This window comes from Marinimicrobium alkaliphilum (assembly GCF_003259155.1).
Classification (GTDB): Bacteria; Pseudomonadota; Gammaproteobacteria; order Pseudomonadales; family Cellvibrionaceae; genus Marinimicrobium_A; species Marinimicrobium_A alkaliphilum.
Window position 1 is genome coordinate 1 of the sequence record NZ_QGMQ01000011.1, and the last position, 57,671, is coordinate 57,671.

Genomic DNA, 57,671 nt, shown 5'->3' on the forward strand with positions numbered 1-57,671 from the left:
GAAAACCCTCGGGCGCAAGCCCGGGGGTTTTTTGTTTGTGGGGGAATAGTTTTGGCACTTTCGTGTCGAGATTGGTGCCTCAGGTGTCGGATTACGGCTTCGCCTAATCCGACCTACGCATACAGCGTACCGTCGTTCGAGTAGGTCGGATTAGCCCGCAGGGCGTAATCCGACAATGTGGCACCCATCCCGGACCAACGCACCAGCGCCCGAGTAGGTCGGATTAGCCCACAGAGCGTAATCCGACAATGTGGCACCCACCCCGGACCAACGCACCGGCGTTCGAGTAGGTCGGATTAGCCCGCAGGGCGTAATCCGACACCTGAGGCACCGCATAGGATTTAAAGCGCCTCGTACGCCTTCTCGAGCTTTTTAAGCTGCTTCTTGCCTGCACCCCCCAAGACCTCAATCGCCAAGCGCAGGCGCGCACGGCTGACATCCGGCCCCAGGATCATCATGGAGTCCATCACTGAAAAGGACGAAGTGGTCCCCGCAATCGCCACAAAAATCGGCGCCAGGAAATCCTTGAGCTTGAGCTCCATCTGACCCGCCAGGGTTTTCAATTCATCAAAGATGGTATCCCGCTCCCAGTGCCGCAGCGCCTCCAGGCGCCACAACGCGAACTGCAACAGCTTCTTCTGCTCGTCCACCGGCAGGCTATTGGCCTCAAAATGCGCTTCCGTCAGCTTGAGATCACCGGACACCAGGAAGGCGGCCAGCGGCGCGAAGTCACCCAATGTCTCCATACGCTGCTGGGCATGAGGCAACACCGCCAGCAGCTTCTCCCGGTTGAACGCCCACTGCTGTAGACGGTCGGCGAGCTGCTCAGCACTCAAGTCTTCGCGTATCCACAGGCCGTTAAGCCAGGAAAGCTTTTCCACATCGAAAATTGGCCCCCCAAGGGACACGCGCGTGATGTCGAAGTCCGCCTGCATCTCCGCCAGGGAGAACTTCTCGCGCTCGTCAGGCATGGACCAGCCCATGCGCCCCAGGTAGTTCATCACCGCTTCGGGTAGGTAGCCGGCGTCCTTGTAATAAAGGATGCTGGTGGGGTTTTTGCGCTTACTGAGCTTGGATTTGTCCGGGTTACGCAGCAGTGGCAAATGGCACAACACAGGCGCCTCCCAGCCAAAGTATTCGTACAGCTTGAGGTGCTTGGGCGCTGAATTGATCCACTCCTCGCCGCGAATCACGTGGGTAATACCCATCAGGTGATCGTCCACCACATTGGCCAGGTGATAGGTGGGCATGCCATCGCCCTTCAGCAGAACTTGCATATCCACCTGGGACCAGTCGATCTCGATCTCGCCGCGCAGCATGTCCTGCACTGTACAGGCGCCCTCTTCCGGCACCTTCATGCGGATCACGTAGGGATCGCCGGCATCCAGACGCTGTTTGACTTCGGCCTGGCTCAGCTTCAGGCCGCGCCCGTCGTATTTGGGGGTCTCGCCCCGAGCCTGCTGTTCGGCACGCATCTCATCCAGCTCTTCACTGGTGGCAAAGCAGTAGAAGGCGTGGCCCTTTTCCACCAGCTCTTCGGCGTAGCCGCGATAGATATCCATGCGCTCGCTCTGGCGGTAGGGGCCGTGCTCGCCGCCCACGTCCGGGCCTTCATCCCACTCGATACCCAGCCAGCGCAGGCTGTCGAGAATGGCCTTTTCAGACTCCGGTGTACTGCGGGTCTGATCGGTATCTTCGATGCGCAGCAGGAACTGACCGCCGTGCTGGCGGGCAAAGCAGAGGTTGAACAGGGCAATGTAAGCGGTGCCTACATGGGGATCGCCGGTGGGCGACGGCGCGATACGGGTACGAACGGTCATAATGGCTTCCGGGTTGGCGGTGGATTCAGATGGCGGGCATTATACGTGAGGCGGCGACAGGCTAACAGGCGGAGGCTCGATGGCGCCCGCCACTTTTGAGTCATTGGGTTAAATCGGGGAACTTGTGTACACTTACGGGTTCCTCGAATAATAACCGGAAGAGCCCCGAGGGATCCGGAGGCACTTCCAGCTTTGTCACCACACGGCGGGACCCCACCATGGAGCGCAACGTACTACGCACGCTCGGCGAGAACACTCTCGACCTCATCTATGCCAAAGACCGGGACGGCCGTTTTGTATTCGCCAACGCCGCACTGGCCACCATGTTTGGCTTTGAGTCGCCCCAGGCCATGCTGGGACTCACCGACTTTGATTTACAGAGCGATGCCGAGCTCGCCCGGGGTTATCACGACGATGATCAAGCGGTCATCCGGTCGGGCGCACCGTTGCGCGACCGAGAAGAGTTGGTACCCGACTCCCGCACCGGAGAAACCCGCTGGCACTCCACCACCAAAGTGCCACTGCGCGATGATCAGGGCGAGATTGTCGGTGTCGTCGGGATCACCCGCGATATCACCGCCACCAAGAAGGCCGAACAAGAGCTTGAACAACGGGTCACCGAGCGCACCGAAAAATTTGAAGCCCTCAGCGATGTCCTGGCCGCTGAACGCAACCTGATGCGTACGTTGGTGGATGCGTTACCGGACAACATTTTTGCCAAGGACACGCACAGCCGCTTTCTGCTGGCGAACCAGGCGGTGGCCACAATGATGGTGGGCGGCGTACCGGACGACCTGTTGGGTAAAAACGACTTTGAGGTTTTCCCCCGGGAGCTGGCGCAACGCTACTACGATGATGAACGCCAGATGCTTGCAGCGGACAAACCCATTATCAACCGCGAAGAGCCCACCATTGACCAACAAACCGGCAAAACCCGATGGATGCTCACCAGTAAGGTGCCCATCAAGGACGAGCGGGGGAAGATCGTCGGCCTGGTGGGCATTGGGCGGGACATCACCCAACGTCGCGAAGCCGAGCTGGCGCTGCGGGAGAGCGAAGAGCGTTTTCGCAGCTTGTCAGAGCTCTCTTCCGACTGGTACTGGGAGCAGAATGCGCAACTGCAGTTTGTGGGCCTGACCGATATCAAAGCCAAATCGGGCTATCAACGTGACGAAGTGATTGGCAAGACCATTCACGAACTTCCAAATACGCTACTCGAGCCCTATTCCTGGCGCCAGCAGCAGGCCGCCATCCATGCCCACGAGGCATTCCGGGATCTGGAGTTGCGCCACGAGCAAGCGGGCAAAGTCAGTTACCTGAGCTTGAGTGGTTTGCCCACCTTCGACGACGAGGGCCAGTTCAGTGGTTACCGGGGCATCGGCAAAGACATTACCGAGCGCAAGCAGTCTGAGGAACAAGTCCAGTACCTGGCAACCCACGACAGTCTGACCGGCTTACCCAACCGTTTCATGTTCAACGAGATCCTCGCCTCTACCCTCGCCGCGGCCAAGCGCTATCAGCGCCGCTTTGCCGTGTTGTTTATCGACCTGGACCGGTTCAAAAATATTAACGATACCCTGGGCCACGATGCCGGTGACACCCTTCTCGTCACTATGGCCGAGCGCCTAACCCACTGCCTACGGGAAAGCGATGTCGTCGCGCGCATGGGGGGCGACGAATTTGTGATCCTGATTCAGGAGATTGAAGACCCTGACCGGGTGGCCAAAGTTGCGCGCAAGATACTGGCGTCCATCATTCAGCCGATCTCCATTCTGGAGCAGGAGTGCCGCGTTACCACCAGTATCGGGATCTGCCTCTATCCCGACGACGCCCAAGACGAACAGGCGCTGCTGAAGCACGCGGATATCGCCATGTACCGCGCCAAAGAGGAAGGCAAAAACAATTACCAGTTTTACTCTCCCGACATCAAAGCCCGCTCCCTGGAACGACTGGTATTGGAAAACAATTTGCGCACGGCACTGGAGCGCGAAGAGTTTTTCCTGCACTACCAGGCCAAGCGCGACCTGAAAACCGGCGAGCTGTCCGGTGTGGAGGCATTGGTGCGCTGGCAGCACCCTGGCCTTGGGGTCATTCCCCCTTCACAATTCATTCCATTGGCAGAGGAAACCGGTCTGATTGTGATGCTGGGTCGCTGGGTGCTGAAAACCGCCTGCCATCAGAGCGTGGCCTGGCAGAACGCCGGATTGGCACCCCTGTGTATGTCGGTGAATCTCTCGGCCCGCCAGTTCTTTGACGATAACCTGGTGAACGACGTCGCGGCCGCGCTGGAGGCCTCCGGCCTGGCACCCGAGTTGCTGGAGATGGAAATTACCGAAGGCATGGTGATGCAGGACGCCGAGCGGGCCATTGGCATTTTGCGCGCAATCAAAGAATTGGGTGTCAAGCTGGCCATTGACGATTTCGGCGTGGGCTATTCCTCTCTGGCTCAGATCAAGCGCTTCCCGATCGATACACTCAAGGTGGACAGCTCATTTATCCGCGATATTCCTGCCAACCTAGAGGACCGCGCTATCGCCGAGGCCATTATTGCCATGGGCAAGACCCTAAGCCTGACCGTGGTCGCCGAGGGGGTCGAGACCCGGGAACAGGAAACCTTTCTGCGCGACCATGCCTGCGACCAGTCCCAGGGTTACTACTTCAGCCGGCCCCTCAGTGCCGAGGACTTTGAAGCGATGCACCGTCAGCAGGCCCACTCGCCCCTGCCCTACCCGACCGACAACACCGACTGAGCAGGCCCTGAGAACCAGTAGGTCGGATTAGCCCGAAGGGGGTAATCCGACTCTGCGGCCCGCTTGTCACCAGCGATCCGAAAGCCCCCTGCCGCCGAGAGCTTGGATCGGGTTACGGCTGCGCCTAACCCGACCTACGGGTGTCAGTCGTTTTGTGCCAGGCCTGTATCAAAGGGTTTGTATTACGACGCTGGCCTCTAGTACACTGAGTGTAGAATCATGCCGACAGCAGTGGTATCAAGCCGTTCCCAGAGAGGTAACCACTGCTCCCGCCAACCTGAAAGCCATTACCCAAGAGCTCCTCGCCGCTCAGTGCGCCGATGATATCGAGCGCAGCCGGGTTTTCTTGCGCGGTGTACATCAAGCCATCACCGATAAGCTAGCGCAACCCCAAGTTCGGCTCCTGTGCACTGGTCCCCTAGGAATGCTGAATCCCGGGCAAGACTCGATGCGAATCATTGAGCTGGCGTTTTTGCCCGAGCAACGCCACCACGGCTGGGGCAAAGCCGTGCTTGGATCAATTCAAGACCACGCTGCCTCAATGAATACATGTACTGGCAGCCCGGACAGGATGAAGCTGCGGCATAAAGGAGCCTTGCCAAAGATAAAACAGGGACGCCGGAAACGGCTCGACATAAGCCGACAATCATTGAGGATAGATGCTTTGGAACCATTTCTTGGGGAAATTCGTATGGTCGGGTTCAACTTTGCTCCGCGAGATTGGGCCCTGTGCGATGGGCAATTATTGTCCACTTCCCAAAACAGCGTGCTTCTTGCACTGTTGGGGATCACTTACGGTGGTGACAGCCAAACGACGTCTGCTCTACCAGATATTCGCAGGCGTACTCCGTTAGGTCAGGGCCAGCTGCCAACTCGCGCGCACCACCTGGACCTGGCTGCAGAGAACGTCAACCTGGCACAGCCTGCCTCCTCGAACAACGGCAATGCCGAGGCACGGGGACCAAACGTCGTCCGCGCCAAGGTTCTAAAAGCACTGAATGCGCTCAATGCCTATAGCACTGATACAGATACCACGCTAAAACCGCTAACGGGGTCTATTAGCGGCGACACTCAGGCGGCAGGGGGCGGACAGCATTACTCAGTTTTACATTATCCTTAACTTCATTATGTGCTTGCAAGGGATATGCCCCCAGAGGGACTAGTAACCTACGGAGCGCCGCCAAGCCCGATGCCCCTTTTGAGGCAGGATACTCTCCAACACCCCCCGCTCAACAGGTAGCAAAGATGAAAAAGATACTTACTTTTCTTGCAGTGATTGCATCCCTCTTTTTACACACAGTTCAGGGATCAACCGCTAGCGCCGACAAGGAGCTGGAAAGCCAGCGCCTGTTGAATGCATCTGCGATGCTTGCTGAAATAACCGGCAAGTCTGACCTTCTTCTCGTAGCTGCCGAACTGGCTGAGCAGAAAGAAGCATTGGTGTCGGCGGCGAAGCGCCCCATTGATGCCAAGCTGTTCAGCTCCCTGAATGAATTGACGGGCATTGCGCCTGACGGTTCTCTATACAGCGGGATCCATCTCATCACGCATGGCCGCCCTGGCAAAATTTTACTGGGTGAACGGGAGCTTGAGGTGGATGAGCTGGCCCGGCTGCTGGATAGGCTCTTGCTTAAAGATGGAGTGGTCTACTTATACGGTTGCGATATTGCCGGCAATATTGAGGGCACTGCGTTTGTCGACTCGCTCGCTCGTCAACTCGGGCGGCCGGTCATCGCTTCAACAAACTCGACGGGGAATAGCGAACGGGGCGGTGACTGGGAATTGGAATATAGCTCTACACCATTCGACGCCGAGCCACTGTTCGCACAACGCGTAGAAGGCTTTGAGGTTCTTCTGCAAAGTAGTGATGCCATTGTTTATATTGAACATTTAAAGCAAGGTGATCCGGGTGTTGATAGGATGAGTGGAGCCAGTGACCCGGTTGTTAGTCCGGATGGCAGGCATGTATATGTGGCCGCTTATACGAGTAGCGCGATTAATATTTTCAGCAGGAACGCAGCTTCAGGTGAACTTACCCCTGCAGGTGCTGCCGTTCATAATACGGGGGGCGTCCAACATATGCAGTCGGCATTCAGCGTGGATATCAGTCCTGACGGAAAGCATGTATATGTTGGTTCGCCAAGCAGTCATGCTGTCGTTGTCTTAGCCCGTGATGAAAATACCGGGCAGCTCTCTTTTGTAGAATCAAACGTAACGGCTAATGAAGCTTTTACCGTAGGCGGTTTCATTATGGTATCGGTAAGCCCGGACGGCAAGTCGGTTTATGGTGTTGGGGGATCCGGAATACATGGCCTGGTAGTGTTTGATCGCAACCCCGAAACCGGCAGGTTAACCTATGTTGAAGAACATATAGCCGGTCAAAACGGGAATAAGTTAACCCAGGGCTTTTCCCCGATATCCAGCCCGATTAATAACATTGACTACTCTGCCGCAGGTGATTATCTCTATATAACATCCACTGCAAATGCCGTATCTGTTTATGCCAGAAATACGGATACCGGGTCTTTAACGCTGGAGCAGGTTGCAGAAAACGGAATCAACGGAGTTCAGGGCATTCAGGCTGCCTCATCTCTTGTCGTTTCGCCTGATGAAAATTTTGTTTATGTAAGCGGACAAGGTCAAAATGCTGTATCTGTGTTTTCACGCGACAAGGATACCGGACATATTACCTATGTGGAGCATTATACTAATGGTGCGGGCGGGATTAGTACCATGGCGCAAGCCCGCAGCCTGGCCATGAGTCCTGATGGGCGCTACCTGTATGTAAGTGCCATCGAAAGTGATGCCATCACGGTATTTGAAAGGAATATACATACCGGATCCCTTTCAGTTGCAGCATCAAGAGTTAATGGTCAGGATGGTGTCCTCGGTATTGCTACTGTTTCGGGCATGGTTACAGATCCACTTAATCAGCACTTATACTCAGCGGGTCAGGGTGAAAATGCTATCGCCGTTTTTAGCCTCCCCATACCGGGTATCGTATTGGCATCTGTCACAGCTTCGGCGGATGAAAGCGGACCCGCTGTTACACTTGATGATCAATTGCTGACTTTTGACAGTGATGATACACACCTGCAATCAGGCAGTGTTACGATTGAATCCGGATTTAAACCCGGCGACCAGCTCCATGTGACGACACAGGGCGGGGTAACGGCAGATTATGACGCCGATACCGGAGTGCTTACGCTAACTGGTAGCGCCACATTGGAAACCTACCGTGACATTTTACGATCTGTCAGTTTCCAGGCAGGTTCCGATCCGGATATCGGTGCCGGGGAAACTTCGGAAAGAGCAATAGCATTTCGGGTCAATGACGGCGACAATGAAAGTGCAGCGGCGATAGTAACTGTAACGGTACATGGCATTTCCGCAGCCGCAGTGACCAGCGTCGCCGTTCCTGCCAATGGCACTTACATCGCGGGCCAGAATCTGAGTTTCACCGTTAACACCAGCGAAAACGTCACCGTGAATACTGGCACCGGCACCCCGCGCATCGCATTGACGATTGGTGCAACCACCCGTTATGCCACGTATCTCAGCGGCAGTGGTACCTCCGCAGTGGTATTCCGCTACACGGTGCAGGCGGGCGATCACGATAACGATGGCATTGCCCTGGCGGCCACCCTGGACCCGGACGGTGGCACTCTGCGCGATAGCGCCGGCAATGACCTCAACACCACGCTCAATTCCGTTGGTTCCACTACAAATGTGCTGGTTGATGCCGTGGCGCCAACCGTTTCCAGTGTGAGTGTGCCTTCGAACGGTACTTATAGCACCGGCCAGCATCTCGACTTCACCGTCAACACCAGCAAAAACGTCACCGTTAATACCGGTGGCGGTACCTCACGTATCGCATTGACTATTGGTGCAACCACCCGTTATGCCACGTATCTCAGCGGCAGTGGTACCTCCGCAGTGGTGTTCCGCTACACGGTGCAGGCGGGCGATAGCGATAGTGATGGCATTGCCTTGGCGGCTGCCCTGGACCCGGATGGCGGTACCATTCGGGACAATGCCGGCAATGATTTGAACACCGCGCTGAACGCCATTGGTGATACCAGCGGTGTGCTAGTGGATACAGCCTTGCCCACGATCACTGCCGGCAACATCAATATTTCCGGAGCCACCGGCAACAACGGTGCCTATCGAATTGGCGATACCGTCACCGCCACCTGGAATAACACCGCCGGTGGCGACAACAACCTGGCCGCTAGCGACGTGTCGGTGGACTTTTCCGAGTTTGGCGGCGGTGGGGCCGTAATGGCGACCAACGACAACGACACCTGGACCGCCACCTATGACATCGTCGCCGGATCCATAGACGCGACCAACCGAAACGTCAGCGTGTCCGCCACCAATGCCAACGGCACCACCACAGTCGCCGATACCACCAACGCTACAGTGGACAATATTGCCCCCACGGTAACCGACGCCAATATCAGCATCTCCGGGGCCTCGGGCACGGGCGGCGCCTACATTATTGGCGATACGGTCACCGCCACCTGGAACAACACCGCCGGCGGCGATAACAACAGCGATACCAGCAGCGTCACCGTCGACTTTTCCGAGTTTGGCGGCGGCTCGGCCATTGCGGCGACCGAAGACGCCGGTACCTGGACCGCCAGCTTCGAGCTGGTCACGGATACGGTCGACGCCAGTGACCGCAACGTCAGCATCACCGCCACCGACGACGCGGGCAACAGCAACACCACAGCGGACATCACCAACGCCACTGTGGACACCATCGCGCCCACCGTTAGCGTCGCCAACATCACCCTGAGCGGTGCCACCGGCACCAACGGCGCTTTTATCATCGGCGATACCGTCACCGCCACCTGGGACGACTCCGCCTCCGGCGACAACAACCCCGATACCGATTCGGTCACCGTGGACTTCAGTGAGTTTGGCGGCTCGGCCATTGCGGCCACCAATAACGCGGGTGTATGGACCGCCACCTTCGACTTGAGCGCCAGCGCTATCGACGCCGCTGACCGCAATATCAGCGTCTCCGCCACCGACAATGCCGGTAACCAAACCGCCACCGCGGGTGACCACAATGTTCCGGTCAACACCATCGCCCCTCAGGTCAGTGCCGGAAACATAGCATTGAACGGCGCCTCCGGCACCGGCGGCATTTTTATCGCGGGCGACACCCTCACCGTCACCTGGGACAACACCGCCGCCGGCGATAACAACAGCCAGCCGGTAGCCAGCGTTACTGTGGACGTCTCCGCCTTTGGCGGTGGCAGCGCCGTAGCCGCCAGCGCCAGTGGCGATGAGTGGAGCGCCAGTTTCGCACTGGATGCGGGCCTGGAGGCTGACAACCTGAATGCTTCGGTCACCGCTGTTACCGAGGCGGGCAACCCAACCACCACCGCCAGCACCAGCAACGTATCGGTGGACACCCAAGTGCCCGACGCGCCGGGGGTTAGCTTCGATCAGTCGCCAATCAGCAGTGTCAACGCCGACAACATCAGCCTGACCCTGAGCGCCGCCGAAACCGACACCACCGCCAACTACAGCATCAGCAGCGATGGCGGCGGCACACCAGTGACCGGCTCGGCGACCATCACCAATGCCAACCAAACCTTAAGCGGTATCGACGCTTCGGACCTCGACGACGGCACTCTTACCGTCAGCCTGACTCTGACCGATGCGGCAGGCAATGTCTCCGACGCGGCCACCGCCACGGTTACCAAGGACGCCACGCCGGCCGAGGTGCAAAGCCTCGGCCTCACCGATGGTGACTACGCCGAGGGCGAGACGATTCACCTGACTGTCGAGCTGAACAAAGACGTTACCGTGACCGGCACCGATGCCACCCTGGCCATTGATGTTGGCCCGGAGACGCGCAGCGCCGAGTTTGTCAGCGAAGTGGATGGGCTTCTCAGCTTCCGCTACACCGTACAGGACGGGGACAATACCGATGCCAACGGTGTGACGGTATTGGCCTCCGGCATTACGCTGAACACCACCACCATTGAGGACAGCGCCAGCAACGCTGCCGACCTGAACTTCGCCCAGCAGAGCTTTGCCAATGTGCAGGTGGATACCATTGCGCCGGACGAGCCGGTGGTCACCGCCCCGGCCGAAGCCTTAAGCGTGAACACCGACACCTTTGAGATCGCCGGTACTCTGAGCGAAGACGAGGTGACGGTGCGGCTGTATGCCGACACCAATCAGGACGGCCTTCCCGATGATCCGAGTGATCCGCTGGAAAGCGCGGTGGTCGCCAGCAGCCAGTGGAGCATTGAGCACACCCTATTGCGGAACACCGACAACCATCTGGTGGTGGTGGCCCAAGACGCGGCGGGCAACCGCTCCGCGCCCGTGGCCGTGCCTGTGATCACTCACGACAATGTCGCCCCGGACGCGCCCGAAAGTCTGGCGCTGGACCCGGACAGCGACAGCGGTGCCAGTGACAGCGACGGTATTACCAACCACACCGAACTGCTGATCAGCGGCACCGCCGAAGCGGGTAGCACCGTGATACTCAACAGCAACCTGGATGACGAAGTGGGCTCCACGACCGCCAACAATGAAGGCGACTGGGAAATCACTACCGACTCCCTGACCGACGGCGAGCACCAACTGACCGCCACCACCACCGATGCGGCGGGTAATATCAGTGACGTTTCTTCTGCGTTATCCGTGACAGTCGACACCGAAGCACCAGCTCAACCCTCGGCGCCCCTACTGGAAACCAGCAGCGACTCAGGTATTTCCAATAGCGACGGCATTACCAACGACGCCACCCCGCTGATTACTGGCACCGCCGAAGCGGAAAGCCGTATTGAGCTGGTCAGTAACCTTGAGGGTGCAATCGGCGACGTTTATGTCGATGGCGCCGGTAACTGGTCCATCACCAGCGACCTGCTCAGTGACGGCAATCACCAACTGACGGTCACTGCCACTGATCTGGCGGGGAACGTCTCAGACACCTCCGAGCCGCTGGCTATCAACCTTGATACCCAGGCTCCGGTGATTACCGGCAGTGCCGCCGACAATGCCGAGCCCACTGATACCGAGGTGAACTTTGTGGTCACCTTCAGCGAGCCGGTCCACAATCTGGCCATTGCCGACTTTGCCCTAGGTACCACCGGTACCGCGACGGGCAACGTGGACACCCTCACCAGCTCTGGCGGCACTTCGGTCACGGTGTCCGTATCCAACGTGGGCGGCGAAGGCAGCCTACGCCTGGACTACACCGGCACCGGGGCCATCGATACCGCTGGCAATGCCCTGCTGCTATTTACCGGCGGCACCGCTCACGCGGTGGATACCGTGGCCCCGGATACGCCGGAGGTCAGTTTCACCCAGGACCCGGTCAACGCCGATAACCACAGCAGCATTAGCCTGAACCTGACCGATGCCGAGCTGGACAGCACGGCGGATTACACCCTCACCACCGACGGCGGTACCGGGAGTGTCAGTGGCTCGGCCACCATCACCGATGCCGATCAGACCTTAAGCGGCATCGATGTTTCAGGCCTGGCAGACGGCACCCTAACCGTCAGCCTGACCCTGACCGATGCGGCCGGCAATGTCTCCGACGCAGCGACGGCCACCGCTACCAAAGACGCGACACCTGCTTTGGTGCAAAGCGTGAGTATCACCGATGGCGACTATGCCGAGGGCGAGACGATTCACCTGACTGTCGAGCTGAACAAAGACGTTACCGTGACCGGCACCGATGCCACTCTGGCCATCGACATTGGCCCGGACACGCGCAATGCCGAATTTGTCAGCGAAGTCGATGGACTCCTGAACTTCCGCTACACCGTGCAGGACGGCGATAACACCGATGCCAACGGCGTGACGGTATTGGCCTCCGGTATTACCTTGAATACCACCACCATCGAAGACAGCGCCGGCAACGCCGCTGACCTCAGCTTTGCCCAGCAGAGCTTTGACAGTGTGCAGGTGGATACCATTGCGCCGGATGAACCGGTGGTGAGCGCCCCCGCCGAAGCGCTAAGCGTGAGCACCGACAACTTCGAAATTGCTGGCAGCTTGGGCGAGGACGACATTACGGTGCGGCTCTACGCCGACAACAATCAGGACGGCACCCCCGATGATCCGAGCGATCCGCTGGAAAGTGCCGTGGTCACAAGCGGCCAGTGGAGTATCGACCACACTCTGATACAAAACAGCGACAACCATTTGGTCGTCATTGCTCAGGACGCGGCGGGTAACCGCTCCGCCCCCGTAGCCGTGCCGGTAATCACTCACGACAATATCGCACCGGCTGCACCCGAAAATCTGGCACTGGACCCGAGCACCGACAGCGGTGCCAGCGACAGCGACGGTATTACCAACATCACCGAGCTGCTGATCAGCGGCACCGCCGAAGCCAACAGCACGGTAATACTCACCAGCGACCTGGACGGCGAAGTGGGCTCTGCCACGGTAGACAGCGACGGCGATTGGGAAATCACAACCGACACCTTGAACGACGGCGAACACGAACTCACCGCCATTGCCACCGATGCGGCGGCTAATAGCAGTGACGCCTCTTCTATGTTGACCGTGACGGTGGATACCCAGGCACCCACCATCGGTGCCATTGCCAACCAGCACATCAGTCTGATACACGGCAGTAACCCCATCAGTTTTACTCTGACAGATGATGTCACCGATGCCGATACCATTGACCTGGAACTGACCAGCAGCGACGCCGACGTGTTGCCCGAGACCAGGATCGACCTGGGCGGCAGTGGTGAAGACCGGTCAATGCTGTTGTTGGGTGAGGCACCCGGTGTGACCGAAATTACCCTGACGGCCACCGATACGGCGGGCAATAGTGAATCCCTCAGTTTCGAAGTACTTGTCAATACACCGCCCAGCATCGGTGGCGACCCTGCGGACTCGGTAGACACCCATCAGTCTTACCGTTTCGAGCCCAGCGCCACTGACCCGAATGGGGGCACACTGATGTTCAGCATCAGCAATACCCCGCCATGGGCAGAGTTCGACAGCACCACCGGGGCACTCAGTGGTACACCTACTGACGTGGGCAGTTTCAGTAACATTGTGATCACCGTCACCGACGGCCTCGACTCGGCCACCCTGGCGCCCTTTGCTATTGAGGTACAGCAAGGCAACCGGAAACCGGAAATCAGCGGCGATCCACCCACAGAGGTGATGGTGGGCGAGGTCTATCACTTTGCGCCCAGCGCCAGCGACCCCGACGGTGACACCCTAAGCTTCAGTGCCAGCGGGCTACCGGGCTGGCTGTCGCTCAATCGCGATACCGGCGAACTTACCGGCACGCCAGACGAGGCGGACAAAGGTGCCAGCGCCACTGTCACTCTGAGTGTGAGCGACGGCGAACTGAGCGACAGCCTGCCAGGGTTTACGGTGACCGTCATTGCCTTTGAAGATATCGAGCCGCCGCAATTGACGGTACCAGCAGACCGGGTGATTGATGCCCGCGAATTGCGTCCGCGCATCACCCTGGCGCAACTTCTTGGATTGCCCGCCGATGCCGGCGGTGAGCCACTGGCCGACGCTCTGGCAGTACTGACCACAGACAACGTGGACGGCGACGGCTGTTGCTCACCCATGGCAGAAGGGTTTGAAAGCGGTAGCCAGCGCCTGCGCCCGGGCCGCCACGATATTGTCTGGCGCGCAGTGGACAGCGCCGGCAATGAAGCCGAGGTCATTCAGACGCTGTACTTACGACCCATGGTTTCTCTTAGCCGGGATCAGGTTACCCTGCCCGGTAACCAAGTATCCGTTCGGGCCATACTTAACGGGCCCTCACCCTTCTATCCTTTCGAGGTACCCTACACCCTCGATAGCGACACCACCGCTTCTGCCGAGGATCACGACCTAAGCGACGGCACCCTGGTGTTTGAGCAGGGCGAAACAGAAAAAACCCTGACAGTAACCCTGAGCGACAGCGCCAATCTGAATAACCGTGAGTTGGTCATCCGACTTGACGACCGTGACGACACCCGCCTGAATGAAAGCTACAGCGGTGAGGCGCCGGCATTGCATCACCTCAATACCAGTGCAAGGCACCGGCATGTGATCCGAATCCTGGAAGGCAATGTGCCGCCGCGAGTGGCCCTGCAGCTGACCCAAGGCGGTCGCAGCGCTGCCCTGGTGGCGCCGGATGCGGGCCCCGTGACCGTCGCCGCCACTGTAGTGGACCCCAACACTGATGACAGCCACAGTTTTGACTGGTCGAACACCGACAACTCACTGACCGCCAGCGCCAACGGCGTGACCGCAGAGCAATTGGTCTTTGATCCCTCAGATCTGTCACCGGGGCGCTACAGCGTTGAAGTGTGGGTCACCGACAGTGGCGGCGAGAGCGGCCGGGCGCGCCTGCCCGTGCGCGTAGTAGCAACCTTGCCTGAACTCGACCCCGAGCAGGACAGCAACGATAACGGCATTGACGATGCCACCGAGGGCCTGGGAGACCGCAACAACAACGGCATCCCGGACTATCTGGATGCCACACCCTCGGCCAACGTCCTGCCACACCAGATCGCACAGCGCGAGAGCTTCCTGCTGGAGTGCGACCCCGGGGTGCGCTGCCGTATTGGCTCCCGCGCCCTGATGGGTGATTCCGGCGGTGTGCTGTTGGTGGATGATGACTTCGACCGGCAATCGGACCTGCCTACCGACGACGGGTTCGAACCGATCGGAGGCGTGTTTGATTTTGAACTGCACGACCTGCTGGAACCCGGCCAAAGTGTTCGGGTGGTGGTGCCGCAACGGGCTCCCATTGTGCCGGATGCGGTCTATCGCAAACTGGTCAACGGCCAGTGGCAGGACTTTGTCGAGGACGAGGGCAACGCCCTGCACTCAGCCGGCGGCGAAGAAGGGCAGTGCCCACCACCGGGAGACGACACTTGGGAGCCGGGCTTGGCGGAAGGCCACTGGTGCGTTCAGCTCACCCTTGAAGACGGTGGCCCCAACGATGCCGACGGCGAGCGCGATGGCTCGATTAGCGACCCTGGGGCGGTCAGCCGCCGAATTGACAATCAAGACGAAGAGGAGCCACCGGAGCAGGAGCCCCCTGAAGAGGAGAATCCAGAAGAAGAGGCTACCGAGCCTGTGGAGCAGGTCAGGATCAGCAGTGCGGGCCGCAGCTCGGGCCACAGTAGTCTGGGACTATGGCTGCTGGTTTTGGTCGGCGGTTTGCGCCCAACACTGACTGCACTCAAGGCACGTGCTCGCCGCAACGCCAAGCGTGACGACAGAAACAACGGAGAACGCACATGAGTAGATACAATGTCTTGGGCCTGACACTGGTCACCCTGTCGCTACCCTTGAGCGCCGCCGACGCCCGCGAAGCTTCCCTGTGGGACAGCAATCGCCTATACCTGGGTGGCACCGTCGGGGTTGCCCACAGCGGTATCAGCCAACAGCGGGTCACCGACCGCTTTGCCGGGCTGGGTTATGACTTTGACGTTGAGCTGGAAGACCGCACTCGCGGCGCTTGGGGTGCGCTGGCCGGCTACCAGTGGAGCCGTCATTTCGCCACCGAGATTGGCTTTGTCGATATGGGGGGTGTGACGGCGCTCATCTCCGGGCAACCGAGCCGGATCCAGGACTACCTGGATAGCGGTGCCGACGCTCTGCCCCAGTCACTGAGCGGTTGGGAGCTCGCCGCCCTGGGGCACTATCCGCTGGGTGAGCACTATTACCTCTACGCCCGCGCCGGCGTAATGTTTAGCCGGGTTAGCACCCGCGCCGAGTCGCTATCGGACCAGGACTGGCAGCGCAGCGCAGAGGGACCCAGTCTTGGGCTGGGAGTGGGTTATCGTTTCGATCATCACTGGCGCGCCCGTCTGGGCTTGAGTTACTACGACCTGGATCAACAGCGCACCACCTTGGCCGGCCTGAGCCTCATCTATCAGTTGGGACAGCCGGCGGAGCGCCCTACCCGCACACCAGCACCGATGGTAGAACCCGCACCCGAGCGGCCAGATCGGACCGAGCCGGCCCCCTCACCTGCAAGCTACCCCGACGGCCCGAGTCTGGCCTTGACCTTTGCTTACAACAGCCATGCAGTGGGAGACGAGTTTGTAGGCAGGCTGGCCGAAGTGGCTGAGCAGCTACATGACGATCCTAAGCTGCGCCTACAACTGACCGGCCATGCTGACAGCTGGGGGCCAAGCGACTACAACCAGGCGTTATCAGTAGAACGGGCTGAGGCCGTACGTGACTTTATGGTCGAGGCCTTCGAGCTTGCGCCGGAGCGCTTTGAGGTGCGCGGCTACGGCGATCAGCGCCCGTTTGTCAACAATGACACCCCCGAGGGGCGGTCAATGAACCGCCGGGTAATCCTCGAATGGCTTGAGCCCTAGCGCGAATCCCCCAGTCCTTCAAAAAAGTATTGAGCGTTGCGCGCCAGAGACTCCAGATGGTACCCCCCTTCCTGCACCACCAGTGTGGGCAGGTTCAGGGCCCGAATGGCTGCGCCCATGCGCTCAAAGCCCTGGGAAGTGACCGAGACCTTGGCCTGGGGATCTTCCTCATACACGTCAAACCCCAAGGCCACAACCAGCACGTCTGGCTGATATAGACGAATGGCCTTGGCGGCCTCCTCCAGGCGGTCGAAGAACACCGACTCGGGCGAGTCGTGGGGCATGGGCATATTGATATTGTAGCCGTAACCTTTGCCCTGGCCGCGTTCGTCTTCATAGCCGCTGACCACCGGATAGAAATTGGTAGGATCCCCGTGGATAGAGACGTAGAGCACGTCGTCGCGCTCGTAGAAAATCTCCTGGATACCCTGACCGTGGTGCATATCCGGGTCAAGAATCGCCACCTTGCCAAAGTTGCCGCGCAGCGCTTCGGCAGCGATGGCGGCGTTATTCAGGTAACAGAAGCCCCCGGCCGCATCGCGCCGGGCGTGGTGGCCCGGAGGGCGGCAGACGGCATAGGAGCGGCGCTCCCCCGCCAACAGTTCGTTAGCGGCCGACAGTGCGCTCTGGGCCGACCAGTAGGCCGCCTCCCAGGTGCCGGGGCCAATCGGGCAGCTGCCATCGGCTTGGTAACGGGCCGACTCGGCCAGAATACCGCGTAGGGGATTGGGCGAGCGTACAAAAATATTGGACATCACCTCCTCGCCCCAACCCTCTGGCCAGCGCCGATGAGCCGACTCCAGAAAGCGCAAGTAGCCGAGGTCGTGCACCCGCCCGATCATCTCCAGCCCGTGGTCAGTGGCGGTGGTGGGCTCGACGCCCGACGCTTTCAGGCCTTTGAGCAGCTCCGGCGTGCGGGCCGGCAGTTCCTGGGGCGGCCGCATCTGTCCACGGTTCAGGTATGATTGCGGGGCATGTTTGTCCTGGCTGGGGTGGAAAAAAGCTTTCACAGGCGACTCCTAATGCAAGTTGGCTCCCTGCATATTAGCTGCCCTGAGGCGATTTACCCAAACCTTTGGGTCATTCCGGTTGGGACGCCAAGGGTTATCCGGTAGAATACGCCCCCTTCGCGCCGACGCTCGGCGCCCACTTCCCAGCCGGACCCTATTTGTGATCTCAACCGCCAACATCACCATGCAGTTCGGGGCCAAGCCCCTGTTCGAAAATGTCTCCGTCAAATTCAACAACGGCAACCGCTACGGCCTTATCGGCGCCAACGGCTGCGGCAAATCCACATTCATGAAGATTCTGGGCCGGGAACTCGAGCCCTCCGGTGGCCAGGTGATGCTGGAGCCCAACGTGCGCCTGGGTATCCTGCGCCAGGACCAGTTCGCCTACGAAGAGCACAGCGTGCTCGATACAGTGATCATGGGCCACACCGAGCTGTGGAAAATCAAGGCCGAACGCGACCGCATCTACGGCCTGGCGGAGATGAGCGAAGACGACGGCATGAAGGTCGCCGAGCTGGAAGTGCAGTTTGCAGAGCTGGATGGCTACACCGCCGAGGCCCGCGCGGGTGAGCTGCTCTTGGGGCTGGAGATTCCCGAGGCCCAACACACCGGCCCCATGAGCGCCATCGCACCCGGCTGGAAGCTGCGGGTGCTCTTGGCCCAGGCGCTGTTCTCCGATCCGGACGTGTTGCTGCTGGATGAGCCCACCAACAACCTGGACATCAATACCATCCGCTGGCTGGAAGATATCCTGACTCAGCGCAACAGCACTATTATCATCATTTCCCATGACCGGCACTTTCTCAACAGCGTGTGTACGCACATGGCGGACCTGGATTTTGGCGAGTTGCGCGTCTACCCGGGCAACTACGACGACTACATGACGGCGTCCACGCAGGCGCGCGAGCGCCTCCACAGCGAGAACGCCAAAAAGAAATCCCAGATTGCCGACTTGCAGGCCTTTGTCAGCCGCTTTTCTGCCAACGCCTCCAAGGCCAAGCAGGCCACCTCCCGCGCCAAGCAGCTGGAGAAGATCAAACTCGAGGATATCCCGCCGTCGAGCCGGGTCAGCCCCTTTATCCGTTTTACCCAGGACAAGAAGCTGCACCGCATGGCGGTCACGGTCGAGAAAGCGGGCAAGGCGTTCGACAAGCCGCTGTTTGAGGACCTGGATCTGAGCGTAGAAGCGGGCGAACGGATTGCCATTATCGGCCCCAACGGCGCCGGTAAGACCACCCTGCTGCGCTGCCTGTACGGTGACGTCAAGCCGGATGCGGGCAACATCAAGTGGGCCGAACAGGCCGACGTGGGTTATGTGGCGCAGGACCATTCCGATGATTTTGCCCACGAGGCGACCCTGTTTGAGTGGATGCAGCAGTGGACCACTGGCGACGAGCAAGTGGTCCGCGGTGCCCTCGGGCGCATGCTGTTTTCCAATGACGATGTGAGAAAGTCGGTACGGGTGATCTCCGGCGGCGAGCAAGGCCGGATGCTGTTCGGCAAGCTCAGCCTGATCAACCCCAACGTCATGCTGATGGACGAGCCCACCAACCACCTGGACATGGAGTCCATCGAGGCGCTCAACCTGGCCCTGGAGAACTACCCCGGGACCCTGATTTTTGTCAGTCACGACCGGGAGTTCGTCTCCTCCCTGGCCACCCGCATTATCGACATGAGACCCGAAGGCCTGGTGGATTTCCACGGCTCCTACGACGAGTACCTGCGCAGCCAGGGCTTGTGATTGGGGGCACTTTTGCAGGCTAATTTTGTTATGATTGGCCGCTAACGATGCACTAGCTGGAAGAGAGAGCCCCTTATGCTGATCGAAGCCCCCGTTTCTCTGGGTGAGATGGTCGATAAAATCACCATTCTCGAGATTAAGACCGCCCAGATTACTGATGCTGACAAGCTCAAGAACGTCCGCCATGAGCTGGACGTCCTGACCCGTAAACTCAACGACCTGCTCGATGCCGAGGGCCTTGCGAAGCTGGCACCGCTCAAGGATTCGCTCAAAGCGATTAACCAGGAGCTGTGGATCATCGAGGACGATATCCGCGATTGCGAGCGCGCCAAGGATTTCGGCGAGAAATTTGTAGCACTGGCGCGAGCGGTCTACGTCACCAACGACAAGCGCGCCGCGGTAAAAAAAGACATCAATCTGGCCTTTGGCTCGGAATTGGTGGAAGAAAAGTCCTATAAGGACTACCAATAAGCGATGAAAGTCCTGCTGGTCAAAATGTCGTCCATGGGCGACATTTTTCACACATTCCCGGCAATCAGCGATCTCAAGGCGGCCCGACCCGACATTGAGCTGCATTGGGTTGTCGAAGAAAACTTTGCCGCTATGGTGCGTTGGCACCCGGGCGTGGACCGGGTCATCATCAGCCATCAGCGCCGCTGGCTCAAACAACGCAATGGCGCCGCCTGGCGTGAATTCAAAGCCTTTCGCAAGCAACTGCGAGAGACCCAATACGACCTGGTGATCGACGCCCAGGCACTGATCAAAAGCATGCTCATCGCCCGCTGCGCCAGAACGCCAGTGGTCGCCGGTTACGACCGCAACTCCCTCCGGGAAAAGCCCGCCACCTGGGGCTACCACCGCACCTACCGCGTGGCTTACACCGACCATGCGGTGACCCGTAACCGGCTGCTCCTCGCCCAGGCACTCGATTATCCGGTGCCGGAAACGCTGAATTTTGGTATTCGTGAGCACTTTGCCGATGTCCGACGCGAAACGGGCACTCTGGTGTTTGTGGTGGGTACCAGCTGGCGCACCAAACTGTGGAGCCCGGAGCGCTGGTTCTCACTTGCCGAGCGGGCCGCACAAGCGGGCTATCGTATCGAGGTCATCTGGGGCAGCGACGACGAACATCAGCTCGCCCAACAGATTGTCGAACAGTGTCCGGCGGCGAGCTGCTCGGGCGAGCGTTTGTCCATTGACGCCGTTGCCCGACGTCTGGTGGCGGCAGCCGGGGTGGTGGGACTGGACACCGGCTTTGCGCACTTGGCAGGCGCATTGGAAACACCGACCATCGCACTCTATGGTGCCACCTCGCCGGATAAGTACGGCCTGATTGGCGAGCACACCTGCAACCTTCAGGTCACACCCGCCCTGCCCTGCATGCCCTGTCACAAACGCCGCTGCGCACTGCTGCCCGAGGGCAGCCTGGACACGCCCCCCTGCATGACCGGAATCAGCGCCGAGCAGGTATGGCTGCCGCTGCAACGGCTAATGAAACAAACCTAGGTTTATCGTATGCGTATTTTGTTTATCAAACACAGCCTGGATCGTTCCGAATTGGACATGGTGATGGCACTGCATCAACGCGGGGTCTACATCCGGGTCCTGGCATTGCCCGGATCCCTCGGCAGTGACCAGATGGCGGCAGAAGGCATCTTTATCGCCTCCAAAAATTATCGCTCCAAAATCAGCATTCCGTTGATTTCTCAGATTCGCGGCCTTATCAAATACCTGAAATTTGACCTGCTCCACTGTCCAGAGAGCAAGGGCCTGGGTAATGCGATCTTTGCCAGCTATTTTACGCCGGTCAAGATCGTCGCCTACCGCGGCACCCTGGCGCGCATTCATCGAACTGACCCCGGTATCTGGCTGGGGCTACTGCACCCCAAGGTCAACAAGATCATCTGCGTCAACCAGTCCATTTACGACTACCTGGGAAAGTTTTTTCCCGATCAGAAGCTGATGCTCAACTACAAGGGCTACGACGTCAGCTGGAATCAGTACGACGGCATTGACGAGCAGCCGATGCCCGCCTGCGCGCAGGACCCGGATGCCTTTGTGGTCATGTATATCGCGGAAGCGAAAAATCGACCCCATAAAGGGCTGGGCACACTGGTCGACGCGATGCATCAGTTAAAGAGCGAGCAGGTGCATCTGATTTTTATTGGGAGTCACGACGAGAGCGTTGAGAAACAGGCCCTGGCGGGCAAAGCCGGCGCGCGCATTCACTTTATGGGCATGCTGCCCTACGCGGCGCAATATCTGAAATATGCCAATACCTTTGTGCTGCCTTCCACCCGCGACGGTTTTCCACGCGTCATCAAGGAAGCCATGGCTGAGGGCCTGCCGGTCATAAGTACGGACATCCCCGGCCCGAACGAGCTGGTCATCGACGGTGAAACCGGTCTTTTGGTAGAAGCCGGCTCAGCTACCGCCATTGCCACAGCGATTGACACGCTCGCCGCCGACCCGAAAAATTGCCGAGCACTGGGCGAACGCGGCCGACAATTTCTACAGGACAAATTCTCCACCACGGCATTCACCGATAAAACTCACGCCCTGTACAAGGCGCTTGTGGGCTAAACCGGAGTTCATCCATGAAAGAAACACTCGTCGACTGGCTCGAAGGCATCGGCCTGGACATGACACCCCTACTGACCTTTGGAATCGTCATGGGGCTGATCCTGGCCATTTCACTGCTGGTGCACATCGTGCTGCATTACGGTGTGCTGGCAACCATCAGTCGTCTGGCCACCCGCCAGGAGAACACCTGGCGCCGGGCAATCTTTGATCATTCGCTCTTTACCCGTATTGCCTTCGCGCTTCAGGGCATCATCATCTACATTCAGGCGGGTGTCTGGCTCGATACCGACTCCGACGCTCAGCAGCTCATCCAGATGCTCTGCCAGCTCTGGATACTGATGTTTGCCACGCTAGCCCTGTTTTCATTGCTGGATGTACTGCTCGATATTTTCCGCCGCCATGAATCCAATCGCAAACTGCCGCTGCGCGGGATTTTTCAGAGCGTGAAGCTGATCGCCGCGATACTCGCGATCATTCTCATGATCTCCATTCTCATCGGGCGCTCACCCCTGATTCTGTTTAGCGGCCTGGGCGCCATGACCGCGGTGCTGATGCTGGTATTCAAAGACCCGATCATGGGCTTGGTCGCCGGTATCCAGTTGTCGGTGAACAAAATGCTCGCGGTCGGCGACTGGCTGGAAATGCCCAAGTACGGCGCCGACGGCGAAGTCACCGATGTGGCCCTGACCACCGTCAAGGTACGCAACTGGGACAACACCATTACCACTGTACCAACCTACGCGCTGATCGCGGACTCCTTCAAGAATTGGCGCGGCATGACTGACGCGGGCGGGCGGCGGATCAGCCGCCCGGTCCACATTGATGCCCGCAGTGTGCACTTTCTGAGTGAAGAGGAGATCGAACGGCTGCGCAAGGCACAGCTGATTACCGGCTACATTGAGGAAAAACTTGCGGAAATCGAGACCTACAACACCGAGCACAAGGTCGATAAAAGTTCGCTCGTCAATGGGCGCCGCCTGACCAACCTCGGTACCTTTCGGGCCTACCTGGCGCGCTATCTGAAAGAGAATCCCAGTATCCATCAGAACATGATCCAGATGGTAAGGCAGATGGAACCCACCGCCCACGGCATCCCGCTGCAGGTCTATGCATTTACCAATGACACGGCCTGGGTCAAATACGAGGCGATTCAATCGGACCTGTTCGATCACATTTTTGCGGTCCTGCCGGAGTTTGGCCTGCGCGTGCACCAGGTGCCCACCGGCCACGATATGCAACAGATCGGCTGCCGTGACCAACCCGACAACTAACAGGAACCAGACCATGATCACCCACGAACCCAATCCCCACTACCGCGCCGACCCCAACCGTTACGCCGCCATGCCCTACCGACGCTGCGGCAAAAGCGGCCTGAAATTGCCAGCGCTGTCATTGGGTCTGTGGCAAAACTTCGGCGGCGTGGACTCCTTCAGCAATGCCCGCGCCATGATGTTGCGCGCCTTTGATCTGGGCATTACCCATTTTGATCTGGCCAATAACTATGGGCCACCCTACGGTTCGGCAGACGAAACTTTTGGCCGCGTGATGGACAGGGATCTGAAACCTTACCGGGATGAGCTGATCATCTCCAACAAGGCCGGCTACGATATGTGGCCCGGGCCTTACGGTATTGGCGGCTCGCGCAAGTACCTGGTGGCCAGTTGCGATCAAAGCCTGAAGCGCACCGGCGTGGACTACTTCGATATTTTTTACTCCCACGCACCGGACCCGGAGACACCGCTGGAAGAGACCATGCAAGCGCTGGATTACATTGTGCGCTCGGGCCGTGCGCTCTATGTGGGTATCTCCAGTTACTCGCCCGAGGATACCCGGCGGGCAACGGAAATCCTCAACGACCTGGGCACCCCCCTTCTGATTCACCAACCGCGCTATAACCTCCTCGATCGTTGGATTGAGGATGGATTGACAGACGTACTGGATGATCAGGGCGTGGGTGCCATTGTGTTCTCACCCCTGAACCAGGGATTGCTCACCGATAAATACCTGCAGGGCATTCCCGAAGGCTCGCGCGCGGCGCGCGCCGAACAGATTTACCTGAACGAAAAGGATATTGGCGAAGAAACCCTCGCTGCCATTGCCGCCCTCAACACCATTGCCCAACAACGGGGACAAAGTCTGGCGCAGATGGCCCTGGCCTGGGTATTGAACAACCCGACCGTAACCAGCGCCATCATTGGTGCCAGCCGGGTGCAGCAGATCGAGGAGTCGGTGGCCGCGTTGGATAAGTTGGCGTTCAGTGACGATGAGTTGGCGGCGATTGAATCGGTGATCAATCCGTAGAGCGATCGGATTTTGCCAGTAAAGATGGGTGCGTCATGTGTTGGATTACGGCGCAAAAGAGAGGTCGGTGCCTCAGGTGTCGGATTACGGCCTTCGGCCTAATCCGACCTACGGGAAACATCGTGCCATTGCTCAAGTAGGTCGGATTAGCGCAGCGTAATCCGACACATGAGGCACCCAATCCCAATAAAACACCGTGCCATTGTCCAAGTAGGTCGGATTAGCGCAGCGTAATCCGACACATGAGGCACCCAACCCTAAAAAAACCGCTCACTACCAACGCTTCGCGGCCTGTCGGTCTTTCTCCAGGGCCTCGATCCAGCGTTCGCCGAGGTCGGTTTCCTCTTTCTTCCAGAACGGCGCCCGGGTTTTCAGGTAATCCATCAAAAACTGCGCAGCCGCAAACGCATCCTCCCGATGCTGACTGGTCACACCCACCAGCACAATCTGGTCACCCAGGGTCAGACGCCCCACGCGATGGATCACCCGCACTTTCAGCAGACGCCATCGTTCCCGGGCTTCATCGACGATTTCCGTCAGCGCTTTTTCGGTCATCCCGGGGTAGTGTTCCAGGGTCAAGGCACTCACGTCAGTGTCGAGATTCATGTCCCGCACGCGCCCGACAAAAAACACGACGGCGCCAGCGCCGGTATCCTGGTGGGTCAGCGCCGCGTACTCAGCGCCCACATCAAAATCCCCGGTTTGCACGGTCACCGAGGGTTGCAGGGATTCAGACAAGTGCCGACGCCCCCCGCTGATAGTGACCCCGCCGTCCGCCGGATTTTTCCAACAGGCACAGGTCACTGATGGTCATGCCCATATCCACCGCTTTGCACATATCGTAGATGGTGAGCGCCGCGACGCTGGCGGCGGTCAGCGCCTCCATTTCGACACCGGTCTGTCCACGGAGTTTGCAGTAGCTATGTACCCATATCCGGCTCTGAGCCGTGTCAATATCGAACTCCACCGCCACCTTGCTCAGCGCCAACGGGTGGCATAGGGGAATCAGGTCCGCTGTTTTTTTTGCCGCCTGAATACCCGCGATACGCGCGGTCGCCAGTACATCACCTTTCTTCAGTGAATTGTCGACCACCTGCGCCAGAGTTTCCGGGCGCATACTGACCACCGCCTGAGCTCGCGCCTCGCGTACCGTGGCGTCCTTATCGGACACATCCACCATACTGGCGTTGCCCTGATTATCGATATGGGTCAAGCTCATTCAGCCAGCTTCCTCAGCACATAGTGCAAAATACCGCCATTGCGGAAGTAGTTAAATTCATTGGGTGTGTCGATACGCACTTTGGCTTCAAAGGTGATTGTATCGCCGCCCTCTTTCTTCGCGCTGACCGTGACGGTTTTGCTGTCCGGGTCCACCTTGGGAATATCAAAATGTTCCCGCCCCGTGAGCCCCAGCGACTCGACCGAATCACCACCGGTAAATTGTAACGGCAGTATACCCATGCCCACCAGGTTGGAGCGGTGAATACGCTCGTAACTTTCCGCAATGGCCGCACGCACACCCAGCAATGAGGGCCCTTTGGCCGCCCAATCCCGCGACGAGCCGGAACCATACTCTTTTCCCGCCAGCACAATCAAGGGCGTACCCGTTTTGCGGTAGTGCTCGGCGGCATCGTAGATGCTCATCACTTCATCCTCGGGCAAGAAGGTGGTCCAGCTGCCTTCGGTACCCGGTGCCATCTGGTTTTTCAACCGGACGTTGGCAAAGGTGCCACGCATCATGACTTCGTGATTGCCCCGGCGCGACCCATAGGAATTGAAATCCTTGGGTGACACTCCCCGCTCCTGTAAGTACTTGCCCGCCGGGCTATCCGGCATGATCGCACCGGCCGGGGAAATATGGTCGGTAGTAATACTGTCACCCACTTTAACCAGGCAGCGCCCACCCTCGATGGCCTCAACCTCAGCGGCCTCTTTTTGAATACCCTCAAAGAAAGGCGGTTTGCGCACATAGTCTGACTCTGGCCAGTTATACAGCTGACTGTCGTCGGCGGGCAGCGAGCGCCAATCGTCGTCGCCGCTGAAGACATCGGCGTACTTATCCGAAAACATCGCCGGCTCCAGGTTATCGGTAATCGCCTTCTGAATGTCCTGACCACTGGGCCAGATTTCCTTGAGGTACACCGGCTCGCCATTCTTGTCGAGACCCAGCGGTTCCTTGTTCAAATCCATGTTCATATTGCCCGCCAGGGCATAGGCCACCACCAGCGGCGGCGACGCCAGGTAGTTGGCTTTGACATCCGGGTGAATACGCCCCTCGAAATTGCGGTTGCCCGAAAGTACCGAAGTCACCAACAAATTACCCTTGTGAATAGCGTGTCCAATTTCATCGGGCAGTGGCCCGGAGTTACCGATACAGGTGGTACAGCCATAACCCACCAAATAAAAGCCCAGAGCCTCAAGATCTTCCAGTAAACCCGCCTTGACCAAGTAATCGGTCACCACTTTCGACCCGGGTGCCAAGCTGGTTTTTACCCAGGGCTTGCTCACCAGCCCACGCGCTCGGGCATTGCGCGCAAGAAGACCCGCGGCCATCAGTACCGCCGGATTGGAGGTGTTTGTACAGCTGGTAATCGCGGCGATGACCACGGCACCCTCGCGCAGTAAAAAGTCCTTACCCTGGTAGCTGACCTCGACCGCACCCTGCTCCGGCTCTACTTGGGCACCTACCGCGGCACTGCCACCCTCCGCCGCAAAGTCCGCAGCCGTGGTGGCGATGGTGTTCCGGTAATGCTCACTCTGCTCTTCCAACAGCTTGTGGAAGCTGCTCTTCGCCTGCTTGAGCGCAATCCGGTCCTGGGGCCGTTTCGGTCCAGCCAAAGACGGCTCCACTTTGCCCAGATCAAGGGTCAGCAGATCGCTGTATTCCGCCTCGGGTGTATTGTCATCATGCCAGAGTCCCATAGCCTCCATGTAGGCCTTGACCAAGGCCACCTGGTCTTTACTGCGGCCGGTAAACGTCAGGTAGTCCAGGGTCTGCTGATCCACCGGAAAGATGCCGCAGGTCGCACCGTACTCCGGTGCCATGTTGCCGATGGTGGCCCGATCCGCCAGGGTCAGGTTTTTCAGGCCCGGGCCAAAGAATTCAACGAACTTACCCACCACGCCGAGGTTGCGCAGCTTCTGGGTCACCGTGAGCACAAGATCCGTGGCGGTGGCCCCCTCCGGCAACTTGCCGGTGAACTTGAAGCCCACCACCTGCGGAATCAGCATTGAGATCGGCTGTCCCAGCATGGCGGCTTCCGCCTCGATGCCGCCTACCCCCCAGCCCAGTACACCCAGGCCATTGATCATGGTGGTGTGGGAGTCGGTACCCACCAGGGTGTCAGGATAAGCCAGGCGCTTGCCGTCCTTATCGACACTGAACACGCCCCGCGCCAGGTACTCCAGATTGACCTGATGCACGATGCCAGTGCCCGGCGGCACCACCTTGAAGTTGTCAAAGGCCTTCTGTCCCCAGCGCAAAAACTGGTAGCGCTCCCGGTTGCGCTCGATCTCTACCGCCGTATTCTTGCCGAGTGAATCGGCGCTCCCGTAGTGGTCCACCATCACCGAATGATCGATGACCAGCTCCACCGGCGACAGGGGGTTGATCTGCTCTGGCTTGCCCCCGAGCTGCTTGACCGCATCGCGCATGGCCGCCAGATCGACGATGGCGGGAACGCCGGTGAAATCCTGCAGTACCACCCGGGCGGGCACAAAAGCAATCTCCTGGGAGGGCTCAGCTTTGGGGTCCCACTGCGCCAGGGCGTCGATGTCCGACGGGCTGACAAAGTCTTCCCCCTCATGGCGCAGCAAGTTCTCCAGGAGGATTTTCAGCGAAAACGGCAGTTTATCCACCGGATACTTTTCCTGTAACCGGGTAAAGGGGTAGATGGTGTAGGTTTTACCCGCGACCTCTAACGACTCGCTCACTTGCCAGGATTTAGCCATGGTAACCTCACTGTGTTCGGTGGCTGGAGCGCCCGAATAAGGCGCAATCGGAATACTCTAAGCCTATGTCACAGTTGGCCATTTCGCCAGTTTCACCCCGGTTAAATTTGGCGCATTTTCAGTGGCTTGCGGTTCATAGGCTATACTCTGGATTTGGCCGCAAACACGCAGAGGTACGCATGCACAACCCACCGATTTTCCGTCGCTGGCCCGCCCGCAACCCGAACGTGATCCAGCTCTACTCCATGAACACGCCCAACGGCATCAAAGTCGCCTTGGCTCTGGAGGAGATGCACCTGGCCTATGAGCCTCACACGATCAATATTCTCGAGGGTCACCAGCACACCCCGGAATTCATGTCGATCAGCCCCAACGGCAAGATCCCCGCACTGTACGACCCGGATGGGCCAGACGACCACCCCATCAGCCTGATGGAATCCGCCGCCATTTTGCTCTATCTGAGTCGAAAAACCGGGGAGTACGCGCCTTTGGACGGCGCCGGGCGCAGCGCCTGCGAACAGTGGTTATTCTTCCAAATGGGGCATATTGGCCCCATGTTCGGCCAATTTGGGCACTTTTACGTCTACGCCAAAGACAAGTGCGACCACCCCTACCCCACGGACCGCTACGCCAAGGAAACCCGGCGGTTACTGGGCGTGCTGGAGCATCACCTGGCAGGCAGGCACTATATGCTGGGGGAGAGTTACAGTATCGTGGATATGAGCATCTGCCCGTGGGTGGAGTGCTTGAGCAGCTTCTATAAGGCGGAGGATTTTTTGCGCCTTGGGGATTTTATTGCCGTCAACGACTGGCTCGCACGCTGCACAGAACGCCCCGCCTACATAAAGGCCCGGGACGTCTGTGCGCTGCCGGAAACCAGCTCTACCTAGAAGGTATACACCAGGTTGGCATAGGTTGTGGTATCGGTGTTTTCCTTGCCGGGCGCCACATCGCTGTTGCGCTGCGCCTCAAACCCCACCCGCATCTGCATGGAATTGTTGATCCGGGCAGACACCGATGTATCGGACGTGGTCCGGGTATTGTCTTCGCCCGACTCCACAGCCAGCGTCTGACGGAAGGTGGCCGTTTCACTGATCACCCAGCGGTAGTTGACACCGGCGCGCAACAAAGCGCCCTCTTCGGTCTGGTACAAACCGTCTCCAAGCGCGGCGCGAGCGCGGAAGTAACCGGGACCCACCTCATAGTCAAACCGATGGCGCTCAGAATCGACCAGCCGGTCGCTATAACCCACAGCGACCGTCGTATATTCAACGTAGGAGCCGAACTGGTCATCGGTATAGGAACCATAGACAAACAGACTTTTGTAGTCCTCGGTCAATTTGTAACCACTGCGGGCCGAAAGATAATACCGCTCTGCAGTTTTTTCCGTGCTGCGCTCGCCATCCGGTAAGGTAATCACGTCCTCTTTGAAGCGCGCGCTGACCTGATACTGATTCTGCCAACGCTCCAAGTCCTGCTCGGCATTAAAGCGTCCGTTAAAGCTGGTGGTCTCGGTGTTGCCCGAGGTAATCAGAGCACCGAACTCCGCGGAGGCTGTCCAGGGGCTGTCGCGATCCTCTGCGGCGGCGCTGCTACTGATTGCGGCACCGGCAACGGCCAATGCACCAGTCATTAGGGTTTTGTACTTCATAAGGCTGAGTTTCCTTCTACTTCTACGGGATAATCATCGAAATTCGCCTATATGATAGCAGGATTAGAGCGATTTGCCGGGCCGTGTTAGAATGACGCAAATTTTGTACAGAGCCACTATGAGCACTCGCGCCACCGCCTCACCACTGCCACCTGCCCCACTGAGCCGCCGCTTCTGCGCAGCCCCGATGATGGACTGGTCAGATACCCATTGCCGTTACTTCTGGCGCCTGATGAGCCGGGAAACACTGCTATACACGGAAATGGTCACGACAGGTGCATTGATTCACGGCGACCGGGACTACCTGTTGCGCTATCACCCGGCCGAACAGCCCCTGGCGCTGCAACTGGGCGGCAGCGATCCGGACGACCTGGCCCGTTGTGCCCGTATGGCTCAGGACTATGGGTATGCCGAGGTTAACCTCAACTGCGGCTGCCCAAGCGATCGGGTGCAAAGCGGGCGCTTTGGCGCCTGCCTGATGGCCGACCCGGGGCTGGTGCGCGAGTGTATGGCCGCAATGATTGCCGCCGTGGATATTCCGGTCACTGTCAAACACCGTATCGGCATCGATGATATGGACGACTATGCCGGCCTGTACGAATTTGTCAAAACGGTGGCCGAGAGCGGTTGCGAGAGCTTTATTGTGCACGCCCGCAAGGCCTGGCTCAAAGGTTTGAGTCCCAAGGAGAATCGCACGGTGCCGCCTTTGCAGTACGACGCGGTAGCACGCCTGAAACAGGATTTTCCGTCCCTGGAAATCATCATCAACGGCGGTATCACGACCCTGGCCCAGTGTCAGAGCCTGCTGGATGACGTCGATGGTGTTATGCTGGGTCGCGAGATCTACAGTAACCCCTACTTGCTCGCCGATGTTGACCAAACCCTGTTTGGCCGCACAGAGGCCGCTCCAAGCCGCGCCCAGGTGATGCAGGCAATGATCGGCTATGCTGAGGAACAACTTGCACACGGTGTACGTCTCAGTCATATAACCCGCCATATATTGGGCCTCTACCAAGGACAGCCCCACGGGCGCAGTTTTCGGCGGGTGTTGAGTGAAAAGGCGCCGCGAGCCGGCGCCGGAACCGAAGTGATGGAAGAGGCCCTGGCCGCGGTTGAGAGCGGCTGACAACCAGAACGGCGCTGGCGCATTTATAATACAATTAGACGTAAAGACCTACGCACCCTATAATGGCCAGCTCCCAATACATGTCCTTTCGATAACCAACCAACAGGATTACTGCTGTGACTTCTAAACTGCAACAGCTCAAACAACTGACCGACGTGGTTGCCGACACCGGCGATATCGAGGCCATCCGCAAGTATCAGCCAATGGATGCCACCACCAACCCGTCGCTGCTGTACAAGGCCGCGCAAATGCCCGGCTACAAGGACCTGCTGAAGCAATCGCTGGCCGCTGCCAAAGCCGAAGGCCTGAGCGGTGATGCGCAAATCGCCTCGGCCTGCGATCACCTGGCCGTGGCTATCGGCCGTGAAATTCTGCAAATCATCCCGGGCCGCATCTCCACCGAAGTCGATGCCCGTTTGTCATTTGATACTGACGCAAGTATCAAAAAAGCTCACCACCTGATTGAGCTCTACGACAAAGCCGGTATCGAGCGCTCGCGCGTGTTGATCAAACTGGCCTCTACCTGGGAAGGCATCAAAGCCGCTGAAAAACTGGAAAAAGAAGGGATCAACTGCAACCTGACCCTGCTGTTCAGCTTCAACCAGGCAGCCGCCTGTGCTGACGCCGGTGCCTTCCTGATTTCGCCGTTCGTTGGCCGGATTCTGGACTGGTACAAAAAGGCCGAAGGCAAGGATTCTTATGCCCCCCATGAAGACCCGGGTGTGGTGTCGGTGCGCCAGATTTACAACTACTACAAACAGCAGGGCTTCAAGACTGTCGTTATGGGGGCGAGCTTCCGCAATACCGGCGAGATCGAAGCGCTGGCCGGTTGCGACCGTCTGACCATCAGCCCGCAGTTGCTGGAAGAGTTGGAAGCCGATAACGGTAAGCTTGAGCGTGTACTCAACCCGGATAGTACCGGCGAGAAAATTGCCGAGCTGCATGAAAGCGAATCAGCCTTCCGCTTTGGCCTGAATGATGACCCGATGGCGACCGAGAAGTTGGCCGAAGGGATCCGGAATTTCGCCAAAGATCAGGTGAATCTGGAAAACTATCTGAAGCGGAACGTGTAAGCATTGCGTTCGGAAGCGCCCCGGGGTTTTCGCGGGCGCTTTTTTGGTTCGGTGCCTCAGGTGTCGGATTACGCCCTCTGGGCTAATCCGACCTACTGAAAAAACTGTGCCATTGCTTTGGATGGGTGCGTTTTTGTCGGATTACGCGCTTCGCGCTGATCCGGCCTACTGGGGGCAGCGTGCCAATGTTTGAGTAGGTCGGATTAGCCGTCGGCGTAATCCGACACCTGAGGCAACTTACTCCCCTACGACTCCCAACTTAATTGTTTTCCAGCATCTGCACCAGATTGCGGAACGTCTTTTTATTCTCGTCGTTCAGGCTCATCAATACCTTATGCGCCTCAATCACCTTATCGCGCACATCATTTTCCTGATCGGTATTCTCCTCCAGCGGCTTCAACGGTTGCACCGGGGTATCCAGATCATCGACGATGGTAAAGATCTCCTCAAACCCCATGCTTCTCAGCAGGCGGTTGATGCTCGGATTGGTCGATAGCACCAACGGCTTAATACCGTGCTCTTCATCGCCCTGCAAGGAAATTTTGGCCATCAATCCCAGCGTCGTACTGTCGATCGCCTCCACTTCTGACAGGTCAAACAGAACCGTCGAGAAATGCTTCTCGGCAAACATGGTATCGATGAATTGATCAAAGGAAATACACAGAGTCAGGCGCACGTCACCCGTCATTTTGATGACGTAGACGCCTTTATGATCGGCAACCAAGATTTTACCGGGCTGCATACCTATTGTCCTCTGGCTATCGTCATGATCGCAATATCGTCGGGCGTGTCGGTCTGATCCTTCACGCCCAGCTTTGCACGAATTGATTTCAGGCTGCCGCCGTACTTGGCCATCAAAGTCAGCAACAGGGCTTCTTTTTCGTCAAGCGAAGGTGGCTTCAGCAGCTCCAATATCCCATCGGAAAAACAGGTCAGACTGAAAGCCTCTGGCAGCTGGCGTTCATAGACCTGCCACTGAGCATCCTTGAAAATACCCGCGGGCTTACCTTGTCCTTCCAGGTACTCCGCCTCTCCATTGACACACAAAATTGGCATGGGTAGCTGCCCCGCCACGGCATAGCGTAATACCCCCGTGTGCGTGTCTATGACTCCGACAAACAAGCTCATGTGGTGGTTCAACCGGGTCTCATTGAGCTCCCGGTTAATATCCTGAAGCATGATGTTGGCGCCGTCACGAAACGAGGCCTCATCGCCAAACAGCCCCTCTTCACGCACCATTCGCGTGACAGTATGCTTCAGCCAGATGGTGACAAACGCCGACGACGCCCCATGACCGGAAACATCCGCCAAGTAAAATGCCAGGTAGCGGCGCTGAATGTACGCATAGTCAATAAAGTCGCCGCTCAGGTAAAGCGAGGGGGCGATATGGTGGTTGGCAGAGTAGCCGCCGGGCGTAGCCAGTGGTTTGGGCAGTAAGCGGCGCTGCACTTGCAAACCCGCCATTTGATCCCGCTCAAGCAGCCGCAGATTTTCCACCAGCTCGCGGTTTGTGGTTTCCAGCTGTTCGCGGTAGCGTCTATTCTCGCGTAGCAGGTCGCGCCGCTCTACTGCCTTATGGACAGAGTGCACCAGCATCTCCATGTCCACAATGGGTTTGATCAGGTAGTCGCTGGCGCCCAGTCGAAGTGCGTCAACCACATCGCCCATCACCCCCGCACCGGAAACAACAATCACAGGGGTGTCAGGCGATTGCTGCTGAATCTTCTGGATTACACTCAAACCATCCATGCCCGGCATACGCAGATCGGTAATGACCAGGTCGGGGGAGTGCTCGCCAAACAGCTTGAGCCCGCTCGGGCCGTCGCCGGCCTCGATCACGTCAAAACCGCTGTCTTCCAGGTAAGTGAGGATACTTTGCCGCACGGGCGTATCATCATCAATGATCAGCAGTTTGCCGTGTTGATCGGTCATCGCTAGGGGGCCAGGCGCCGGTGTTGAATTAAAGGCCACTACACTACTCCCTTGCCCCGCGTTCCGCAATCCCCAAAATGGCGCTAAAAGTCGAACTCATCCGGGTCATCCTCATCGCCGAAATCGTCATAATCCCCATAGTCGCCATAATCACCGAAATCATCAAAACCGGCACCAAAATCGTCCTCGACTTCACCATCGTGGATCAGGAAATGACGCCGCTGAAGATAAGCGTCACGGATAAAGGTGTAGCGATCGCCGGAAATGGCTTTTTCGATATCGAGCAGACCCGCCCGAGCATGAAAATAACTGTAGACCACTGTCGAGTTGCGGGTGCGGGTATGGTCAATATAGGTGATGGGATCGGTGTACCACTCCACAGGCAATGCCAGGGTATCGCGCAGGGTGCTTGGGCCGAGCACCGGCAACACCATATAGGGGCCCTGCCCTGTGCCCCAGACCGCCAGGGTCTGACCGAAGTCTTCTCGGTCACGTCGTTCGAGGCCTACATGCCGAGCGACATCAAAAATCCCCGCCAGGCCCACGGTGGAGTTGACTACAAAGCGTCCGGTACTGTTGCCGGCATGCCCGGGCTTAGCCTGAAGCAGGCCGTTGAGGGCGCTGGGGACCTCACCGATATTGGAGAACACATTGGTGACCCCGCGGCGCAGCGCACGAGGGGTCACGGCGACATAGGCCCGCGCGACCGGCCGGACCACCCAGCGGTCCCCGAACTCGTTAACCGCAAAGACCTTGCGGTTGAGTCCCTCCCAGGGATCTTCATCATCATAGGCCAGTGCCGGAGCACCCACCAGTGACAGCAATAACAGTACCGCTGGGCCTATCGCCCACTGCTTGAGATATGTGCGCATTGCTCGGGATTCTCCGCTGGGTGGCCCCCTGGGCCGTCGGGGTTAACCGCGCACTTTACCGAATCCCGGCAAGGGTCACAATCTATCGGCGCATTTTACTACCTAAAAGCGATACACCAGGCCAGCCGACAAGCCGGTCGCCGTGTCGCCGGCAGAACCGGGAGGATTCGCCGTAGTCGGCACTCTCCACGGGGTGAGCGCAGCACTATCGTCGTTGTTGGTAATGCCCAGGTTGGCATAGGTATAGAGGCCCTGCGCGAGTGCGTGATTGACCCCCACCACCAGCATCATCGAATCACTGTCATCCAGCTCGCCCGCTCGGTAGAAAAGTGTCCCACGGACATCGGTGCTCTGGTTCAGTCGATAAACGGCACCGCCACCCAGGGTATCGCTAGTATAGGCGTCATCGACGTCGTGACTGACGTTCTGGTAGAAACCCATCAAGCGCATGTCGGCGTTGAGCTGATAAGAGGCCGCCAAACGCAAACCTTCGCGCTCACCGCCGCCGGCATCCTCGCCCCAGGCCTCATAGGCGCCGGCGATATGCCAGCTATCGGTGCGGTAGTTGGCGGCGAAACTGACGACAGATGAGTCTTCCCCATCCTCGACACGACTGCCCTGATTCATCGAATAGGCGATGTCGAACTGCAGATCACCAAAGCGGGGGGTCTGATAAGCCAGGGTATTGGACGTGCGCTCGTCCAGCTGGCCGTTGGCCGCTGCACTGCCGGGCACCCGGGTAATACTGCGAATATCGCCCAGTTGATTGGGGAAGAGGTTGGCCGGTCCCCGGGCGGCTTTGAACGGCGTGTCGAAATGGCCGACACGCACCATCCCGAAATCGCCCCGCAAGCCGACGAAGGTATTCCGGCGCACGGTGAAGGCCGTCCCCGTATCCATATCAACGCCCTGCTCCAGTTGCGCCAGCAACGTGTAATTTCCGAGATCACGGTTCGCACGAAAGCCCAGATTGGAGGCGCGGCTGGCCATATTGAGTTCTGAATAGTCGTTGCCGTCATCCAGTAGCTCCAAGGCCACATGGATATAACCGTACACCTGAACATCAGCCGCTTGAACAGCAGGCATGACACCAACCAGAGCCAGCGGCAATAGCATTTTCTTCATCGGTTTCCCTCGCTCCTGAACGCTGTGTCTCAGCGCTTATTGTCATGAAATTGTCACATCCCATTATAGCGAGAGTTTCCCTGGCTGCCAGGGCATACGCCACAAAAAAAGGGCTCGCCTGAGCGAGCCCTTTCGACACTACCCCGAAAGGTCTAGAAGTCGTAGCGCAGCCCCAAGGACAGGCCACTATTGGTCTCACCGGCGGTACCACCCGGCCCGGCACTGCGCGCTTGCGACCAGGGCGTCAGGTTGACGGCATCATCGTTGTCAGCCATCGCATAGTTGGCATACACGCGCACTGAACGATCCAGGCGGTGCTCGATACCGACGGCAATCAGGCTGGTGTCGCTATCGTCCAGATCGCCACTGCGCTGCAGAAAGTGGCCTTTGAGGGCCGTTTGCGGCGCCAGTTTGAACTCGGCACCCAGGCCGAAGACATCGCTGGTCCAGGCGTCATTTTCTTCATGATTGGCGCTCTGGAAGAAACCTACCAACTTGAAATCACCGGTGAGTTGGTAGCCAGCCGCGAGGCGCAGCGCGTCACGCTCACCGCGACCGTGATCTTCGCCCCAAGCCTCGTAGGCAACCGCCAGATCCAGACCGCCCGCCGCGTAGGTGGCGGACAAGCTGACAGCTTCATCCTTGGCGCCTTCTTCCTTAGAGCTGCCATCGTTGACTGAGTAAGCAATATTGAATTGCAGATCGCCCATTTTCGGCGTCTGGTAGTGAATGGTGTTATTCGGGCGCTCGTCAAAACGACCGTTGCCAGCGCGGGTCAGGTTACGCATGTCACCCACCTGATCACCAAACAGATTCGCGGGACCGCGGGCACGCTTGAAGGGGCTATCAAACTGACCGATACGCAGCATACCAAAGTCGCCGCGCAGGCCGACGAAGGTATCGCGGTTGCTGACAAAGGCGCCGCCTGTGTCGTAGTCGATCTGGGACTCAATCTGCATGATGGCGGTCATGCCGTTTTCCAGATCCTTATTGGCACGAAAACCCAAGCGCGATGAGTTACTGGAAATGTTCAGTTCCGAGTAGTCAGCGCCGTCGTCGAGCAAATCCAGAGAGACGTGAGCGCGACCGTAAACGCTGACATCAGCCATCGCGGTCAACGGCATGGCAGCGGCAAGAGCCAGCGGCAACAGTGCTTTTTTCATAGGAGCTATCCCCTTAAGTGTCAGTGATTTTCTGCTTTTAAACAACAGCTGAATCCGTTGTTATGGCGCGTATGATGCGACTTATTTGTTGCAAAAAAATGACACTTGGGGGATTGCTTTCAATTATCCAGAATTTCCTGCCAGAGCTTGTTCAGACGTTTCGTGGATACGGGCATGCGGGTCTTCAGGGTCTGGGCAAAAAGCGACACTCGCAACTCTTCCAGGCGCCAGCGGAAGTCCATCAGCCTGGGGTCAAGCCACAACTGATGCTCTCCCTCTTTGTTCAGGTAGGCCTCCAGGCGCTCCCGCTGGGTGGTCAGTTCATTGATTCCCAGGCGATCTTTGTGGGGATCCCGCTGCGCCCGCTCCAGGCGGGCGTCAATGGCCTTGAGATAACGCGGGTACTGCTCGAGCCAGTCTTGCGGCGTGTCGTACACCATACCGGCGTAAAACAACCCCGCCAGTTGCCGGTTGATATCACCCACCGTCAGCGCCAGAGCCAAGGCGTTCTTGTTCTGTTTGATCGATTTTTTGATCCCCACCAGCGCCTTCAGGCTGGTCGCCAGGACATCGGCGAGGCGCTGGGCCTGAGCGGTGACCCGGTTACTGCCCTCAGCCAGGCATCGATCGAAGGCTTCTCGGGTGCGTGGCAGCTCCCCGCCGGACAGGCAGACCTGGGCAAAAGCCGCCATCATCAGGTCGTCCGCCACCCGATCGCGCTTACCCATCGTGGTCACCGCGAGTGCAAGCTCCTGCCCCTTGAGCAACTCCTTACGCAGATACTTTGCGGTCACCGCCGACTCAAGCACCAGTAAACGGGTAATGCCCTTGCGGCTCAGGTACTGCGCTTCACGCGGGTCATCCAGCACTTCCAGGTCAACGCTGTCGCCTTTGTCGATCAGCGCCGGATAGGCGCGAATACTCAGGCCACCGCGCTTGAGTTCCACTTTTTCGGGCAGCGTAGCGAAATCCCAGCCGGTCAGCCCCTGCTGCTCAATGCCGGTCGCGGCTGACTGGATGTTGGCCTGGACTTTTTCCCGGTAGCGCTCGCGCAACGGTTGCAGCGCACGACCGCTGTCGATCACCTTGCCGCTCTCGTCCAGTACCTGCAGGTTGATCCGGTAAAAATCATCCAGGCTGTCCTCGGCCCAGGCGTCGTCGGGCACCTCAATGCCGGTGTGACGCTTAAGCTGATGGCCCAGCGCCTCGGTCAAGGGGGTGTTATCGGGGGCCATTGCCGCCAGTGCCTTGTCCACCACATCCGGCACGGGCACAAAGTGCTTGCGGAGGTTTTTGGGCAGACTCTTGACCAGACCGATACATTTGTCGCGCAAAAGCCCGGGCACCAGCCACTGCAAGCGGTGCTCCGGAACCTGATGCAGAAGACTCACCGGGACTTTCAGGTTGACGCCGTCATTCTCGTGCCCAGGCTCAAAATGGTACTCCAGTGGAAAACTGATCCCTTTGTAAGTCAACTCATCGGGGAACTGGACCTCGGTGACATCGCCGGCATCGTGGCGCATCAGCTGTTCCCGGCGAATGAACAACAGCTCGGGATTATCCGCCTCCGCCTGCTGACGCCACTTCTCAAAGGCGGCACGCGTGATCACATCGTCGGGCAGGCGCTCATCGTAGAAGTCGTACACCACCTGTTCATCGACGATAATATCCCGGCGCCGGGATTTCGCTTCCAGGTCGTGCAATTCTTCAAGCAAACGCCGGTTATGACGGAAAAATTCCCCCACCTGCTCACGGCTGCGCTGCTTGGCATAGCGCCCCTCCACCAGGGCCGAGCGGATGAACACTTCGCGGCAGGCGGCCGCATCGATCTTGCTGAAATCCACAGACTGCTTCTCGACCAGGGTCAGGCCGTAGAGAGTAACTTTTTCGTAGCCTTTGACCCGGCCCGTACGGGCGTCGTAGTGAGGCTCAAAGTGATTGCGCTTGACCAGGTGTTCGGCGGCGTGCAGGGCCCATTGCGGGTCAATCTTTGCCACCGTGTGAGCGTACAGGCGTGACGTTTCCAGCAGCTCCGCCGCCATCAGCCACTTGGGCGTTTTCTTGAACTGGGATGAACCGGGGAAAATCATGAATTTGCGGTTGCGCGCACCCAGATATTCCCGGTCTTCAGTATTCATGCCGAGATTACCCAGCAGACCGGTGACCAGCGCCCGATGCAACTTTTCATAGCTGGCCGGCTCCGGGTTATCCTTGAGTTTGAGTGCCTTGACGGCGATGCGCAGCTGGTGATGCACATCGCGCCACTCGCGCCAGCGCAAATAAGAGAGAAATTCTTTTTTACACAGCTTGCGAAACTGGTTTTGCGAGAGTGCCTGGCGCTGCTCTTCCATGTAATCCCAAAGATTTACCAGGGACAGAAAATCTGACTCCTCATGCCAGAAGCGCCGATGCATCTGATCCGCATGTTGTTGCTTGTCGGCGGGTCGCTCGCGCGGGTCCTGCACTGACAGCGCGCTGATAATAATCAACACTTCGCGCACGCACTCTTGCCCATTGGCCGCAATCAACATGCGCGCCAGGCGGGGATCAACCGCCAATTGCGTCAGCTGTTTTCCAATAGCCGTCAGGCGACCTCGCGGATCGACCGCCTGCAACTCTTCAAGCAGCTTGTAGCCATCGTTGATCAGACGCCGATCCGGTGGATCGACAAAGGGAAAATCGTGGATGCTACCCATACGCATCTGCAGCATCTGCAGAATGACCGCCGCCAGGTTGGTGCGCAGAATTTCCGCATCGGTAAACTCGGGGCGCGAGAGAAAATCGTCCTCGCTGTACAAACGGATACAGATACCTTCAGCCACCCGCCCACAGCGGCCTTTACGCTGGTTGGCACTGGCCTGAGAGATGGGCTCGATAGGCAGGCGTTGCACCTTGGTGCGGTAACTGTAGCGACTCAGCCGAGCATAGCCGGGGTCAATCACATAGCGAATGCCCGGCACGGTAATGGAGGTTTCCGCCACGTTGGTGGCCAGCACCACGCGCCGGCCTTTGTGGGGAGCAAACACTTTCTGCTGTTCTGCCAGGCTGAGCCGGGCATACAAGGGGAGCACCTCAAAGTGCCGAAAATCGGCCTTGCGAATCCGCTTGGCAGCTTCGCGAATATCCCGCTCGCCGCTCATAAAAACCAGAATGTCGCCCCCACGTTTACCCTGCTCACGCTCGTGCCGCTCGATCTCATCAATGGCATCGATGATCGGCTGGTAGCTGTCATCATCATCGTCGTCGCGGTTTTCGGCTGGCCGGTACCAGACATCGACCGGATAGGTACGCCCAGAGACTTCGATAACGGGGGCATTATCAAAGTGCTTGGAAAAACGCTCCACATCAATGGTTGCCGACGTGATGATGAGTTTCAGGTCCGGGCGTTTGGGTAACAACTGTTTGAGGTAACCCAACAGAAAATCAATGTTGAGGCTGCGCTCGTGGGCCTCGTCGATAATCAGGGTGTCATAGCGATTGAGAAAAGGGTCGTTCTGAATTTCAGCCAGCAGGATCCCGTCTGTCATCACTTTGATGAGCGTGTGATCGCTGGATTGATCGGTAAAACGCACCTGATAGCCCACCAGCTGCCCCAGCGGGGTTTTCAGTTCCTCGGCAATCCGGTTGGCGACAGTATTGGCGGCGATACGTCTCGGCTGGGTATGACCGACCATGCCTTTGACACCGCGTCCGAGTTCGAGGCAGATTTTGGGAATCTGGGTGGTTTTGCCCGAGCCGGTTTCGCCCGCCAGCACCACCACCTGATGATCGCGGATCAGCGCCGCGATTTTTTCTTTCTGCTCGGTGACCGGGAGCACCGGGTACTCGATCGGTGTTGGCAGGCGCTCGCGCCGTTGCTGGTGCTGCTGTAGCGACGCCTCGCAGTCTTTGTGCCATTTGGCCAGCGCGCGGTCGTAGGGCTTGCCGTCCCGCTGCTTTTGCTGAAGTCCGCGCAGACGGCTGCTCAGGCGCTGACGGTCTTTGGTCATCACCTGCTCGAGGGCCTGTTCGAGGGGCTTCCAGTCGGTGGTGGCGGTGTCGGACATAGGGGCAGTGTGGCCGGGGTTGTGAATTCGGGCCGGTATGATAGCAAGTTTGGGGTAGGTGTGCCGAATAGGGGTGTTAATGCGATGTGGGTATTATTGAGAGTAGGGTTTTGCCGGGGTTTGGCTGCCTCAGGTGTCGGATTACGGCTTCGCCTAATCCGACCTACTCAAACAATGGCACCTTGTTTCCCCGGGTCGGATTAGCCCGCAGGGCGTAATCCGACAGTGAGGCACCCAACCCCAACAAACACCACGTAGTGTCCCGTAGGTCGGATTAGCCCGCAGGGCGTAATCCGACAGTGAGGCACCCAACCCCAACAAATACCACGTTGCGTCCCGTAGGTCGGATTAGCCCGCAGGGCGTAATCCGACAGTAAGGCACCCAAGCCCGACAAATGGACCGCTGTTCCCTGATTGTCGGATGACGGCGTCGCCTAATCCGATCGACTCAACTCAATCCAACAAACTGCGCAGCATCCACGCGGTTTTTTCGTGCAACTGAATTCGCTGGGTCAACAAATCGGCGGTCGCCTCATCACTCGCTTTATCCGCCGTCGGGAAAATCGAGCGCGCTGTGCGCACTACCGCCTCGTGGCCTTCGACCAGGATACGAACCATCTCCGTGGCCTTGGGCACGCCCTCCTCTTCCTCAATGCTGCTCAACGCCACGAATTGCTTGTAGGTGCCCGGAGCCGGAAAACCAATCGAGCGAATACGTTCGGCAATCACATCAACCGCGTCAGCCAGCTCGACGTAGTGCTGCTCAAACATCAGATGCAGCGTCTGGAACATCGGCCCGGTAACATTCCAATGAAAATTGTGGGTTTTCAAATACAGGGTGTAGCTGTCGGCCAGCAGGTGGGACAAACCTTGTGCAATCGCTTCGCGATCCTGTTTATCAATGCCAATATCAATATCCATAACAACACGTCTCTCAGATACAATGGATGTGGCATTCCATGTTAGCAGGCGCCTCAAAAACCGCAAGCCCTCACTGTAGCGGCCCGCGCTTCGTCACATTTTCCGGGTACCGCCCGGCTCGCTAAAATCCTCCATGGCGGGCTCGTCTCCCTCCAGGGCTCCAAAGGCTTCATCGAGGAGGTCCTCGTCGGCATTATCGTCGGCCTCGTCAATTTCTCCCTTACCCGTACCGCTAAACTCCCGATACAGCCAAAAGGCGAGTCCGAGGATCAACAGATTGACCAGCGCCAATGCAATGTAGGCCGCCCACCGCCAAGGGCTCTCCTCTATTGCCGGTTGTGGCACTGCAGGCGTCGATTCAGGCGTTTGTGACTCTTGCGCCGTCGGCATACGAAGGGTGGGATCGGAAGCAGTACGTTCGGTCAAGCCTTGAGAAAATGCTTCACGTTCAGCTTCGCGCCGCTCCAGCGTCTGCTCATACTCTTCAACCAGAGCTTGTAAGCGCATGAGTTCCGGGTCGATATCTTCAGTGTCACCACCGGGAAGCTGAAAATACAGCGTCGGTAACTCCACGCGCTCCCGATCACCGGTCGTGGTCTGGACGTTCGCGTGTACCTCAATCCAGTAGCGCGCCATATCGGTGATCGGAAAAACCGTATGCCAGCGGTTCTCACCGCGATAGTCGAGCGTAATAACCCGGGTCAAACCCTCAGAGCTGCGCAGGTGCGCCACCACCAGTGTGCGCGCACCGGTAATGCGCCCCTGGCTCGCCGTGGCGTACAAGTGGTAGACAATGGGTCGACTGTCAACATCGACCTCGAGCGACAATGAAAAGGCATCCGCCAGAGCGTCGTCTTGGGCAGAGACCCAGGGCGCCAGCCCCAGCAACAGAGCCCACCCCACCACAGGTAGCAGACGTGCGCCCCGCACCTTCAGTGCTCCCCGAACATCAAATTAACTGATCGACAGCACGCCGACCTCGGTCGGTCAGGAACCAGCGCACACCTTTGACGGTATTGATGCGACCCACAAGACGCCGGTTGGCCAGCACCGACAGCGACTTTTCGATGGTCGGTTCATCGGCACCCGCTTCCTGGCACAAGCCCGCCATGGAGCGAAACAGGTGACGCCCACAACCCAAGGTTTTCAATACTTTGGTTGCGGAAATATCCAGCTCTTCGTTAGGATCAAAGGTGCCGATGTTGTCGTCAATCGCCGGATCCTGCTCGGTTTCCGTATCCAGCAGCGGCATGACCGCCTCCTGCATGACCTTGAACTCGTGTTTGAGCTCTTCGAGCTGCTCCCGGGCCACTGACGATTGTTGGAGAATACGTTTGGGCGTGGTGGTCAACACCAGGCGTGACGCGATCGCAGCAATCAGGCAGAAGCCGGTATAGATCAACAGTTGCGAGGGTTCGCCCTGGATGTCGGTAATCAGATCGCTCTGTACCAGAAACAGTATTACCGGCACCAAAAACGCCGCACCGATGCCGAGCACAATGCAGCGTGGCAGCGCGGTATCATCCTGCCCTTCCTGGCTTTGGGCCATCTGGTAGTAGTTAATCAGACCACCAAAAACGCCCGCGATGCTCATCACCGCCGCCAAAATAAAAATATGGTTCGCCATTGTGTTCTCCTGCTGTTATCCGTTGTGCCCTTGGCTGGGGCTCGTTAGGTGTTATCGGCCGCTGCCCTTGGCGCTGAAGCCCGGCCGCGGGTCAACAGCAAGAATACCAGCGATGCCATTAAAGCCAGCAGCCAGACGATGATCAACAGTAACACCGACTGCCCGGTGCTCTCGTCTGTGACACTGCCGAAAACCAGATCCAGCACCAGGGTCAGCAACGCAGGTGCCCAGTAATTGTTGATGCTATCGATCTGTGCCGGCGTCAGCAGCAAGGCCGCCACCGATACGACGCTCAAATAGTGCCAATCCCGCCGCACTGATCGGGTCATGCGCCATACCACAGCAACCAGCGCGAGTGCCCCAATCAGATACACCAGCCAGGCTGTTAACGAGGTGTACATAAGTTTCTCCAGAAAATAGTACCGTGCCCGATTTATACCCAGTGCACGATATGGTCTTCGTAATCGTCGTCGGGAACCGCCAGCTCAGAGACTACCCGGCCCACAACCGAAATACCTGCACGGTGAACACTGTCCGGGTCGCCGCTGATCAGCGGATGCCACGCGGGCAACGGCTCACCCTGTGCCAATAGCCGGTAGGCACAGGTGTCGGGCAGCCAGTGAAAAGCTGGAATATCCTCCACCCTGAGCACTGTGCAGTCGGGCACCCGACGCTGCCGGTGAAGGTAGTCTTTGCAACGGCAGGTCTCGGTATTCAGTAATCTGCAGGCAATATTGGTTGTGTAAACCTCACCCGAGTCTTCATCTTCAAGTTTGTGCAGGCAACATTTTCCGCAGCCATCACACAACTGCTCCCACTCCTCGGCGCTCATCTGCGCGAGGGTCTTGCGCTGCCAGAAGGGCACTTGCGCCACCATCGCTAGCCACCCAACCGGGTGTTCTGCTCGCGTACACGCTGGGCATCGATGTCGGACCCGTCCGGCGCTGGCGGCAGCTGCAAATAGTAACCCGGGTCATCCAGGCACGCGAGCAGGCGCTCGGCATTGACCCGGGCGAGCTTCTTGTCCGGTGTCACCAACAGCAGCATTGCCGACTGCGGTTTTCCAAATCGCGCGAGGAGTGATTCGGGCACCTTGCTCAAACCGTCGTCTTTGTTAACGTAGAGATACATCCCTTCGTTCTTCGGGCTCCGATACACTTGGCACAAATGCTTCATGCTTCAGACTCCTCGGGCGCAAAAGCCTCGGGATTATCCTGGCGCCATTGCTCTGCCGCGGCCAACAGACTCTCACCGACCAGCTCACCGCGCCAACCGGCAAAACGTGGAGGCAGCGCGTAGCGGCCACCCTCAAGGCCAGAACGCACAATAAACTCGTAATCACGTTTGCGCGCTACCAGCTCCGGCAGCAGGTCCTGAGCTTCCGCGCGCTCGCGCACGCAGTGCTTGAGCGCCTTCATCAACCCGGTTTGGTTGCGCGGCAAGGGCATTGGCAAGCGCTCAGGCCAATGTGCGGGTTCGCTGTTCTGGCCCTCGACAATCAAGGCCAACAAGGTTTCACCGTCATCCGCGACGGTGCGACTGGGCAGGTCCCGAATTGTCGCCAGTTGCTCAAGTGTGTGCGGTTGGGTTCGCGCCATCTGCCACAGCGGCGGCTCTTTGACCAAACGGTTGCGCGGGATATCCCGGGCGCGCGCTTGCTCTTCGCGCCAAATGGTCAGGCGCTGCAGGACGGCCAACTCGCGCGGCTGTAACTTCCAGGCAAGCCCCACTTTACGGTAGGCCTCTTCCAGCACAGCAGGCTGGCGCGCCTGACTCACCAGAAGCGCGCAGTCTTCACGGACCCACGCCAGGCGGCCGTTATCTTTCAGGGTTTTGAGCAACTTGCCGTAGATGATCAGCATATGCGCCACATCAAGCGCGGCGTATTTCATCTGGGCGACGCTCAAAGGGCGCTGCAACCAGTCCGAGCGGGTCTCCGCCTTCGGGATCTCGAGCCCGAGAGCGGCTTTGATCAAGCCTGCATAACCCAACGAAAAGCCGTAACCGGCATAGGCGGCCGCAATTTGGGTATCAAAGATCGGCTCGGGCACCAGGTCCAGCAAGCGTTGAAAAACTTCCAGATCCTCCGAGCAGGAATGCAATACTTTGACCACTCGGGTATCGAGCAGTACCGCTTTAAGCGGCCCCATATCCTCAATAGCCAGTGGATCGATCAGGTAGCAGCCCCGACCATCGCCCACCTGAATCAGGCCAGCGATGGGGTAGAAGGTGCTGCTGCGCATGAATTCAGTGTCAATCGCAATCGCGCCCTGGGTTAGCCAGCGTGCGCAAAGCTCAGCCAGTTCAGTATCGCTGGCAATCCAGGTGGGCTCGGTAGGTATGGTTGCAGAAGCAGTCATGGGCGTTCACAGGCTCCGGCGGCTGGCAAAGGCATGAGCCAATGTCCCGCCATCAATGTATTCGAGTTCACCGCCCATGGGCACGCCGTGGGCAATACGCGAAACGGTGATACCCAACGGACGGGCGCGCTCGCTGATATAGTAGGCCGTAGCTTCGCCCTCAACCGTGGAGTTGGTGGCCAGAATCACTTCCTGAATCGGCTCGGTCTGCAGTAACTCAACCAACTGGTCGACACCAATATCCTCAGGGCCGATACCGTCGATGGGCGACAGATGTCCCATCAGGACAAAGTATTTGCCCTGGTAGGTCCCGGCCTGCTCAATCGCGAGCACATCGGCGGGGGTCTCGACCACACACAGCAGGCCATCATCGCGCCGGGCGTTGGCGCAGATGCCGCACAAGGGTTGTTCGGTGAGCGTTCGACAGCGCTGGCAGCGCCCTACGCCTTCCACCGCCAGCGTCAGGGCCTGGGCCAGGCGCGCTGCGCCTTCGCGGTCGCGCTCCAGCAGGTGCAGTGTCATACGCTGAGCCGATTTGGGGCCCACGCCCGGCAGGCACCGTAACGCTGCCATCAACTCATCAATCAGAGGGCTGAACATGATTTAGAACGGCATCTTGAAGCCGGGCGGCAGGTTCATGCCCGAGGTCATTTTGCTCATCTGCTCTTTGTTGTTCTCTTCCACTTTACGCACGGCGTCATTGACGGCGGCCGCGAGCAGGTCCTCGAGCATCTCTTTATCTTCTTCGAGCAGGCTCGGATCAATGTTGACGGCCTTCACATCGTGGCGACCGGTCATCACCACTTTGACCAAACCGGCACCGGCCTGACCGGTGACTTCGACATTGGCCTGATCTTCCTGCATTTTTTGCATGTCGGCCTGCATCTGCTGGGCCTGTTTCATTAAATCGCCTAGACCTTTCATGGGCTTACCTCATTAACGCTCATCGGTACGGTTATTTACCGACACTGGGTTCAAGGGGCTCGACGCTGTCCTGTAGGACACTGGCATCAAAGTGTTCAATCAATTTCTGTACCACCGGGTCTCGGTTGATCGCATCCACCGCCTCAGCCAGGCGTTCGCGCTTCAAGCGCGCCGCCAGGGCCGCCGGGGTTTCTCCGGGCACAGGGCCGGGCTGAATCAGCACCTTGACCGGCGCGCCAAAGTAGTCGCTGAGCTGGTCCGCCAGGCGCTGCTGATGGCTCTCATCGTACAGAGAGCTGTGATTTTCATCCAGAATAAAGCTCAGCTGGTTGCCCTGCCGGCCCACCAGCACGGCGTTCGACGCGGTGCTTTGGAGTACGCCGCCAATTTTGGCACCCAAATAGATCTCTGGCCAGGTCTCAGTACTGGCCTGCTCCAGAGACACAGAGCGCACGGATTCCGGTGCACCTGGAGGTGCCGATTCCGGCGCGGCCTGGGGAGCAGCCTCGGGCGGGGTATACGGCTGGCGCTGTTCGGGCATCCGTGGCTGTTCAGGCCTCGATGGCTCCGGGACCTCCACCTGCGGTTCCCAGGGCGGACGGTCGTCTACCTGTGCGGAAGCCGCCACCGGCGGCGCCTCCGCTACCGAGGGTTCGGGCGGTGGCGCCGGGGCCGGTTCAGACTTTTTTTCAGGTTCGGGCTCCGGCGCCTGAGCGCTTGGCTCCTCTGGGGATGACTCAGGCATCGCCTGCTCGGGCACCTCTTCAGCCGGTGCAATCTGCTCCGCCACGTGTGCCGCCGGCGATTGCTCGCTACTCCGCGCAGGTACAGGGCGGTTCGCCTGCGGCAGGGACTGCCCCGGTACGTCCAACACCCCCTGAGGCTTGAAGGCCAGCATCCGCAGAAGCACCATTTCAAAGCCTGCACGCGAGTCCGGCGCCAAGGGCAGGTCCCGACGACCGAGCAAGGCTGTCTGGTAAAACAGTTGCACATCTTCCGAAGGCAGTTGCTGCGCCAACTGCAGGACCCGATCCCGGTCACCCTGACTGTTATCAACCGCTTCGGGCAGCGCTTGAGCAATGGCAATTCGGTGCAGCACGGTAAGCATCTCTGCCAGAGCACCGGCGAAGTCCGGCGCGTGCTCCGCCATCTGGTCAACGGTGTTCAATGCCACCTTGCCGTCGTAGCTCGCCAACGCCTCAATAATCCGATACACCGAATCCCGATCGATGGTGCCAAGCATGGCACGCACCTCAGCCTCATTGATCTGGCCCGAACCGTAGGCAATGGCCTGGTCCGTCAGACTGAGCGCGTCGCGCATACTGCCGTCGGCGCCGCGCCCCAGCTGCCAAAGCGCACTTTCTTCAAAGGGAACGCCTTCGCTGTCGAGCACCATTTGCAAATGCTGCACGATGCGCTCGGGCTGCATATTCTTGAGGTTGAACTGAAGGCAGCGCGACAGAATGGTGACCGGCAGCTTTTGCGGATCGGTGGTCGCAAGCAAAAATTTAACGTGGGGCGGCGGCTCTTCCAGGGTCTTCAGCAGCGCGTTGAAGCTGTGACTGGACAGCATGTGTACTTCATCGATCAGATACACCTTGTAGCGACCACGGGTGGGCGCATACTGAACGTTTTCCAGCAGCTCGCGGGTATCTTCGACTTTGGTGCGCGAGGCCGCATCGACCTCGATCAGATCGACAAAGCGGTTCTCGGCAATTTCGGTGCAGGCACTGCATTGGCCACAGGGCACGGAACTGACACCGGCTTCGCAGTTTAGGCACTTGGCCAGAATGCGAGCGATGGTGGTTTTACCCACACCGCGAGTGCCGGTGAACAAATAGGCATGGTGCAGGCGATTGTGATCGAGGGCGTTGATCAAGGCCTGGAGGACGTGCTCTTGCCCGACCATTTCTCGGAATGTGCGGGGACGCCATTTGCGGGCCAGGACTTGGTAGCTCATGCCTTCCTCTATCTGGGTATTATCGAACGTGGCGAGGATTATACCTGATAAAACCGGAAGATTTGGACGGGGCCAGAAATAGGGTGACCCAATCAGCCACACCTCGGCACATAACTGACTGCTACCGTTGCTCCCTTCCGGGCCTGGCGGGGTTCACAGCTCATCATTGCGAGGGGACCAATTGGGCCACGGCGCGCATTATCCTGACTTTGCCCCACCAATGCAAGGCGGGGCGGAAAATCCCTAAGGCACAAGTACCGGCGCCCCCGGCCCCATGGGCCAACCAACGCTCACCCAGAGTGCCAGCAGCACTGACCACACCAACCAGAAAGCAACAGAATACGGCAGCATCATCGCCACCAGAGTGCCAATACCCAGGTTCTTGCGGTAGCGCTGGGCAAAGGCCACCACCACCCCGAAGTAAGGCATCAAGGGCGTAATCACGTTGGTGACACTGTCTCCGATGCGGTAGGCCATTTGAGTCGCCTCGGGGCTGATGCCCAGCAAATAGAACATGGGCACAAAGACTGGCCCCACCAGTGCCCATTTGGCGGTGGCGCTGCCTACAAACAGGTTAAGAAATCCCGCAAGGCTGACAAACAATACCAACAACAAGGCCGGCGGCAGGGAGAGCTTACCCAGCACCTCGGCACCATTGATCGCCATGATCACACCCAGCTGGCTCCAGGCGAAATAGTTGACAAACTGGGCCGCAAAAAACATCAGCACAATATAGGTGGCCATGGTGCCCATGGCGTGCTCCATGCCCCCTACCGCTTCGCCCGCGCGCTGATAGTGGCCGCTGATCTTGCCAAACACGACCCCCGCGATACCGGCATAGAGCGCAATGAGGACGACAATACCCTGGAGAAACGCCGATTGCAGCACACTCTCGGCAGACCCGCGCAAGACACCCCATTCGGGAATCACGGCAAGCGCCATGAGGCCCCAAAAAGCCAGCGTCACCCACAGTACCGCCCACAGCCCTCGGCGCTCGGACTCAGTGACGTTTGGCAGCTCGTCTTCCGTCTGCTCATCCTCCCCCTCCTGACGGGACAGCCAGGGCGTCACCCAGCGCTCGGTGACCCAGGTGCCCACGATGCTCAAGAGCAGCGTAGAAACGATCATGAAATAGTAGTTACCCGCCGCATCCACGGTGTAATCAGACGCAACCAGTTGAACGGCTTCGGCGGATAAACCTGCCAACACCACGTCGAGCGGCCCCAGAAGCAAGTTGGCGCTGTAGCCCGCAGCGACACCGCCGAAGGAAGCGGCAATCCCCGCCAGCGGCGGTCGTCCTGCAACGGAGAAGAGCAGACCCGCAAGCGGAATCAGCACCACGTAGCCAGCGTCGGCAGTGAGGCTGGAGAGCATGCCGGAGAAGACCACAATAAAAGTCAGTGCACCGGGCGGCGCCGCCAATACCAGGCGTGTCAGCGCAACCCGCAACAACCCCGAGTGCTCGGCGATCCCCAGTCCGAGCATGGCCACCAGGACAGTGCCTACGGGCGCAAAAGTGACAAAATTGTTCACCGCACTGGTCAGCATCCAGCGGATACCCTCTCCGCTCAACAAATTGCGCGCCACCACCGCCTCGCCGCTGCCCGGCAGCTCGGCGCGCACGCCAAAAGCAGCCGCGATAGCCGAGACCAGCAGGATGCCGATACAGAAATAGAAAAACAGCAGCGTTGGTGCTGGCAGGCGGTTACCCTGGCGTTCGACATGGTGCAGGAAGCGTTCAGTAAGCGGTGGCTTGATGGCCGTCGAGGTCATGTTGCGTCCTTTTCTCGAGAGTTCGATTTCAATTTTTATGGTGGTGGTTTTTTGCTGTGCGCGGTGCCTCAATTGTCGGATTACGCCCTGCGGGCTAATCCGACCTACTGGAAGCAGCGTGCCATTGTTCGTGTAGGTCGGATTAGCGCAGCGTAATCCGACAATGAGGCACCCAGCCCGAGTCTATGCTCCACCGTCCGAGCAGGTCGGATTCGGCGCGGCCGTAATCCGACACCTGCGGCACCGAATCCGCAGGGTACCACGCGCGTTATGGCAATCTGGTATAGTAACACTTGAATTCCTCGCCCCAGCTTCTAAGCTAGGGCTCTCATCCCTTATTGCAGGAGCAATAACGCTATGGCAAAAGTAACCCTGAAAGGTAACCCCTTCAACACCAACAGCGACTTGCCCGCCAAGGGCAGCCAGGCACCGGGGTTCACCCTGGTCAAAAGCGACCTGTCGGAAATCAGCCTGAGCGACGTCAAGGGCAAGCGCGTTGTCTTGAACATCTTCCCCAGTGTCGACACTCCGACCTGCGCCCAGTCCGTGCGTACCTTCAATGAAAAAGCCAGCGGCCTGGACAACACCACGGTGATCTGTGTTTCCCAGGATCTGCCGTTCGCCCAGGCGCGCTTCTGTGGCGCCGAGAACTTGGACAATGTGGTACCGGCCTCCGCCTTTCGCTCCAGCTTTGCCAAAGACTACGGCGTCGCGATGGTTGACGGTCCGCTGACTGGCCTGTGCGCTCGCGCGGTGGTGGTGCTCGATACCGACGGCAAAGTGGTGCATACCCAGTTGGTTGGCGAAGTGGCTGACGAGCCCGATTACGACGCGGCGCTGAAAGCTCTGGGTTGACATTGATTTGATTGATGCCGGCGCCTCCGATAGGCTTACGGGTGTCCCATGAATGGTTGGGTGCCTCAGATGTCGGATTACGCCCTTCGGGCTAATCCGACCTACTGGAAACATCGCTCCATTGTTCAAGTAGGTCGGATTAGGCGCAGCCGTAATTCGACAACCCCGCACCCAAACCGCAACATCGCTCCCCCGCTCGAGTAGGTCGGATTAGCACAGCGTAATCCGACAACCCCGCACCCAAGCCGTAACATCGCTCGACTGCTCGAGTAGGTCGGATTAGCGCAGCGTAATCCGACACTGAGGCACCCCACCCCAAACGATACCCACGAAAATCACGCCACCTCCGCAACCCCGGTGCCAAAGTGCAAACTCACCCGCTGCGCCGCCTTCAAAAGATTACGACTGGCGCTACCGGACTCGGGAAACCTGCTGAAGCCCACCCCCCAGCGCCCCAACTCCGACATGCCCACCGCTTTAAGATCCTGCGCCAAGGCCTGCTCAAAAGGCTGCAACAGATCCCTCACCTCGCCCGGCGTCATGTGTTCAACCAGCAGCACAAAACTGTCCCGCCCGTAACGCGCCAACAGCTCAGCGTCACCAAACCAGCGTTTCAGCTCGGCCACAAAGACGTCGAGCAACGCCTGAGCGACCGCATTATCGTCATCTTCCATCAACTGGCGGTAGCTGCTGAGTTCAAAGTAAACAAGGGTGAAGGGGCGGGCTTTTTGACCCGATCCCGATACCGTCAAACGGTCCAGCAGGGTTTTTTCGGCCTGGGCTCGGTTCGGCAAACCGGTCGCCTCGTCATTGAAGGCCGTCTCACGGGCAACGCGGTACTTGTTGATCGCCAGCTCGCGCAGGCGCACGCTTTCACGGTAATCCTGATAAGCCACAAACAGGGCCAGCAACAGAAACCCACTTGCGGCTATCGCGGTCGGGACTCCCATCCAGTCCCCCTGCAACTCATTGCTCGGCGCGAACGCCGAATCTGCCGGATAACTGGCCGCGGCCATTCCGGTGTAGTGCATACCCGCGATGGCAGCGCCCATCACCAGTGCCGCCACAATCTTGATCCAGAGCGCATGGCGGGGCGGGGCATTGCGAATCTGCCGGCAGATTACCAGCGCCGCACCGGAAGCACCCACAGCGATAAGGCCCGACAGGATCACCAGCAACGTATCGTACTGAATCGTGGGCTCCATGCGCATGGCGTACATACCGCCGTAGTGCATAAAGAAGATACCGGTACCCATGATCATGGCGCTTGCCGCCAAGGTACGTGCCGACGCGTTGGGCAGGGTAATCACATAGAGCGCCAAGCCCGACGCCAGCACGGCCGGAACCCAGGACAGGAGCGTGAGCCCCGCCGAGAAGCTCATATCCATACCGTGGGGCATCTCGTAGGCGCTCATGCCGACGAAGTGCATGGACCAGACACCGCTGCCCAGACACAGAGCGCCGACGCTGAGCCACACGGTACGCCCACGACCTTCCTGATCGAAGAGTCGAGTGCCGAAATAGATGGCTGAATAGGCCGCGATAACCGCGACACAATAGGAGGCGAAGACCAGCAGCGGATCGTAGGAGCCCGTCATAACAATAATCCTTTTAGGGGTTTTTGAAGCTTTACGCGCCAGAAACCCAAAGGGATCAATCGTCCGCCCGTTTCACGCCTTTCAGATGTTGCAGACAGTGTTGGCGGGCGAGACTCAGAAAGTCCTCAACAAAACCCAGGTGCCGGTAATCCGAGCGCAAAGCCGCATAGAGCGTGGGCCAGATACCCTGCTCACCGGCCGGGCGCACCGCCAGCATCGCGGCGTCGGCGTACTCTGCCAGTACCCAGTTGGGCAGCGCACAGACGCCCCGCCCGCTGGCAGCCAACTGCACCATCATCAGGGTCAGCTCAGAGGTACGCACGCCGGCGGGCGTGACACCGGCCGGATCCAGAAAATATTTAAAGATATCGAGCCGGGCGCGCTCTACCGGGTAGGTGATCACCGTCTGATCCGCCAGGTCACCGGGCTCAAGGCTGGCTTTGGCCGCAAGGGGATGCTCCCGCGCCAAGGCGATCTGCATTTCATAGCTGAACAGCGGCACATACTCGATCCCCGGCAAAGGTTGCGGGTCCGAGGTGATCACCAGGTCCACCTCGCCCTGGGTCAGCGCCGGCAGGGGCTCGAACATAAAGCCGCCGGAGAAATCCAGCTCCACCGCCGGCCAGTGGTTACGATAGGTGTCCACCGTAGGCATCAACCAGTTGAAACAGCTGTGGCATTCAATGGCCATATACAGCCGCCCCGCCTCTCCCTGAAGCAACTTCTGGATATCCCGCTCGGCTTCCTTCACCTGCGCCAGCACCTGATCCGCCAGTGTCAACAGTCTGCGCCCAGGCTCGCTGAAACGCAGCGGCCGGCTCTTGCGCACGAACAGCTCGCAACCGAGACGTCCCTCCAATTCCTTGAGTTGGTGCGACAGGGCCGATTGGGTCAGGCACAGGCGGTCGGCAGCCTCGACCAGGCTCCCGGTCTCGCGCAGGGCGGTGAGGGTTTTGAGGTGACGGATTTCGAGCATGGCGGCCTCGGACGTGGGCTTGATGACGGGCCAGTTTAGAAGTGGTCGCCACTTAAATCAAATAAATTTCATGTTAAATCTGAAAATTACCAGTTTGATTCATTTTAATGCAGGCGAGAGAATGCTTGGGAATTTGAAGGGGGCCACTTTTCGGGTTGGGTGGCTCAGGTGTCGGATTACGCTGCGCTAATCCGACCTACTCGAACAATGGCGCCCTGTCTCCAGTAGGTCGGATTAGCCCGCAGGGCGTAATCCGACAAATGAGCCCCAAACCGACAATGGCACGCACTTCCCAGTAGGTCAGATTAGCCCGAAGGGTGTAATCCGACACCTGAGCCACCCAACCCGAAAAAATCGCCTCATCACTAACTAACGGGACCAACACCATGACCATCACACACAACCTCGGCTTCCCCCGCATCGGCGCCGACCGCGAACTGAAAAAGGCCTTGGAGGCCTACTGGCACGGCGATATCGACCAGCAGGCGCTGCTCGACACCGGCCGACAGTTGCGGCGCCAGCACTGGTTGCGCCAGCACCAGGCCGGGCTGGACCTGATACCCACCGGCGACTTCGCCTGGTACGACCAGGTCCTGACCCTGTCCGCCACTGTGGGCAATATTCCGGCCCGCCACCGCCAGGGGGCAACAGCCGCCGACAGCACTGCCCGGGACAACTGCTGTGGCGGCACCGCCCCGAACGTCACAGAGTTCAGCAGCGAACCCTGCGCCGACATCGATCTGGACACCCTGTTCCGCGCCGCCCGGGGCCGTGCGCCCACAGGCCAGGCCACCAGCGCCAGCGAAATGACCAAATGGTTCGATACCAACTACCACTACCTGGTGCCGGAATTTCATGCCGGGCAACACTTTGCCCTGAGCTGGACCCAGATCATCGAGGAAACCCGCGAGGCGGTTGCTCTGGGCTATCAGGCCAAACCGGTCATCATCGGCCCCCTCACCTACCTCTGGCTGGGCAAGGAGAAAGGCGCGGGCTTCGATCGCCTGGACCTGCTCGAAAATCTGTTACCCGCCTACGAGCAACTGCTCGACGCTCTCGCCCAAACCGGCGCCCAGTGGGTCCAAATCGACGAACCCATTCTGGTGCTGGACCTGCCCGACCGCTGGCGTCAGGCCTTTGAAGGGGTCTACCACCGGCTCCAACACAGCGGCATAAAAACCCTGCTGGCCACCTACTTCGGCGCCCTCGGGGACAACCTCTCCACCGCCGTCAACCTGCCCGTGGCGGGCCTGCACGTGGACGGTGTTCGCGGCAGCGCCCAGTTGCTGCACGTCGTGGATCGCCTGCCCGGTCACAAGGTTCTGTCCGTGGGCGCCATCAATGGCCGCAACATCTGGCGCAACGACCTGGACGCCTCCCTGGCGCAACTGCGTCCCCTGCACGAGCGCCTGGGCGAGCGCCTGTGGGTCGCTCCCTCCTGCTCTCTGCTGCACAGCCCGGTGGACCTGGAGCGGGAGCAAAAATTGCCCTCGGATATCAAACACTGGCTCGCTTTCGCGACCCAGAAAGTCGGCGAAGTGGTCGCCCTGGGCCGCCTCCTGAACGACCCGCAGGACGCCCAGGCGCAGCAGCCACTGGCCCAGAGTCGCGCCGCGGTGGTCGGACGGCGGGAATCCGCGCGCATCCACAACCCCGAAGTCAAAGCCCGCTGCGAGCGCATCACCCCGACCCTGGCGCAGCGTCAATCGCCCTTTTCTGAGCGCATCCGCCAACAGCAGGCACTGCTGCAACTGCCGCTCTACCCCACCACCACCATCGGCTCCTTTCCGCAAACGCCCGCCATTCGTCAGGCGCGACGGGGCTTTAAACAGGGGCAACTGAACGAAGCGGAATACACCCAGCGTATGCGCCAGGAAATTGCCGACGCCATTGCCCGCCAGGAACGGATCGGCCTGGACGTACTGGTGCACGGCGAGGCCGAGCGCAACGACATGGTGGAGTATTTTGGCGAACAACTGGACGGCTACGCCTTTACCCAATACGGCTGGGTGCAGAGCTACGGTTCGCGCTGCGTCAAGCCACCGATTATCTTCGGCGACGTATCGCGCCCAAAAGCCATGACCGTGAACTGGACCCGCTACGCCCAGTCCCTGACCAAAAAACCGGTCAAGGGCATGCTTACCGGCCCCATCACCATGCTGTTCTGGTCCTTTGTGCGCGACGACCAGCCGCTGGCCGACACCGCCAACCAGATTGCCCTGGCCTTGCGCGATGAAGTGCTGGATCTGGAAGCCGCAGGCATCAAGGTGATTCAGATCGATGAACCGGCCATCCGCGAAGGGTTGCCCCTGCGCGAACAGGAACGGGCGCACTATCTGGACTGGGCAGTCAACGCCTTTCGCTTGAGCGCCGCTGGCGTGCAGGACGAAACCCAGATCCACACCCATATGTGCTACAGCGAGTTTAACGACATTATCGAAGCCATCGCGCAACTGGATGCCGACGTCATCACCATCGAGACCTCCCGTTCCCAGGGGGACTTGCTGGAGGCCTTCGAGAGCTTCAAGTACCCCAACCACATCGGCCCGGGCGTGTATGACATTCACTCGCCCAACGTGCCTGAGGTGGACGCCATGGTCAGCATCATGGCCCGTGCCGCCCGAGAGTTGCCGGCCGAGCACCTGTGGGTGAACCCGGACTGCGGTTTGAAAACCCGCCAGTGGCCGGAAACCGAAGCGGCGCTGGTGAATATGGTGAAGGCGGCGCAGACGTTGCGTGAGCGGGTGACAGAGGGCGTGGCTGGATAAATATTCAGTTCGATTCGGCGTCTACCTGTTTGGGGTCGGGTGCCTCAATGTCGGATTACGCCTTCGGCTAATCCGACCTACTCGAACAATGGCACGCCGGATCCAGTAGGTCGGATTAGCGCAGCGTAATCCGACACCTGAGGCACCACCATTGAATCAAACCCACACTTGGCGCGATCTCCTTCTATAATAAACCTCATTACTCACATGAAGGAGCCACCCATGAAAGCCATTCCCCTACTCCTGTGCACCACCGCCCTGATGATCGGTTGCGGCCCAGGCGACACCGACACGCCCCTCGAGCCGCAAGCAGAAGCCGCTGCCCCCTTCACAGCCGCAGCGCTTCAGACAATGGTCGACGGCGAGCACCGGGCGGCCGCCAACCGGGACCGGGACCGTTACCGCAACCCCGTGTCTA

42 protein-coding genes, 1 other RNA gene and 1 pseudogene (1 of these 44 running past the window's edge) are annotated in these 57,671 nt (G+C 58.8%); 17 read left to right on the plus strand and 27 right to left on the minus strand.

Features of this window, described 5'->3' with window-relative positions; translation table 11 throughout:
* Positions 1-341 precede the first annotated feature (341 nt).
* Entirely contained in the window at positions 342-1,820 is a 1,479-nt protein-coding gene (gene gltX / locus DKW72_RS15155; protein WP_111643240.1) for a glutamate--tRNA ligase, read from the minus strand.
* A gap of 218 nt (positions 1,821-2,038) precedes the next feature.
* On the opposite strand from gltX, the gene DKW72_RS15160 reads away from it, so the two are divergent.
* A complete protein-coding gene (locus tag DKW72_RS15160) occupies positions 2,039-4,570 on the plus strand; it encodes a sensor domain-containing protein (RefSeq protein WP_111643241.1) in 2,532 nt (843 codons plus the stop codon).
* 217 nt (positions 4,571-4,787) lie between these two features.
* Here DKW72_RS15160 and DKW72_RS16445 read toward each other — a convergent pair whose 3' ends face one another.
* Complete coding sequence (locus tag DKW72_RS16445) at positions 4,788-4,931, minus strand: hypothetical protein (protein WP_157960514.1); 144 nt, start codon at positions 4,929-4,931, stop codon at positions 4,788-4,790.
* A gap of 87 nt (positions 4,932-5,018) precedes the next feature.
* Here DKW72_RS16445 and DKW72_RS15165 point away from each other — a divergent pair, with 87 nt between their 5' ends.
* The 4 genes and pseudogenes from DKW72_RS15165 to DKW72_RS15175 all read left to right on the plus strand — a co-directional run bounded on the left by DKW72_RS15165 (position 5,019) and on the right by DKW72_RS15175 (position 16,917).
* Complete coding sequence (locus tag DKW72_RS15165; RefSeq protein ID WP_232522435.1) at positions 5,019-5,690, plus strand: phage tail protein; 672 nt, start codon at positions 5,019-5,021, stop codon at positions 5,688-5,690.
* A 245-nt stretch (positions 5,691-5,935) separates the two neighbouring features.
* A pseudogene (locus DKW72_RS16815) lies at positions 5,936-7,438 on the plus strand (beta-propeller fold lactonase family protein); the annotation flags it as partial.
* A gap of 531 nt (positions 7,439-7,969) precedes the next feature.
* The gene (locus DKW72_RS15170) at positions 7,970-15,829 is read left to right on the plus strand and encodes a beta strand repeat-containing protein (protein ID WP_232522436.1); all 7,860 of its coding nucleotides are present in this window, start codon (positions 7,970-7,972) and stop codon (positions 15,827-15,829) included.
* The gene (locus tag DKW72_RS15175) at positions 15,826-16,917 is read left to right on the plus strand and encodes an OmpA family protein (RefSeq protein ID WP_111643243.1); all 1,092 of its coding nucleotides are present in this window, start codon (positions 15,826-15,828) and stop codon (positions 16,915-16,917) included. The genes DKW72_RS15170 and DKW72_RS15175 overlap by 4 nt, the downstream gene beginning before the upstream one ends.
* Here the strand turns inward: DKW72_RS15175 and DKW72_RS15180 are convergent.
* Positions 16,914-17,927, minus strand: coding sequence for a histone deacetylase family protein (locus tag DKW72_RS15180; RefSeq protein ID WP_111643244.1), 1,014 nt, complete (start codon positions 17,925-17,927; stop codon positions 16,914-16,916). The two genes, DKW72_RS15175 and DKW72_RS15180, sit on opposite strands and share 4 nt — an antisense overlap.
* A gap of 160 nt (positions 17,928-18,087) precedes the next feature.
* Here DKW72_RS15180 and DKW72_RS15185 point away from each other — a divergent pair, with 160 nt between their 5' ends.
* The 6 genes from DKW72_RS15185 to mgrA all read left to right on the plus strand — a co-directional run bounded on the left by DKW72_RS15185 (position 18,088) and on the right by mgrA (position 24,552).
* Positions 18,088-19,668, plus strand: a complete 1,581-nt coding sequence (locus DKW72_RS15185) for an ABC-F family ATPase (RefSeq protein ID WP_111643245.1) — start codon at positions 18,088-18,090, stop codon at positions 19,666-19,668.
* A gap of 75 nt (positions 19,669-19,743) precedes the next feature.
* Positions 19,744-20,139, plus strand: coding sequence for a DUF6165 family protein (locus tag DKW72_RS15190; protein ID WP_111643246.1), 396 nt, complete (start codon positions 19,744-19,746; stop codon positions 20,137-20,139).
* A 3-nt stretch (positions 20,140-20,142) separates the two neighbouring features.
* Positions 20,143-21,174: a lipopolysaccharide heptosyltransferase I gene (waaC, locus tag DKW72_RS15195; RefSeq protein ID WP_111643247.1), complete on the plus strand. Its 1,032-nt coding sequence runs from the start codon at positions 20,143-20,145 to the stop codon at positions 21,172-21,174.
* Between the two features lie 9 nt (positions 21,175-21,183).
* The gene (locus DKW72_RS15200; protein ID WP_111643248.1) at positions 21,184-22,251 is read left to right on the plus strand and encodes a glycosyltransferase; all 1,068 of its coding nucleotides are present in this window, start codon (positions 21,184-21,186) and stop codon (positions 22,249-22,251) included.
* Between the two features lie 14 nt (positions 22,252-22,265).
* Positions 22,266-23,522, plus strand: coding sequence for a mechanosensitive ion channel family protein (locus DKW72_RS15205; protein WP_111643249.1), 1,257 nt, complete (start codon positions 22,266-22,268; stop codon positions 23,520-23,522).
* A gap of 13 nt (positions 23,523-23,535) precedes the next feature.
* Complete coding sequence (gene mgrA / locus DKW72_RS15210) at positions 23,536-24,552, plus strand: L-glyceraldehyde 3-phosphate reductase (protein ID WP_111643250.1); 1,017 nt, start codon at positions 23,536-23,538, stop codon at positions 24,550-24,552.
* A gap of 273 nt (positions 24,553-24,825) precedes the next feature.
* On the opposite strand, the gene moaE is transcribed toward mgrA, so the two are convergent.
* The 3 genes from moaE to acnA are packed head-to-tail and all read right to left on the minus strand — an operon-like array spanning position 24,826 to position 28,503.
* A complete protein-coding gene (gene moaE / locus DKW72_RS15215; protein WP_269777902.1) occupies positions 24,826-25,290 on the minus strand; it encodes a molybdopterin synthase catalytic subunit MoaE in 465 nt (154 codons plus the stop codon).
* Positions 25,283-25,771, minus strand: a complete 489-nt coding sequence (gene moaC / locus DKW72_RS15220) for a cyclic pyranopterin monophosphate synthase MoaC (protein ID WP_111643251.1) — start codon at positions 25,769-25,771, stop codon at positions 25,283-25,285. Before moaC ends, moaE begins: the two co-directional genes overlap by 8 nt.
* On the minus strand, positions 25,768-28,503 hold the full coding sequence (acnA, locus tag DKW72_RS15225) for an aconitate hydratase AcnA (RefSeq protein ID WP_111643252.1): 2,736 nt from the start codon (positions 28,501-28,503) through the stop codon (positions 25,768-25,770). Before acnA ends, moaC begins: the two co-directional genes overlap by 4 nt.
* 179 nt (positions 28,504-28,682) lie before the next feature.
* On the opposite strand from acnA, the gene DKW72_RS15230 reads away from it, so the two are divergent.
* Positions 28,683-29,393 carry a glutathione S-transferase N-terminal domain-containing protein gene (locus DKW72_RS15230; protein WP_111643253.1) on the plus strand — a complete coding sequence of 237 codons (711 nt, stop codon included), beginning with the start codon at positions 28,683-28,685 and terminating at the stop codon, positions 29,391-29,393.
* Here DKW72_RS15230 and DKW72_RS15235 read toward each other — a convergent pair.
* On the minus strand, positions 29,390-30,154 hold the full coding sequence (locus DKW72_RS15235) for a DUF481 domain-containing protein (protein ID WP_111643254.1): 765 nt from the start codon (positions 30,152-30,154) through the stop codon (positions 29,390-29,392). The two genes, DKW72_RS15230 and DKW72_RS15235, sit on opposite strands and share 4 nt — an antisense overlap.
* A gap of 118 nt (positions 30,155-30,272) precedes the next feature.
* On the opposite strand from DKW72_RS15235, the gene dusA reads away from it, so the two are divergent.
* Together dusA and tal are read left to right on the plus strand one after the other, a co-directional pair.
* Positions 30,273-31,280 (plus strand): tRNA dihydrouridine(20/20a) synthase DusA, encoded by a 1,008-nt coding sequence (gene dusA, locus DKW72_RS15240; protein WP_111643255.1) that lies wholly within the window; start codon positions 30,273-30,275, stop codon positions 31,278-31,280.
* 116 nt (positions 31,281-31,396) lie between these two features.
* A complete protein-coding gene (tal, locus tag DKW72_RS15245) occupies positions 31,397-32,353 on the plus strand; it encodes a transaldolase (RefSeq protein WP_111643256.1) in 957 nt (318 codons plus the stop codon).
* Between the two features lie 259 nt (positions 32,354-32,612).
* Here the strand turns inward: tal and DKW72_RS15250 are convergent, their stop codons facing one another.
* The 18 genes from DKW72_RS15250 to DKW72_RS15335 all read right to left on the minus strand — a co-directional run bounded on the left by DKW72_RS15250 (position 32,613) and on the right by DKW72_RS15335 (position 51,056).
* Positions 32,613-33,095, minus strand: a complete 483-nt coding sequence (locus tag DKW72_RS15250) for an STAS domain-containing protein (protein WP_111643257.1) — start codon at positions 33,093-33,095, stop codon at positions 32,613-32,615.
* Positions 33,096-33,097: 2 nt separating this feature from the next.
* Complete coding sequence (locus DKW72_RS15255) at positions 33,098-34,285, minus strand: response regulator (RefSeq protein ID WP_111643258.1); 1,188 nt, start codon at positions 34,283-34,285, stop codon at positions 33,098-33,100.
* A gap of 83 nt (positions 34,286-34,368) precedes the next feature.
* A complete protein-coding gene (locus DKW72_RS15260) occupies positions 34,369-35,157 on the minus strand; it encodes an MlaA family lipoprotein (protein ID WP_111643259.1) in 789 nt (262 codons plus the stop codon).
* 102 nt (positions 35,158-35,259) lie between these two features.
* Positions 35,260-36,282 carry a porin gene (locus DKW72_RS15265; RefSeq protein WP_111643260.1) on the minus strand — a complete coding sequence of 341 codons (1,023 nt, stop codon included), beginning with the start codon at positions 36,280-36,282 and terminating at the stop codon, positions 35,260-35,262.
* A 152-nt stretch (positions 36,283-36,434) separates the two neighbouring features.
* A complete protein-coding gene (locus DKW72_RS15270) occupies positions 36,435-37,445 on the minus strand; it encodes a porin (protein ID WP_111643261.1) in 1,011 nt (336 codons plus the stop codon).
* Between the two features lie 119 nt (positions 37,446-37,564).
* Complete coding sequence (gene hrpA / locus DKW72_RS15275) at positions 37,565-41,491, minus strand: ATP-dependent RNA helicase HrpA (protein ID WP_111643262.1); 3,927 nt, start codon at positions 41,489-41,491, stop codon at positions 37,565-37,567.
* Positions 41,492-41,944: 453 nt separating this feature from the next.
* Positions 41,945-42,412, minus strand: a complete 468-nt coding sequence (locus DKW72_RS15280) for a Dps family protein (RefSeq protein WP_111643263.1) — start codon at positions 42,410-42,412, stop codon at positions 41,945-41,947.
* 93 nt (positions 42,413-42,505) lie between these two features.
* Positions 42,506-43,342, minus strand: a complete 837-nt coding sequence (locus DKW72_RS15285; RefSeq protein WP_111643264.1) for a hypothetical protein — start codon at positions 43,340-43,342, stop codon at positions 42,506-42,508.
* Between the two features lie 19 nt (positions 43,343-43,361).
* Positions 43,362-44,039, minus strand: a complete 678-nt coding sequence (locus DKW72_RS15290) for a YEATS-associated helix-containing protein (RefSeq protein WP_111643265.1) — start codon at positions 44,037-44,039, stop codon at positions 43,362-43,364.
* A 44-nt stretch (positions 44,040-44,083) separates the two neighbouring features.
* Entirely contained in the window at positions 44,084-44,440 is a 357-nt protein-coding gene (locus DKW72_RS15295; RefSeq protein WP_111643266.1) for a hypothetical protein, read from the minus strand.
* A 32-nt stretch (positions 44,441-44,472) separates the two neighbouring features.
* On the minus strand, positions 44,473-44,916 hold the full coding sequence (locus DKW72_RS15300) for a YcgN family cysteine cluster protein (protein ID WP_111643267.1): 444 nt from the start codon (positions 44,914-44,916) through the stop codon (positions 44,473-44,475).
* Between the two features lie 2 nt (positions 44,917-44,918).
* Positions 44,919-45,215, minus strand: a complete 297-nt coding sequence (locus DKW72_RS15305) for a YcgL domain-containing protein (RefSeq protein WP_111643268.1) — start codon at positions 45,213-45,215, stop codon at positions 44,919-44,921.
* Positions 45,212-46,399 (minus strand): ribonuclease D, encoded by a 1,188-nt coding sequence (gene rnd, locus DKW72_RS15310; RefSeq protein WP_111643269.1) that lies wholly within the window; start codon positions 46,397-46,399, stop codon positions 45,212-45,214. The genes DKW72_RS15305 and rnd overlap by 4 nt, the downstream gene beginning before the upstream one ends.
* A 6-nt stretch (positions 46,400-46,405) precedes the next feature.
* Positions 46,406-46,999, minus strand: a complete 594-nt coding sequence (gene recR, locus DKW72_RS15315) for a recombination mediator RecR (protein ID WP_111643270.1) — start codon at positions 46,997-46,999, stop codon at positions 46,406-46,408.
* A 3-nt stretch (positions 47,000-47,002) separates the two neighbouring features.
* Positions 47,003-47,323, minus strand: coding sequence for a YbaB/EbfC family nucleoid-associated protein (locus tag DKW72_RS15320; RefSeq protein ID WP_111643271.1), 321 nt, complete (start codon positions 47,321-47,323; stop codon positions 47,003-47,005).
* 31 nt (positions 47,324-47,354) lie between these two features.
* Positions 47,355-49,283, minus strand: coding sequence for a DNA polymerase III subunit gamma/tau (gene dnaX, locus DKW72_RS15325; protein WP_111643272.1), 1,929 nt, complete (start codon positions 49,281-49,283; stop codon positions 47,355-47,357).
* An 87-nt stretch (positions 49,284-49,370) separates the two neighbouring features.
* An RNA gene (gene ffs, locus DKW72_RS15330) (signal recognition particle sRNA small type) lies at positions 49,371-49,466 on the minus strand.
* A 60-nt stretch (positions 49,467-49,526) separates the two neighbouring features.
* Positions 49,527-51,056 carry an AbgT family transporter gene (locus DKW72_RS15335; RefSeq protein WP_111643273.1) on the minus strand — a complete coding sequence of 510 codons (1,530 nt, stop codon included), beginning with the start codon at positions 51,054-51,056 and terminating at the stop codon, positions 49,527-49,529.
* A 357-nt stretch (positions 51,057-51,413) separates the two neighbouring features.
* On the opposite strand from DKW72_RS15335, the gene tpx reads away from it, so the two are divergent.
* Entirely contained in the window at positions 51,414-51,911 is a 498-nt protein-coding gene (tpx, locus tag DKW72_RS15340; RefSeq protein ID WP_111643274.1) for a thiol peroxidase, read from the plus strand.
* A 335-nt stretch (positions 51,912-52,246) separates the two neighbouring features.
* Here tpx and DKW72_RS15345 read toward each other — a convergent pair whose 3' ends face one another.
* Together DKW72_RS15345 and DKW72_RS15350 are read right to left on the minus strand one after the other, a co-directional pair.
* Positions 52,247-53,509 carry an MHYT domain-containing protein gene (locus DKW72_RS15345; RefSeq protein WP_111643275.1) on the minus strand — a complete coding sequence of 421 codons (1,263 nt, stop codon included), beginning with the start codon at positions 53,507-53,509 and terminating at the stop codon, positions 52,247-52,249.
* 55 nt (positions 53,510-53,564) lie between these two features.
* Positions 53,565-54,485 (minus strand): LysR family transcriptional regulator, encoded by a 921-nt coding sequence (locus DKW72_RS15350; RefSeq protein WP_111643276.1) that lies wholly within the window; start codon positions 54,483-54,485, stop codon positions 53,565-53,567.
* A 386-nt stretch (positions 54,486-54,871) separates the two neighbouring features.
* Between DKW72_RS15350 and metE the strand changes: the two genes are divergently transcribed.
* Positions 54,872-57,253: a 5-methyltetrahydropteroyltriglutamate--homocysteine S-methyltransferase gene (metE, locus tag DKW72_RS15365; protein ID WP_111643279.1), complete on the plus strand. Its 2,382-nt coding sequence runs from the start codon at positions 54,872-54,874 to the stop codon at positions 57,251-57,253.
* A gap of 222 nt (positions 57,254-57,475) precedes the next feature.
* On the plus strand, positions 57,476-57,671 hold the beginning of the coding sequence (locus tag DKW72_RS15370; protein ID WP_198411392.1) for a class I SAM-dependent methyltransferase. It continues 656 nt past the right edge of the window; 196 of the gene's 852 nt are visible here — the first part of the coding sequence; the start codon lies at positions 57,476-57,478; its stop codon lies beyond the right edge, outside the window.

What these genes read in the sequence shown, in the direction of transcription:
- gltX (WP_111643240.1), bottom strand. Translation starts at nt 1,820, where the DNA reads ATGACCGTTCGTACCCGTATCGCGCCGTCGCCCACCGGCGATCCCCAT.
- DKW72_RS15160 (WP_111643241.1), top strand. Translation starts at nt 2,039, where the DNA reads ATGGAGCGCAACGTACTACGCACGCTCGGCGAGAACACTCTCGACCTC.
- DKW72_RS16445 (WP_157960514.1), bottom strand. Translation starts at nt 4,931, where the DNA reads ATGTACACCGCGCAAGAAAACCCGGCTGCGCTCGATATCATCGGCGCA.
- DKW72_RS15165 (WP_232522435.1), top strand. Translation starts at nt 5,019, where the DNA reads ATGCGAATCATTGAGCTGGCGTTTTTGCCCGAGCAACGCCACCACGGC.
- DKW72_RS15175 (WP_111643243.1), top strand. Translation starts at nt 15,826, where the DNA reads ATGAGTAGATACAATGTCTTGGGCCTGACACTGGTCACCCTGTCGCTA.
- DKW72_RS15190 (WP_111643246.1), top strand. Translation starts at nt 19,744, where the DNA reads ATGCTGATCGAAGCCCCCGTTTCTCTGGGTGAGATGGTCGATAAAATC.
- waaC (WP_111643247.1), top strand. Translation starts at nt 20,143, where the DNA reads ATGAAAGTCCTGCTGGTCAAAATGTCGTCCATGGGCGACATTTTTCAC.
- DKW72_RS15200 (WP_111643248.1), top strand. Translation starts at nt 21,184, where the DNA reads ATGCGTATTTTGTTTATCAAACACAGCCTGGATCGTTCCGAATTGGAC.
- DKW72_RS15205 (WP_111643249.1), top strand. Translation starts at nt 22,266, where the DNA reads ATGAAAGAAACACTCGTCGACTGGCTCGAAGGCATCGGCCTGGACATG.
- mgrA (WP_111643250.1), top strand. Translation starts at nt 23,536, where the DNA reads ATGATCACCCACGAACCCAATCCCCACTACCGCGCCGACCCCAACCGT.
- moaC (WP_111643251.1), bottom strand. Translation starts at nt 25,771, where the DNA reads ATGAGCTTGACCCATATCGATAATCAGGGCAACGCCAGTATGGTGGAT.
- acnA (WP_111643252.1), bottom strand. Translation starts at nt 28,503, where the DNA reads ATGGCTAAATCCTGGCAAGTGAGCGAGTCGTTAGAGGTCGCGGGTAAA.
- DKW72_RS15230 (WP_111643253.1), top strand. Translation starts at nt 28,683, where the DNA reads ATGCACAACCCACCGATTTTCCGTCGCTGGCCCGCCCGCAACCCGAAC.
- DKW72_RS15235 (WP_111643254.1), bottom strand. Translation starts at nt 30,154, where the DNA reads ATGAAGTACAAAACCCTAATGACTGGTGCATTGGCCGTTGCCGGTGCC.
- dusA (WP_111643255.1), top strand. Translation starts at nt 30,273, where the DNA reads ATGAGCACTCGCGCCACCGCCTCACCACTGCCACCTGCCCCACTGAGC.
- DKW72_RS15250 (WP_111643257.1), bottom strand. Translation starts at nt 33,095, where the DNA reads ATGCAGCCCGGTAAAATCTTGGTTGCCGATCATAAAGGCGTCTACGTC.
- DKW72_RS15255 (WP_111643258.1), bottom strand. Translation starts at nt 34,285, where the DNA reads ATGACCGATCAACACGGCAAACTGCTGATCATTGATGATGATACGCCC.
- DKW72_RS15260 (WP_111643259.1), bottom strand. Translation starts at nt 35,157, where the DNA reads ATGCGCACATATCTCAAGCAGTGGGCGATAGGCCCAGCGGTACTGTTA.
- DKW72_RS15265 (WP_111643260.1), bottom strand. Translation starts at nt 36,282, where the DNA reads ATGAAGAAAATGCTATTGCCGCTGGCTCTGGTTGGTGTCATGCCTGCT.
- DKW72_RS15270 (WP_111643261.1), bottom strand. Translation starts at nt 37,445, where the DNA reads ATGAAAAAAGCACTGTTGCCGCTGGCTCTTGCCGCTGCCATGCCGTTG.
- hrpA (WP_111643262.1), bottom strand. Translation starts at nt 41,491, where the DNA reads ATGTCCGACACCGCCACCACCGACTGGAAGCCCCTCGAACAGGCCCTC.
- DKW72_RS15280 (WP_111643263.1), bottom strand. Translation starts at nt 42,412, where the DNA reads ATGGATATTGATATTGGCATTGATAAACAGGATCGCGAAGCGATTGCA.
- DKW72_RS15290 (WP_111643265.1), bottom strand. Translation starts at nt 44,039, where the DNA reads ATGGCGAACCATATTTTTATTTTGGCGGCGGTGATGAGCATCGCGGGC.
- DKW72_RS15295 (WP_111643266.1), bottom strand. Translation starts at nt 44,440, where the DNA reads ATGTACACCTCGTTAACAGCCTGGCTGGTGTATCTGATTGGGGCACTC.
- DKW72_RS15300 (WP_111643267.1), bottom strand. Translation starts at nt 44,916, where the DNA reads ATGGTGGCGCAAGTGCCCTTCTGGCAGCGCAAGACCCTCGCGCAGATG.
- DKW72_RS15305 (WP_111643268.1), bottom strand. Translation starts at nt 45,215, where the DNA reads ATGAAGCATTTGTGCCAAGTGTATCGGAGCCCGAAGAACGAAGGGATG.
- rnd (WP_111643269.1), bottom strand. Translation starts at nt 46,399, where the DNA reads ATGACTGCTTCTGCAACCATACCTACCGAGCCCACCTGGATTGCCAGC.
- recR (WP_111643270.1), bottom strand. Translation starts at nt 46,999, where the DNA reads ATGTTCAGCCCTCTGATTGATGAGTTGATGGCAGCGTTACGGTGCCTG.
- DKW72_RS15320 (WP_111643271.1), bottom strand. Translation starts at nt 47,323, where the DNA reads ATGAAAGGTCTAGGCGATTTAATGAAACAGGCCCAGCAGATGCAGGCC.
- dnaX (WP_111643272.1), bottom strand. Translation starts at nt 49,283, where the DNA reads ATGAGCTACCAAGTCCTGGCCCGCAAATGGCGTCCCCGCACATTCCGA.
- DKW72_RS15335 (WP_111643273.1), bottom strand. Translation starts at nt 51,056, where the DNA reads ATGACCTCGACGGCCATCAAGCCACCGCTTACTGAACGCTTCCTGCAC.
- tpx (WP_111643274.1), top strand. Translation starts at nt 51,414, where the DNA reads ATGGCAAAAGTAACCCTGAAAGGTAACCCCTTCAACACCAACAGCGAC.
- DKW72_RS15345 (WP_111643275.1), bottom strand. Translation starts at nt 53,509, where the DNA reads ATGACGGGCTCCTACGATCCGCTGCTGGTCTTCGCCTCCTATTGTGTC.
- DKW72_RS15350 (WP_111643276.1), bottom strand. Translation starts at nt 54,485, where the DNA reads ATGCTCGAAATCCGTCACCTCAAAACCCTCACCGCCCTGCGCGAGACC.
- metE (WP_111643279.1), top strand. Translation starts at nt 54,872, where the DNA reads ATGACCATCACACACAACCTCGGCTTCCCCCGCATCGGCGCCGACCGC.